Here is a 47,307-nt window from a genome sequence, read left to right as displayed (position 1 = left end):
TTTGACCCTGTAAGAAAGACTGAAAACTTTTTACGGGCTACATTTAAATCAAAATATCCAACCTCTTATAAAACCAATGTTTTTATAAAAAAGAAAATCGCCTAAATATTACTTTTTAGACGACCTCTTTTAGTTGTAAATTGCTATTAATCTATTGTAAATCGATTTCAGCAACCGAGTTTTCTGTTGAGGCTACATTATTGCCGCCTTTAGGCTCTATGGTAATGTTTAAACCAAGGGCATCTTCCATGTACGGGATGTTTTTTAATTTGCGGTCGGCTTCACTTAAAACGCCCAAACTCACCATTTTATCTTGCAATTCTGCCCAAATTTGGTAGCATTGCTCGTCTGGTAATTTAGGTAATGAAACCACATCAATCATAGATGTTTTTTCCTTGGCATTAATGTAGGCCACCGTTTTTAATTGTTTGGCCCGGTCGTTACCGTTAATAATATACTTTTCGGTTTCGGGGTTATTCAATTTTAAAAGTTGGCGCATCACGTTGTCCAACATGGCGTTGTTCTTTTCAATATCGCTTCGCAAATCGAAAAGTTCATCAACCACTACTTGGTTTTCTCGTGCCAGTTTTTGGTTTTGGTTGTAAAAAATATATGATGTTCCGGCAAAAAGCAAAGCGGCAACACTGGCAGCTATACTATATTTGTACCATTTTTTGTATCTCCTTTTGGGAGCTAATTTTACAACAGGTTTTTCATCAAGTTCATCCAAAATATTATTTAAGATGTTTTTGGGGGCTTCTACAGCATGGGCTTTGGCAACCACCTCTAGGTTAAATTGCAGCGTATCGTAGGCATGCTGTACTTCTGGGTATTTTGAAATATAAGACTCTACTTGTTCTGTTTCGGCAGAAGAAGTTTCACCTAGTAGATATTTTTCCAATAGGCCAGAATTTAAAAAAGTAGCTATTTTCGCATTCATGACTTTTTTTATTGAGGATCGTAGATTTTTTTAAGTTCCCGCAATCCAATTTTTAATCTCGATTTAATAGTGCCCAACGGAATATCCAGTTCATCGCTGGCTTCTTGCTGGGTCATGCCTTCAAAAAAGAGGGCTTTCAGTACTATTTGGTATTTTTCGTCTAAACTGTTTAGGTGTTTTTTGATGTCTAAAACATCCTGATTTAATTCATCTGAGTTTACCTTATATACGTTGGAAGTCTCAATTTGGACTTCGTTGCCACTTTTGTTTTTCTGCGACCTGATTTTGTCTATGGCCGTGTTATAGGCAATGCGGTACAACCATGTGAAAAGTTTGGCTTTGCTGGGGTCGTATTTTTTCGAGTAGCGCCAAATTTTAACGAAACTTTCCTGTAACACATCTTGGGCGGTATCTTCATCCCTAATTATTTTTTGGATGACCCCGTAAAGCGCATCTGCGTAGTACTCGTACAGTAACTTAATGGCTCTTTTGTCGCCATGTTGTAGCAGGGAAACTATTTCTTTTTCTATTGCTGAAATCAAGGTCGGCTAGTTTATGTGAATAAGGATGAAAAGGTTCATAAAATCAAATTTAGACATTTCTTTTGAAATCAAAGGATATTAACTTCGGCCTCAATGGAAATATTAAACAAGCGTTTAATGGTTTTTTGAATTAATTTAGAAAGCTCCAATATATCAGAGCCACTGGCACCACCGTAATTTACCAATACAAGCGCTTGTTTTTTGTGAACACCGTATTGGCCAAACCGTTTGCCTTTAAATCCGGCTTTTTCAATGAGCCAGCCCGCAGGAACTTTTACTTCATTGTCCGAAACAGGATACGACGGAATATCTTTAAAATTTTTCAGCAGTTTCTCAAAATGGTTTTTTGAAATTACGGGGTTTTTAAAAAAGCTCCCGCTGTTGCCTATTTCTTTGGGGTTGGGTAATTTGCTTTCGCGAATGGCAATAACCGCGTTCGAAATGTCTTTTATAGTAGGTTCGGCAATATTGTTGTTTTCAAGTTCAGCTGAAATCGTGCCATAACTGGCGTTGATATTATGGTAACGCTTACTAAGTTTGAAAGTAACACTAGTGATGATGAATTTACCTTTGGCCTCTTGTTTAAAAACCGAGTTTCGGTAACCAAAATTGCAATCAGTTTTTGTGAAGGTTTTTAGGATTGTTCCATCAATGGAAAGTGCTTCGCAAGATTCAAAAACATCTTTAAGCTCCACACCGTAGGCCCCAATATTTTGAATGGGCGCCGTGCCCACATTACCGGGGATTAACGAAAGATTCTCAACGCCACCAAAATTATGGTCAATACACCACAGTACAAACTGGTGCCAATTTTCGCCGGCTTGGGCCTTAACGGTAACAAAATCGTCATTTTCCGAAATGACTTCAATACCCTTTAGGTTAACGTGGATCACCAGGGCATCAACATCTTTGGTTAATAGCATATTACTGCCTCCGCCTAAAATGAGTTTTTCTGGATAGTCCTTCAAGCCCAAAACCTGTTTTAGCTCATCGACGGTTTCCACCGAAACAAAATGCTTCGCCAAAACATCTATACCGAAGGTGTTGTAGGGTTTTAAATATATGTTTTTCTGAATCTGCACTAGTTGGGGTAAACTTTTAAAGCTTCTTTTAAAATGTTAACGGCCTTTACCAAACTTTTTTTGTTTAATACGTAGGCTATTCGAATTTGGTTCAAGCCCACGCCCGGAGTGGAATAAAATCCGTTTGCGGGTGCTACCATAACAGTTTCACCATCAATATCAAAATGTTCTAAAAGCCACTGCGCAAAATCGTCGGCGTTTTTTATAGGCAATTCCGCAATGCAATAAAAGGCCCCTTGCGGCACGGCTACTTTAATGCCATCGATTTTTTTGAGTTCGGCAATTAAGGTATCCCTTCTGTCTACATATTCTTCAATCACATCATCAAAATAGCTTTGAGGCGTATCTAGAGCCGCTTCACTGGCAATTTGAGCGTATGTTGGCGGACTTAAACGTGCTTGTGCAAATTTAAGCACCGTTTGCATAAGCGTTTTGTTTTTTGATACCAAGCACCCTACACGAGCACCGCACATACTGTATCGTTTAGAAACGGAATCGATAATTACGGCGTGCTGGTCAATACCTTCCACCTGCATGATGGAGTAGTGTGTGTTTCCATCGTAAACAAATTCGCGGTAAACCTCGTCTGCCACCAAAAATAAATCATGTTTTATGGCCAAAGCTGCCAGCTGTTGTATTTCTTCTTTTGAATATAAATAACCCGTTGGGTTTCCTGGGTTACAAATTAAAATAGCCTTGGTTTTTGGGGTAATCAGTTTTTCAAAAGTATCAATGGGCGGCAATGCAAAATTGTCGTCAATGTCGCAAATAGCCGGAACCACTTTAACGCCCGATGCGGTTGAAAACGCAATGTAATTGGCATAAAAAGGTTCAGAAATAATCACTTCATCATTCGGGTCCATAATACTGCTGAACAAAAATAATAGAGCTTCACTGGCGCCAGTGGTAACAATAATATCGTTGTGTGATACCTTTATATCGTGCTTGCCAAAGTATTGTGCCAGTTTCTTTCTATAAGTTTCAGAGCCTTCAGACCGAGAATACGAAAGGATTTCCACATCGTTCTGTTTTACAGCGTTTAAGGCGACTTCGGGGGTTTTTATATCGGGTTGTCCAATGTTTAAATAATAAATGTGCTTTCCGTTTTCGGTAGCTTGTTCGGCATACGGAACAAGTTTTCGAATGGGAGAAGCGGGCATATCATGGCCTTTTTGTGAAATAGTTGGCATTAAATAACTGTTTTTAAGCTGCAAAGTTGAGAAAATTATCTTAAAGTTTTTTTAAAAAACACCCCTAAATTACTAAGCTGACCTAAAGATTTGTAAATTGATATAACAAATTGTACCAAGCTTGATGACCTTCCGTTCCGTTAGCATACTCTGTTTTTTTCTTGTTGGCCTATTTGGTTTCTCCCAAAGCCGGTTTGTTATTGAAAACAAACACCGGTCATGCAACATTAAGTTTAAGCTAATCAATAATTTGGTGGTGATACCGGTTGAAGTGAATGGCGTTGAATTGTCTTTTCTGTTGGATACGGGAGTAAGCAAACCCATTATCTTCAATTTTTTGAATGTTTCCGATACGCTGAACATCAAAGAAACCGAAACCATTTTTTTGCGCGGATTGGGCGCAAGCAAAATGGTAGAGGCTTTAAAATCTAAAAACAATATTTTCAAAATAGGCGAAGCAATAAAGTTGAACCAAGACCTTTACGCGGTATTTAATGCCAACTTAGATTTATCGCCCCGTTTGGGTATTCCCATTCATGGTATTATTGGCTTTGATTTATTCCGCGATTTGGTGGTTCAGATTAATTACTCCACGCAGCGACTAAAACTTACCGAACCCGAAGCCTATAAAATGAAAGATTGCAGGAAATGCGAAACTTTCAATCTGGAGTTTTACAACGGAAAGCCTTATATAAATGTCAAGGTAGAAATTGATGCCAAGGAAATCCCCATTAAATTGTTGATAGACTCTGGTGGGAGTGATGCCCTTTGGTTGTTCGAAAATGAAGATTTGGGCATTCATTCCTCAGATAAATATTTTTATGATTTTTTGGGTTACGGACTAAATGGCAGTGTTTACGGAAAACGCTCGAAAGTGGATAAGTTTTTTTTGAAAAGCTTTGAGCTGAAAAAAGCCAATGTGGCATACCCCGATTCGTCTTCCGTTATTTTTGCCAAACAAATCAGGAACCGAAACGGTAGCTTATCTGGAAATATTTTAAAGCGTTTTGATGTGGTTTTTAATTATCAAAAAGCACGTTTAACCCTAAAGAAGAACAAGTATTTTAGGCTGCCGTTCAATTACAACAAAAGCGGTATTGAATTGGCCCACGATGGTGTTCGGTTGGTAAAAGAGGAGAAGGGCAAGGTGCTAAACCCCAAAGAAAGCTACCAAAACAACACCCGAATTATTATAGATACCCGCTATAAAATCGCTTTAAAACCAGCCTATGGTATTGTAGAGTTGCGCGAGAATTCGCCCGCAGAACAATGTGGTTTGCAAAAAGGCGATATCGTAATAAGTGTAAACGGCAAGCAAACCCACCAATTTTCGCTACAGGAAATTATGCAAATGTTTCATGATGAAGCTGGAAAAAAAATGAGATTAAGAGTTGAAAGAAACGGTAGAACTTTAAATTTTAGTTTTGAGTTGGCTGATTTTTTGGATTGAATATGTTAAGTATTTTAGTGTGCTAAGATTGGACAACTGTAAGTGTAAATAACGAATGTAGAAAATAAATTCGCGCCTTTTGAACCTTTGCGAGATGGTATAAAAAAAGGCCTGAACGTGAATTCAAGCCTTTTAAATTTATTTGTTGTTAAACTTTATTGCTGTACAATACTTTTTCCTTTTTTATCTAAAATGCTAGCTTTACTAGGGGCAATAACTTCACCTTTAATTTTTAAGGCTACTGTTGGCGTTTCGGCATTCGAAATAACCGTAATTGTTTTTCTAATCGGGTTAACACGATTGGTATCGTACTTAACTTCAATTTCACCAGTTTTTCCAGGTAAAATAGGATCTTCTGGTTTTTTAGGGATGGTACATCCACAGCTAGAAGTCACCTTCGAAATAATTAGAGGCTCGTTGCCTGTATTGGTAAATTCGAATGTTCTTACGCCGTTAGCTCCCTTTTCTATCGTGCCGTAGTCAATGGTTTCTGTTTTAAACTCAATTTTAGCTTGAGCATTAACAGCAAAACTGATTAACCCGACGAATAAAATGGTAATTAATTGTTTCATGATTTGGTTTTTTTATGGTTCATTATTAGGGTTTTGGCATCTTTTTTAATGCTTAAAACCGCTTAAATTTCTCCTTTAATTTAAATCAAACATACTTACTTTTTCCACAATCAACAAAAATAATAGATAAAATACATGTTAATTAACAGGTTTTAACCATTGTAAATAAGCCTTCTGCCTTTGTTATTTTGCGATTGTTTCTTTCAATAATCCCTAAAAATTAAGGGCTGATAAAGCCTATATTGTTTTTGTGAAAAAAGAAATATAAGTACTTTTGCAGACTAAAATGTTCAAAAACTATTCCAAAGCATGCAAATTCCTTCAAAATATGATGCCGGTCAGGTAGAAAATAAGTGGTATAACTATTGGATGAGCCATAATTATTTCCATTCAGTACCCGATGAAAGAGAGCCTTACACCATTGTAATTCCGCCGCCAAACGTAACTGGAGTTTTGCACATGGGGCACATGCTAAACAATACCATTCAGGACGTTTTGGTACGTCGCGCCCGATTATTGGGAAAGAATGCTTGCTGGGTGCCGGGTACCGATCATGCCTCTATTGCTACTGAAGCGAAAGTGGTGGCCAAATTGAAGGAACAAGGTATCGATAAAAACGATTTAACCCGCGAGGAATTTTTAAAACATGCTTGGGAGTGGACGCACGAATACGGCGGCGTTATTTTGGAACAGCTAAAAAAATTGGGTTGCTCGTGCGATTGGGATAGAACCAAATTCACCATGGACGATGCCATGAGCGAATCGGTAATAAAAGTGTTTGTCGATTTATTCAACAAAGGATTGATTTATCGTGGTTACCGAATGGTAAATTGGGATCCTGAGGCTAAAACCACCCTTTCGGACGAAGAGGTGATTTATGAAGAAAAGCAAGGTAATCTTTACTATTTAAAGTATAAAATTGAAGGCAGCGACGATACGTTAACCATTGCTACAACACGTCCGGAAACCATTTTTGGCGATACGGCCATTTGTATCAACCCGAACGATGAACGTTTTAAGCACTTAAAAGGAAAAAAAGCCATTGTGCCCATTTGCGGAAGGGTGATACCAATTATTGAAGACGATTATGTTGATGTCGAGTTCGGTACGGGATGCTTAAAAGTAACCCCAGCACACGACGAAAACGATAAGGTTTTGGGCGATAGGCACCAATTGGAAGTGGTTGATATTTTTAATGATGATGCTTCGCTGAACAGCTACGGGCTGCATTACCAAGGCAAAGATCGCTTTGTGGTACGAAAGGAAATCGTTGCCGAGTTGGAAGCCAACGGTCAGTTGGTGAAAACCGAAACGCATGTTAATAAAGTTGGGACTTCCGAAAGAACCAAAGCTGTAATCGAACCGCGCTTAAGCGACCAATGGTTTCTTAAAATGGAAGAGTTGGTAAAACCAGCTATTGATGCGGTTTTAAAGACCGAAGACATTAAGTTGTTCCCTAAAAAGTTTGAGAATACTTATAAACACTGGATGGAAAACATCCGCGATTGGAATATTTCCCGTCAGTTGATGTGGGGGCAGCAAATACCAGCCTATTATTACGGTGACGGAAAAGAGGATTTTGTAGTGGCCGAAAACATGCAACTGGCACTCGATTTGGCCAGACAGAAAACCAAAAATCCTGCCTTAACCGAGAAAGATTTACGTCAAGACCCCGATGCACTCGATACCTGGTTCTCTTCGTGGTTGTGGCCCATGAGTGTTTTTGATGGCATCAACAATCCTGAAAACGACGATATAAAATACTATTACCCCACCAACGATTTGGTTACCGGTCCGGATATTTTATTCTTTTGGGTAGCCCGAATGATTATTGCCGGGTACGAATACAAAGGCGAAAAGCCGTTTACCAATGTGTATTTAACCGGTTTGGTGCGCGATAAGCAACGCCGAAAAATGAGTAAATCGTTAGGCAATTCACCAGACGCTTTGAAACTCATTGAAGAATACGGTGCCGACGGCGTGCGCGTGGGCTTATTGTTGAGTAGTGCGGCAGGTAACGATTTGTTGTTTGATGAAGCGCTTTGCCAACAGGGGAAAGGTTTTGCGAATAAAATTTGGAACGCTTTTAGGCTGATTCAAGGTTGGGAAGTTGACGAAAACATTCCGCAACCCGCAACTGCAAAAGTAGGCTTGGAGTGGTACGAAGCCAAGTTCCAAAAGGCTTTAACCGAAATTGAAGACCACTTTAGTAAATACCGTTTAAGCGATGCCTTGATGACCACTTACAAATTGATTATGGACGATTTTTCGTCGTGGTTGTTAGAAATCATTAAACCGGCTTACCAAAAGCCCATCGATGCCCGAACCTATAAAGCGGTTATCGAAGCTTTTGAAAACAACTTAAAAATATTGCACCCGTTTATGCCGTTCCTTACCGAAGAAATATGGCAGTATATTGCAGAAAGAACACTAGAGGAAGCCTTGATTGTTGCCCAGTGGCCAGAAAGTAAAACCATCAACCAAACCTTGATTGCGGAGTTCGATTTTGCTTCGGAAGTGATTTCAGGAATTAGAAACATCAGAAAACAAAAGAATATCGCCTTTAAGGAAGCGATTGGCTTTTCGGTAATCAATAACGAAAACACCAACAAAACTTTTGATGGGGTGATTGCCAAATTGGGTAATTTGGAAGCGGTTGAATATGTGACGGAAGCTATTGAAGGCGCCTTGACCTTTAGGGTGAAATCCAACGAATATTTTATCCCGATGGCTGGAGCTATTGACGTGGAAGCTGAAATTAAAAAGCTTACCGAAGAACTCAATTACACCGAAGGCTTTTTAAAATCTGTGCAAAAGAAACTCTCTAACGAGCGTTTTGTTGCCGGAGCACCCGAGCAAGTGGTAAACGCCGAAAAGAAAAAAGAAGCCGATGCCTTGGCTAAAATTGAAACGCTAAAGGCTAGTTTGGCTAGTTTGGGGTAAACGGTTTTTGATGGATTATTGCTAGCGCTCGTCTGTGACGAGTGCTTTTTTTGTATTGTTGTTGGCTAGCACTCGTCGAAGACGAGCGCTAGCGGGGGGTCAATTTTCGGATTAGGAACGATGATAACAGTAAAGAACTAAACCTTAAATTTAGCTCTTTACTGCTATTTTTTATATACCGTGTTGTAGGCGGTAATTTTAAGATATTTCTATTACTTTTTCATATTCAATTTTCCATTTCCCATTAATTTTTTCTAAAAGATATAGAATCGCTGTTCCAGATAGTTTTGGTGCATAACTAACCCTTACAATTGTTATTGCTTTATTTTTAGCTTGATTAAAACCAATATTTGATAAAGAAATAATAGCCCTATACTTTTTGAATAGCTCTTTTTTATTAGACTCTTTTTCACTTATAACTTTTATTTTATGTCCTTTGTCCGTTTTTAACCAATTTTTCATCATTAGTATTTCATTATTATTGGCTATTAAGTTCTCTTTCGCGCTTTGATAGTTTTTATAATCGGAAATATTGAATGATTGTATATTATATAACTCTAAACGGTTTGAAATAGCAATGTTTAACTTGATACTTCTTAACGAATCTCTTAGTTTTTGGGACATGCTAGAGTTGTCTCCTGGTTTTGGAGGAGGTGGAGGTAATGGTTTAACAGTTTTGTCAATAACTAAATTATAAATATCTTCCAGTTCTTGAGATGATTTTTGATAATTACAAGATGAATTAATACTGATTAAGATAAACAGAATTATAATATGTTTTAGTCGCATGATATTGTAGTATTTTCGATTACAATTCTTCTATAGTCTTCATATTTTGAATCCATTTCTACATTGAGTAAATTACTAGCATCCCAAACTCTTAAACCGTCCCAAGCAAATGCTTTATAATAATCTAATGGGTATTTGGATCCATCTAATTTTCTTAAAGCTGATGCAATAGGGGTTATATATTTTTCTGTCATGTATATATGTTGGATATCTCCAATATTATAAAGTTCGCTATAATACTTAAAGAGCTGAAATAGTCTAGGTCGATTATTTGGATCAATTCCCGATTCATATCTGCTTACAAATCTATATAGTTCTGCGTGAATGGCTTCGTGAAGGATATATTGCGCCATTTGCAGAGGATTAGTATTGTTGTCTTCTATTTTAATAATAATTTCTCCTGTTGTAGCTAAATTAACTGTATTAGTACAAGCATCATCACTGGTAGAACATTGACCGATAGTGAGAGTCAAATTATATTTAGGGTCATCAATAAATTGCCCTATGGTTTCTTTAAATAGATTACTATTACTTTGAGTTAATTTATCATATATACATTTAGCTTTTCCTGTAAGTTGGGTATCATCAATTTTGTCATCAACATTACTGTTGTAAGTAGGAGGAGTGGAATTATAATATTGTGGTGTATTTTTAGTGTAGTTTGTGTTATAATTGCTACCAGAAGGGACGTAAATATACTCATATGTTGTGCCGTTGTATGCTGTATGAGTATATTCTTTCGTGCCGTCTGGATATACCTTATACCAGTCTGTAAAATTTCTAACCGATATTAAAACAAAAGAACCTCCGCCACCATTAGAACTTCCATTATCACCGTCATTTTTAGTTTTTAGAGGTCTTTTAGAAAAAAGTGTTTTATTCGTATCGAAAAACTCACTAACCAAAATGCCATTTTCATAACCTTCAATTTTTTGGGGCTCCCCTTTTAAGTTGTAATGTGATATTGTTCCAGAAAAAGTGTTTGTAGAGAAATAAAATACATCTTCTAAATCATTTTTGTTGTTTGTTACTAACTTGATCAATGATATGTTCCATGCTCCCGTATTGTTTTTAGAAGCTAAAATTTTGAATGTAGAAAATAGTTTTAGATTCTTATTTTCAATTTTAGTGTTTAGCTTAAAATCAGTATTAAATTGGTATAGAGTAGATTTTTTATCGCTGCTTTTTTGAGAATTAAAAGAATTCCAGTGAACAATTAAATTATCTTTAATGTTATTATCACTAAAATTATCAAGACTAAAGGTGTTTTTAATTTCTTGAATGTCATTCAGTGAATTTTGGTCGTAGTCTTCGGTTTGGCAATTCCAAAAAAGTATTAGAATTCCAAAGCTTAAAATCCTGAATTTAAGTAGGTTTTGGAGTTTTTGTTTTTTCATGTGTTCCGTTGTTTAAACTTAGTAATTAATTTTCAATGTGTGCGTATATTGCCTACAACTTTAAGGATATGCATCGTTTTATTACTCAAACAAGTTCATTACAGGTGATTTATGTCCGTCGTTAAACGAAAGTAGTTGAAAATTTCTACAAAATCAAGTTATCGTAATTATTACTTCCTATACAAAAAGTAATCGTTAACCAATTCGATGTATTTTTTTTTGGCATCTTTTTCGGTAAGGTTGCGGGCTTGGAAGAGGGCGTTGGTTTTAAAGGCATTAATTATGGGCTTTTTGCTTCGTGGGCGCCCATAATCATTGGTGGCTTTTTTGTAGTAGGCGTAGAGCTTTAAAAGGGTGTCGGCAGGAAAGGGCTCCTTGTGGGCGTTCACCTGGTCTACGGCTTCCTGAAAGGCGATATCTAGCTTGCTTTTGCCCATTATTTTGTGGCGATAATGGTTTCTCCTCCTCGAACTTTTTGGTTTAGGCTTACGTTAACTTTGGTATTTAAGGGTAAAAAAACATCTACACGTGATCCAAATTTTATAAATCCGGATTCACTGCCCTGAGCCACTTTATCGTTAAAGTTAGCATAGTTTACAATGCGCTTGGCCAAGGCGCCCGCAATTTGGCGGTGCAACACTTTTCCAAAAGTTTGGTTTTCAACCACAACGGTTGTACGTTCGTTTTCTTCGCTGGCTTTTGGGTGCCAAGCCACTAAGTATTTTCCGGGGTGGTATTTGCTGAAAATAACGTTGCCGCCAACAGGATAGCGGGTTACGTGTACGTTTACGGGCGACATAAATATGCTTACCTGCAAGCGTTTTTCCTTGAAGTATTCTTTTTCAAAAACTTCTTCAATCACTACTACTTTACCATCAACGGGCGATACCACTTGTTTATCGTTCGGAACTGTGTTTCGCTTGGGGTTTCTAAAAAACTGAAGAATGGCAATTAAAAAGCCAATTAAAACGACCATAACAACGGTACGCAGCCAACCGATGCTTATGTAACTATCGGCCAACAACACTCCGGCAACAACAATAACAAGCGTTACAAATATAATTTTATGGCCTTCTTTATGAAACATAGTGTATAATTCTTAAAAATAAATAAATAAAAGGGGCAGCAAAAATGATACTGTCCAGCCTATCGAGCAGTCCGCCGTGGCCCGGCATAATAATACCACTGTCTTTTACTTTGGCTTGTCGCTTAAACTTCGATTCTATTAAATCGCCCAAAGTGCCAAAAACACTAACAATAATACTTAAACCAAGCCAACTGGTAAAGCTCAACGTGTCTGTAAAGGTAGCAATAAAATAGCTTGCCACACAAGCGAAAAATAAACCGCCCAAAAAGCCTTCGACCGTTTTTTTTGGTGAAATTTTCTCGAAAAGTTTCTGTTTACCAAAGTTTTTTCCCACTAAAAAAGCAAACGAATCGTTAACCCAAACCAAAATAAAACAACCCAGTAAAATGTTTGGATTATAAGTTTCATAAAAGTTAGCGATTAAAACCAAGAAAACAAAGGCGCTAGACAGATAAAAAGTAGTGAGTAAATAGCGTTTTGAACTGAATAGCGGAATGGTTTTTTCTGAAAACAAATCCTTGATTAGGAACAACTCTACAAATATGGAAAGTACCATTAGAATTTGGGTTGCTTCGTTGAGTCCCAATTCTGAATTCCACACCACTTGCCAAAAACCAAAAATGCCGTAAAGCGCAATAAAAATGATATAGGCGATATAGCTTTTTAGCTGAATCAGTTTTTTAAACTCACTGAGGCAGATTAAACCAAAAACAAAAAAGAGGGCAATAAGAGCATTTTCAAAAAACAAACTTACTATTAAGAGTAAAACATATATAATGCCTGAAAGTGATCTTACCAGAATTTCTTTCATTTAGTTTAGTTTTTAACAGCTAGTTTGTGGATTTTACGGTTTTGGTTTGTTCGGACTGGTGAAAGTTCCGCTGGCTATAAATCTTCTAAAAGAAGCAGATAGAGGTTTTTAGCACTACTGCCATAGCTTAAAAAGTCTTTTTCGTCGCTCGATTTAAAATGCTTGATGGTAGTAATGTTGGTGGGTATTTTTTGTTTGTTTTTCAATTTTATACCGCGAAGCCCTTCACTAATATTTTCAACAATTTGGCTGGTGGTAGCAAAAACCACAAAGTTTTCAGGGAGTTCGATAAGTTTTTTTTCGAAAATTTGTTGCGATGAAATTAAAAGTGAACCATCATTGGCTATAAGGTTTTCGCAAGTGGTTAAAAAATAGGCCGATTCGCCGGCTGATTTTGATGGGATGGCCGAGGTGTTTTTAAACTTGTCTTGCAAGTTTTTATCAATCAACAAGGCTTTTTGGTCTCCCCATTTATTTTCAGCTATTATATTTTCAAAATTGCCGTAAACTTCGTTTAAGTCTTCGCAGTACAAGAACTTACCGCCGTTTGCTTTAAAATTTATGGTAAACCTTTCGTCTATCGGAAGCTTTATTTCGGGCATGTATTTGCCACGCTCATCAGATTTTATTTCATCTTCAGGCCGTTCTGATCGTTCTGATTTAGAACCAAAAAGTTTTCTAAAAAGACTCATTTAATGATTTGCTATTAACCGTGATTTACATGAGGTTTATCAAATATAAAAAATCTTAAATTAACCTTGCGGCTAATTTAAGATTTCCTTGTGAAAATTATGGGTTTAGGCCTATTCTTCTTCGTCTTTTGCTATCTTATCTTCCGTTATTTCCGTTTTTGCTAAAATAGGCTCTTCTTTTTCAAAGGCGCGCTTGCCAAATATTTTTTCCAAATTGTCTTTAAAAATCACTTCTTTTTCGAGCAACACTTCTGCCAATTCGGTTAACTTATCTTTATGTTCTTCCAGCAATTTAACAGCACGTTCGTACTGTTCTTCAATAATTCTGGAAATTTCCTTATCGATAAGCTCGGCGGTTTCTTCACTGTAAGGTTTTGTGAAACCGTATTCACTTTGTCCGCTAGAATCGTAATAGGTTAAGTTTCCTATTTTATCGCTCAATCCGTAAACGGTAACCATGGCGCGAGCTTGTTTAGTTACTTTTTCGAGGTCACTCAAAGCACCTGTTGAGATTTTGTCAAAGATGACCTTTTCGGCAGCACGACCACCAAGGGCAGCACACATTTCGTCAAGCATTTGCTCCGGACGAACAATCAAGCGTTCTTCAGGTAAGTACCAAGCAGCTCCCAATGAGCGCCCACGAGGTACGATTGTTACCTTTACCAGCGGAGCGGCATGCTCTAACATCCAACTTACGGTGGCGTGGCCCGCTTCGTGGTAAGCCACTGCTTTTTTCTCACTAGGCGTGATGATTTTATTTTTCTTTTCCAATCCGCCAATAATTCGGTCTACCGCATCAAGGAAGTCCTGTTTGTCTACCGCTTTTTTGCCATTTCTGGCAGCGATTAAAGCGGCTTCGTTACATACGTTGGCAATATCGGCACCCGAAAAGCCTGGAGTTTGTTTGGAAAGGAAATCCAAATCTAAATCCTTCGCCTTTTTTAAAGGTCTTAAATGCACTTCGAAAATCTCCTTGCGCTCACGAACATCGGGAAGATCGACAAAAATTTGTCGGTCGAAACGTCCGGCACGCATTAAGGCTTTATCTAAAATATCGGCACGGTTGGTGGCGGCCATCACAATAACGTTGGTATTGCTGCCAAAACCGTCCATTTCTGTCAATAATTGGTTCAAGGTGTTTTCGCGTTCGTCGTTACTTCCAGACATCGCGTTTTTACCACGGGCACGGCCAATCGCATCGATTTCATCAATAAAAATGATGGAAGGCGATTTTTCTTTGGCTTGTTTGAATAAGTCGCGCACACGCGAAGCACCAACCCCAACGAACATTTCCACGAAATCGGATCCCGAAAGTGAAAAGAATGGAACTTTGGCTTCGCCAGCAACGGCTTTGGCCAAAAGAGTTTTACCGGTTCCCGGAGGGCCTACAAGTAAAGCGCCTTTTGGTATTTTTCCACCAAGGGTGGTGTATTTTTCAGGGAATTTTAAGAAATCTACAATTTCCTGTACTTCTTCTTTAGCGCCTTCAAGCCCGGCAACATCTTTAAAACTGGTTTTTACTTCGGTGTTTTGGTCAAACAACTTGGCTTTCGATTTTCCGATGTTGAAAATCTGTCCGCCAGCACCACCGCCAGCTGCACCTGACATACGTCGCATAATAAAAATCCAAACGGCGATAAGCAAAATAAATGGCAATATGCTCATAAGTAAATTGCCCCATTCGTTGTTTTCGATATCGAATTTTACAATGGGTTTATTGTTCAGGTCTTTGATGGCGTTTTTGATGTCGTCTTCAAAGTTTTCTAAAGTACCATATTTAAGTTTATAATTTGGAAGCGGTGCAGAAGTTGGTATAAACGTTTGTGGTTTTGATTTCCTGTGCGTTTCTTTGGCTTCAGCTTCTGGGGTTAAATATACTTTGGCTACCCCTGTGTTTTTTATAATATCTACTTTGGCAATGTCGCCATCTTCCAAATAATCGAAAAACTGAGCAGTTGTAATAGAACCACTATTTTCTTCAATGCCGCTGTTTAGCAATGAATACCCTAAAAATATAGCTATAAGTATTCCGTAAATCCAGTATGGACTGAATTTTGGTTTATTGTCTTTGTTGTTTTTTTTATCTTTTGCCATTACAGTTTTTTAGTAACTTGTTTCTATAATTGTTGTTTTTGCATCGCCCCAAAGGCTTTCAATGTCGTAATATTCCCTAATGTGCTTTTGGAACACGTGCACAACAACATTTACATAGTCAATCAATACCCATTCGGCATTATCGGCCCCTTCGGTATGCCAAGGGTTGTCTTTTAATTCTTTGCTTACTTTTCTCTGGATGGAGTTAACAATGGCGTTTACTTGTGTGTTTGAAGTACCCTCGCATATAATAAAGTAATCGCAAACCGTGTTTTCAATTTCCCTTAAATCTAAAATGCTAATTTCTTTTCCTTTAACATCCTCAATACCACTTAAAATTACCGATATGAGTTGGTCTGCGCTTGTTTTTTCTTTCGCCATTAAATTTATTTAATTTGTGCAAAGTTATTATTTTTTTGGTTCTTTATACTTTAAAATAATCATAAGATTGAATACTTGTAAAATAACCTGCAAATGCGTATAATCAAACTTAATGCCACCGATTCCACAAACAGCTATTTGCGCCATTTGAACACCTTGGAGAAGGTTGAGGATTACACCGCTGTAATTACTAAAAACCAAACTCAAGGAAAAGGGCAGCGGGGTACAGTTTGGTTGAGTGAATCGTCTAAAAACCTAACGTTTAGCGTGTTTAAGGATGTTTCGGCTATCGATTTAAAAGAACCATTTTACATGAGTATGGCTGCTGCTTTGGCGGTGTTGAATGCTTTGCACGGATTGTCGTTACCACGATTGAGTGTAAAGTGGCCAAACGACATTTTGTCAGAAAACAAGAAAATTTGCGGCATTTTAATCGAAAATGTCATAAAACAAAACAGCATCAATGCCTCCATTATTGGCATCGGACTAAATGTGAACCAAACCGAGTTTGAAAATTTGCCACAGGCCTCGTCGTTAAAACGCATTACTGGGCAGCATTTTGATACCGATGAGTTGGCTTTGGGCATTTTGCAACAATTGAAGCATTATTTTTTGCTTTTGGAAGCAGGTAGGCATAGCGAGGTTAAAACTGAATATGAAAACTTGCTGTTTAGAAAAAATAAACCTTCAACATTTAAGGATGCTGAAGGTTTGATGTTTTCTGGTTTTATAAAAGGCGTGGCCCCATCGGGGTGCCTTCAAGTATTGTTGGAAGATGATATCCTAAAGGAATTCAACCTCAAAGAAATCTCCCTTTTGTATTAAACCGCTTTCGGGATACTGGTAGCCAAAGTTTCAATAAACTTGCTGATAGGCTTTTTTATCATCATGGCCATCATCGGGTTGAAATCGCCCAAAAATTCCAATTTTACTTCACTTGAATTTTCATCTTTTTCGGTAATATGCCCAATTAGTGAAAAGTCTATTTTTCCGCCGGCAGCACCAAAAACAATTTTGTTTGGAGGCACTACTTCTTTCTTTTTTAAGGTGATTTCTGGCATGCCAGACAGAGCAAAAATAAAAGTGTCGTCGCTCAACACTTCAAATTTGCTAATATTTTCGGGCATTAGGGATTCAAAATTTTTAACGTCTTCCAAAAAAATGAAAATATCTTCGGGAGATTTACCAACGCTAACTTTAGGTGATTCTAAATTCATAAATACATTTAAAAGTTTAAATTTTTAACTTATCAATCGGCGTTCCATTCGCTGGGGTTGGCATTCCATTCCGATAATGTTTTGATTTCCTTTTGCGTAATGTAGTTGGTTTCCAAGGCCTGTTCCAACAAACTTTCGTAGTTGCTCAGCGTATGCAGCATCAGGTGTTCTTTTTCGAAGTTTTCTTTAGCCACATCAAAACCATAGGTAAAAATGGCCACCATACCCTTAACATTAACACCGGCCTCCTTTAGGGCTTTTACGGCATTTAGGCTGCTTTTTCCGGTGCTGATCAAATCCTCGACCACCACAACGTTTTGTCCACTTTCAACAAAACCTTCAATTTGGTTTTTTCGACCGTGACCTTTGGCTTCCGGACGCACATAAATGAAGGGTAGCCCCAAATATTCGGCCACCAACATGCCTATGCCAATGGCACCTGTGGCCACACCGGCAATAACATCGGGCTTGCCATATTGGCGCTCAATGTGTTTGCCCATGGTTTCGCGAATGTAATTGCGAATGGGTGGAAAAGACAACACAATTCGGTTGTCGCAATAAATGGGGGATTTCCAGCCGGATGCCCAAGTAAAAGGTGTTTTGGGGCTGAGTTTTATCGCATTGACCTGCAGTAAAACTTCGGCTGTTTTTTTGGCGGTATCTTTGTTGAAAATCATAGCAACAAAATTAAGCATAAATTTAATTTTACCGAATGGACAGGCGTTTAATCAAAAATATTTTTTTCAACAATGCCCAGATTGCTAGTAAAAATGATATTTTTACCATGTAGAATTTGATAACAAACAAAGCCTATGTACAAAGTTTTTGTTGGTGATAAGCCCATCGTTTTAACCACCGTAGTTGAAAAGGAAACATACTTTAAAAACTATTTGCTTAAAACGGTAAACCTAAAAAAGGTGATTAGGCAGCTCAATAAAGGGCAACTTGAAGAAGCGCGACTGATACATAAAAACGAAGATAAATTATTAAAAAAGTTTTTAAAGAAACTGCCCAACGTAGTGGCCGGTGGAGGAAAAGTATATAACGATAAAGGCGAAGTGTTATTCATTTACCGAAATGATAAATGGGATTTGCCCAAAGGAAAAGCAGAAAAAAAAGAAACCATTGAAGAAACAGCCATACGCGAAGTGGCTGAAGAAACTGGGGTTAACGGACTGCAAATAACCAAGCCATTGGAGACCACTTACCATATTTTTAAGCGCAATGGGCGTTATAAAATAAAGGTAACTTACTGGTTTGAAATGAAAACAAATTTTAGTGGCAAGCTGAACGGGCAAGAGGACGAAGGCATCACTAAGGTAGAATGGCTCAGTAATTCCCAAATTGAGGCCGCTCTAGAAAATTCATACGCCAACATAAAAATTTTGGTGTAACTTTTTGATTATAAAACAGTGGCATTTTTCAATTTCGTGTTTTCGATAAACGGCAAAGCACATAAAGAAAAAAGGCATACATTTGCTTTAGGTTTACCCCTTATATTGCTATTAGAACAAAATCTCAGAAGTGTTTATAGTTTTAAGTATTTCCATTTAAATTAAGGATTACATGAAAAGTTATAGACTGTCTTTTGCTACCATAATAATTCATAAAAAAAAATTAGCAGAGGTAGTGGTTGATGAAGGTGTTGAGTTGGATGAAATCATGGTAGCCGAGTACCACGACTTTTTGTTAAGCAACTTAGATACGCCAATATTGTTGTTAATCAATAGAAAATATTCTTACGCTTATACTTTTAAAGCTCAACTAGCCATTGGTCGTTTAAAAGAAATTAAAGCGGTAGCGGTTGTTGTTACCAATGCATCGTCATTAATGTCAACCAAAACGCTATTGAGTTTAAACGAAGAGGTTAATTCCAAAATAAAGATATTTCAGGATAGAGATGAAGCCTTGTCTTGGCTGGGAGCCCTGCAATATTCTCAAACGTTATAGTTGTGTTGTTTTTTTAATTAAAGAAAATACTGTTGCTAATCTGTTATTAAGCTGTAAATTTGTAGCATAAAATAGCGAAAATGACAGATTTTGTAAGAAAGATTACGCCCAATGCTAAAGATGATGTATTAGCTGGAATCACGACTTCATTGGCTATGATTCCAGAGGTGGTGGCCTTTGCTTTTGTTGCCCAAATAGACCCTTTGGTAGCGCTTTCGGGGGCTTTTATAATCGGTTTGATTACCGCCATTTTTGGAGGGCGCCCTGGATTGATATCGGGTGCCGCTGGAGCGGTTGCTGTTATTTTTGTACACCTTATTTCCGAAGGACATACCAGAGGCATGCTGTTCGAACAGCCCATTGAAAACATGGGGTATTTTTATCTTTTGGCAGCCGTGATTTTAATGGGCGGTTTTCAAATTTTGGCCGGTGTGTTTAAACTTGGCCGGTTTGTGCGTTTAATTCCGCATCCCGTAATGATGGGTTTCGTAAACGGTTTGGCCATTGTTATTTTTATGGCCCAAGTACGCATGTTTTCGCATAAAGAATTGAATATTACTGCCGAAGGCGTTAAGGAATATATCAACATCCCGATGCAGGGTACTGAACTTTACGTGATGCTCGGGTTGGTGTTGCTCACCATGGGTATTATCTGGGTATTGCCAAAAATCACCACTAAACTACCTGCCGCTTTAACCGCTATTTTAATTACCACTGGTGTTGTCGTTTTTGGCGGACTGGACGTAAGCACCGTAGGCTCGTATATTGTTGAAGGCGGCGGAACGGGCTTAAAAGGGGAATTTCCAACGCCCAATACCGAACTTTGGCAAAACCTGCCTTTTAATTTGGATACTTTACAGTTTATTTTGCCTTATGCGTTTTTGGCGGCATCAGTCGGGTTGATTGAGTCGTTAATGACCATGAATTTGGTGGATGAACTTACCGAAACCCGTGGCAACGGAAACCGCGAATGTATTGCCCAAGGTGCTGGTAATGTGGTGAGCGGATTGTTCGGTGGAACCGGAGGTTGTGGTATGATTGGGCAAACTGTAATCAATATTAATGCAGGTGGACGTGGTAGGTTGTCGGGAATTATGATGGCCGTAACCTTATTGACCTTTATTTTATTTACCGATAAATATATCGAACAGGTGCCGATTGCTGCATTGGTTGGGGTAATGTTTATGATGGTTATTGAAACTTTTGCTTGGTCTAGTTTCCGTATTATTAGAAAAATTCCATTGGCCGATGCCGTGGTGTTGGTCATTGTATCAACCGTTACGGTAATTTACGATTTGGCCATAGCCGTGTTCGTTGGGGTAATCATTTCGGCATTGGTGTTCGCTTGGGAAAATGCTAAGAAAATTAGGGCCAGAAAACGTATTTCAGATGATGGAAAAACCAAAACTTACGAAATTTGGGGACCATTGTTTTTTGGTTCGATACTCGCTTTTAATGAAAAATTCGATATAAAGAACGATCCTGATAATGTCATTATCGATTTTGTGGAATCTCGTGTGAGCGACCATTCGGCACTTGAAGCGATTTTTAATTTGGTAAATAAATACGAGGCCGAAGGCAAAAAAATAAAATTAAAGCACCTTAGTACAGATTGTAAAGTGTTGCTTTATAAGGCCAGCCCTAAATTTAGGGAAGTGATTGTTGAAGATGTAGACGACCCTCGTTACCACTTGGCTGAAAATCCAGAGGAGTTCCCCAAGTCACTTTCGGAGTATAAATTCTTTTAATTTTTTAAGTGGCTCGCAAAGGCGCCGAGCCGCAAAGTTGAGTTTTTGTGAAATCTTAAGAGTTTCTTGTCATTTCGAATGTGAGTTTAATTTAATCGTCAGATAGTTAGATTTTGAGATTATCGAAATCAAAATATATTTTGATTGAAGATAACTAAGCGGAGCATAAAAAATTATATCGAGAATTTTTTGGGTATTAAAATTCTAATTCTCGATAAAAATTTTTCTCATTGCAATCGAAAAATCCACTCGAATTGACGAATTTTAACTAAACACGCAATAAGTTAAAGAAACTAGGATTATCACGGACGAAGTTTATTTTTCTATCCGTACACTCTCTGGAACCAACTTGGTGTAATCTCCGTTATTCCTAATCACGTCACGCACAATGGACGACGAAATATAAGAGGTTCCGGCCGCTGTCAATAAAAATACGGTTTCAATTTCCGAAAGGCTTCGGTTGGTGTGGGCAATGGCTTTTTCAAACTCAAAATCGGCGGGATTTCGCAGTCCGCGTAAAATAAATTCAACCCCTATTTTTTGACAAAAATCAACCGTTAAACCTTCGTAAGTTACCACGGTAACTTTGGGTTCATCCTTAAAAGCTTTTTCAATAAATTTTTGGCGTTCCTCTAGCGAGAACATGTATTTTTTATCGGCGTTAATACCAATGGCCACTACAATTTCATCAAAAACGGTAATGCCCCGTTTTATAATATCGTAATGCCCTAAAGTAATGGGGTCAAAAGACCCTGGAAATAATGCTCGTTTCATGACTCTGTCATTCCTGCGAAGGCAGGAATCTGTTATATTTAGCAACTTGATTTAAGCGAATTCCTGTTTGTTCAGGAACGACAACTAACCTCAAAGATACAGTTTTATTAGTTTATTAATATTATGGCTTTTATTGTTAATGGTTGAGGGGATTAAGGGAGGCTTCTCAGGGCTTCTTCAATAGCATTACCGAACAAATCTACCAATGAAATACCTGCGGCTGCGGCCTGTTGCGGTAAAATACTCGCTTTGGTGAGTCCCGGTACGGTATTCACTTCCAACAAATGCGGTTCGCCATTTTTAAAAATGAATTCACTTCGGCTAAACCCCGTCATTTTTAATACCTTGTAAACCTTTTTGGCTTCGGCGGTGACTTTGGCTTCCTGTTCGGCAGAAAGTCGCGCGGGGGTTATTTCCTGCGATTTACCCAAATACTTGGCTTCGTAATCAAAAAAATCATTCTCGGAAACAATTTCGGTAATGGGCAGCACTTTGGTTTTACCTTTGTAGGTAATAACGCCCACCGACACTTCGGTACCTTCCAAAAACGATTCGATGATAATTTCGTCGTCTTCCTTAAAAGCGACATCAATCGCATTTTGCAAATCTTCCTTTTTGTGCACTTTACTCACTCCAAAACTACTTCCGGCCTTGTTGGCCTTTACAAAACAGGGCAGTCCCACTTTGGCAATAATGGCATCTTCGTTAACGGTATCGTCCAAATTCAAATAAAACGATTCGGCCGTTTTTATGCCATAGGGTTTTAAGGTGCTCAACAAGTCCCTTTTGTTAAAAGTGAGTGCCGCTTGGTACATGCTGCAACTGGTGTGCGGAATGTTTAAAAGTTTAAAATAGGCTTGCATAAAACCGTCTTCGCCCGGCGAGCCGTGTATGGCGTTAAACACACAGTCGAAAGTGATTTTGTTTCCTTCAACTTCAACCGAAAAATCATTTTTATCAATGGGGAATTCGGTGTTTTCATCGTTTACATATACCCATTTGTCCTTAAAAATATGTATGCGGTAGGCTTTGTATTTTGTGGTGTCGAGGGTTTCGTAAACCACGTTTCCGCTGTTTAGCGATATTTGGTATTCACTGGAATAACCGCCCATTATAATGGCAATGTGCTTCATGATTGGAGGTATTGCTTCCGCGGAAGCGAAAAATTAATGTTAGTATTTGGAAAAATCCTTAATCGACAATAAAACGTATTTGTTTATAGTTAGTAATACGTCGAGCTAAAATATCATATAAATAGCAAAAGAAAAAACAGTTCTGTTTTTATATATTTGCCTAATTGAAAATTCTTTAGATGAGTGCATTAAAATTCCTTACCAGTAAAGCCTTTTTAAAGCAAATTGTATTGGCCATTGTGGCTCTTGCTGTGCTGTGTTTTATTATTTTGAAATGGTTAAATATTAGCACAAACCACGGTACTTTTGAAACCGTTCCCGATTTACGGGGGAAGTCTATTGAAGTGGCCAAAATGGAGTTGGAACAGAATAATCTGGAGATGAAAATTCAGGACTCGGCCAATTATAATCCCGATTATCCGAAATATTCGGTGATCGATCAAGATCCAAAAGTAGGCGATAAGGTTAAGGAAAACCGAAAAATATATATCACATTGAACCCTTCGGGTTACCGAAAAATCAGAATTCCTGACGGGCTGATTGATAAAACGTTTAGGCAGGTAAAACCAACCTTGGAGGCATTGGGCTTTAAGGTAGGAAACATCACTTACGAAGATAATATTGCCAAAGATATGGTACTGAAGCTATCACATAAAGGCGACCTGATTCACGCGGGCGATAAACTGCCAAAAACCTCCGTAATTGATTTGGTGTTGGGTAACGGAAACAGACCACAATGATAGACGAATACACACCACAACTGCCCGACGATGAGGATAACGACGATCTTTACGAACATTATGCCTTTACTGTGGAAAAAGGGCAAAGCCCGCTGCGCATTGATAAATATTTAATGAATTTTGTTGAAAACGCTACACGGAATAAAATTCAGGCCGCAGCCAAAAACGGAAGTATTTTTGTAAACGGCACACCCATAAAATCGAATTACAAGGTAAAACCTTTCGACAATATTAGAGTCTTGTTTGCGCATCCGCCGCATGAAAATTTATTGGTGGGCGAAAATATGGATATCGATGTGGTTTACGAAGACGACCAACTTTTGGTGGTAAACAAACCCGCAGGGATGGTGGTGCATCCCGGTCATGGCAACTATTCCGGTACTTTGATAAATGCATTGATTTACCGTTTTGATAATTTGCCAAATAATTCCAGTGAGCGCCCTGGCTTGGTGCATCGTATTGATAAAGATACCAGCGGACTTTTAGTCGTGGCAAAAACCGAGCATGCCATGAACCATTTGTCGTTGCAATTTGCCGAAAAAACCAGCGAGCGCGAGTATGTGGCTTTGGTTTGGGGCAATGTAACTGAAGATGAAGGCACGGTTGAGGGTAACATTGGGCGTCACCCCAAAAATCGATTGCAAAACACCGTTTTTTTAGACGATGAAGCCGATAAAGGCAAGCCTGCCGTTACCCATTATAAAGTGTTAGAGCGTTTGGGCTACGTCACTTTGGTGTCCTGTAAATTGGAGACCGGCCGAACCCACCAAATACGGGTACACATGAAACACATTGGCCATACTTTGTTTAACGACGAACGCTATGGTGGAGATAAAATTTTAAAAGGCACAACCTTTACCAAATACAAACAATTTGTGGAAAATTGTTTTAAAGTATTGCCACGCCAAGCGTTGCACGCTAAAACTCTGGGCTTTGCCCATCCTAAAACCAACGAGTTTATGAGTTTCGATACCTCCATACCCGACGATATGCAGGAGTGTATTGAAAAATGGCGGAATTATGCCAAGCATCAGGAGGTGGAAGATTAGTGGGGGATTTCACTTGTTATTGTTTAAAAAGGCAAACCAATTGAGTTTAGTTTTATTGTTTTTCCTTTCTTTATTTCAAAAACGTGAACTTTGAATTTTTGGCTTTTTCCAACATTAATTTCAACTCTTGAATTAAGAAATGTAAAATTCTTTTTTCTATAAATTTTACCTTTACTGAAATGTTCGGTTTCAGTATAAAGAGAAATATTTGTGTAATGGATGGAAAAATCGTTTTCTTTAGAGTAATATGTGTAGCATTTTTCCCAAATACCATCAGAATAGCTGCCATTATCAATCCTATATCCGAATAAATCTTTGGCGAAATCAGCAACATAAGGTCTTATTTTGGAATTACGGAAACATTTTCTAAAATACTCGTAATTTTCGCTTTTGAATTTTTCTTCTCGATTTTCTTGTTTTTGTAACTCAAAGTCATGGTTTTCTCTTTCCTCTTTCCGTTTTTGTCTTTTTATTTGAATTGATTCAAAAATTTTAATTTCTTTTTTTAAGAACTTTTCTAAGTTTAAAAGCTCTTTTATAAAAACGCTATGATCATATAAGATAAACTCATCCTTTACATTAGATGAAAGCCTAATAATTTTATCTGAAAAATCTAAAAAAAGATTGTTTGTTTTATAATATTCAGATTTCAACCATTTTTTTATTCTTTGAATTAATTTTTCATTGTTGTCAATATACTGGCTGTAGTCAAAAGTTGTAAAATCTAAAACGAGGTAAGGTAAATATCCAGCTTTTTTATGAGCGATACTCCTATTGTCTATTTCATCCAGAGAAACAGAAAGGGTGTGTTGGAATTCTATGGCAATCTTATCAAACACTAAACTGTCAATAATGTGTTTCTCGCCGTCTACGAATATTGGAACTTCATAAGTTTTAGTGCCGCTAACAGGAATACCAAAGAAGCGTTCAATTGATTCATATTGCCATTTTAAATGCCAAACTGATGTGTTACTGTCTTTTTTGTTTCCAAATAATTTAGCTTTTCTTCTTATGTGTTTTTTGTTTTCAAGAGGAATTACAGAAACGAAAATGTCACCATAGTAGTCATACCAAACCCCTTTTTGTGGAAAGGCATCTTCGATTTTTTTTATTTTAACAACCTGATTCATTTACATGGTAAACAAAAAAGCATTAGATTTTTTATACTAGCATCAAGTTTTCGAGTTCAAAGCCGTCAACTCCGCAATTTTACAAATCACCTCAGTGGCTTTAATCATGCTTTCCACGGGGACGTATTCGTATCGACCGTGGAAATTATGTCCGCCGGCAAAAATATTGGGACAGGGCAGTCCCATATAGCTAAGTTGCGAACCATCGGTACCACCGCGAATCGCTTTTATAATAGGCTCCACATCAACAGCTTTCATAGCGGCTTCAGCAATATCAACAATATGCATTACGGGTTCTATTTTTTCGCGCATATTAAAATATTGGTCTTTAATTTCGGTGGTGATGACCTCGCGCCCGTATTGTGAGTTCAATTCGTCGGTAAGGTTTAGCATCACTTCTTTTCGGGCTTTAAAATGCTTTTTATCGTGGTCGCGGATAATGTATTGCAAAGTGGTTTCTTCCACATTACCTTCCATATCGTGCAAATGGAAAAAACCTTGATACTCATCAGTGTGTTCGGGCGTTTCCATTCGTGGCAGCGAATTGATAAACTCGTTAGCGATGTACATAGAGTTTACCATTTTTCCTTTGGCATAGCCTGGGTGCACAATCTTACCTTTAATTTTTACCACGGCACTGGCGGCGTTAAAATTTTCATATTCCAGTTCGCCAATTTGGCTGCCGTCCATGGTGTAGGCCCAATCGGCTCCGAATTTTTTAACATCGAATTTATGGGCGCCACGGCCAATTTCCTCATCGGGGGTAAAGCCAACCCGAATTGTTCCATGCTTTATTTCTGGATGGTTGATTAAATATTCCATAGCCGACACAATCTCGCAAATTCCAGCTTTATCATCGGCACCAAGCAGGGTATTGCCATCGGTTGAGATTAAGGTTTGCCCTTTGTATTGCAGTAAATCTTCAAAATAATCTGGAGAGAGCACAATGTTTTCTTCGCGGTTTAAAACAATATCCTTTCCGTTATATTCTTCAATAATTTGCGGCTTTACGTTGGCACCTGTAAAATCGGGCGAAGTATCAAAATGCGAAATAAACCCTATAGTGGGCACGTCGTGTTCTACATTACTGGGCAGGGTAGCCATAATGTATGCATTTTCATCAATAGAAACATCGCTCATGCCAATGGACTTCAGTTCTTCGGTGAGTTTAATGGCCAAATCCCACTGTTTTTTGGTGCTGGGTGTGGTGTTCGAATTGGGGTCGGATTCGGTGTCAATAGTAACGTAACTTACAAATCGCTTTATAATGTGCTCTTTTGAAATCATTACAGGGAAATTTTAGTTTTTGGGGTGTGTTTAATAACTGTTAAATAGTCCTCTAAAATACGATTATTAATTTTTTGTCCCTTCGAATTGCCTGATTTTTTAATAAGACGTATTTTTGCACAAATATTACCGATGTACAAAAGTATTCTTCGCCCGCTGTTTTTTTCGTTTGATCCAGAAAACATTCACCATTTTACATTTTCGCTGATAAAATTCACTTCAAAAATTCCGGGATTTAAGTCCGTTTTTAGAAGCCTTTATGTGCTTGAAGACCCGAAGTTGGAACGTGAACTTTTCGGGTTGACTTTTAAAAACCCAGTGGGGTTGGCCGCTGGATTCGATAAAAATGCGGTATTGTACCATGAGTTGGAAGATTTCGGTTTCGGGTTTATTGAAATAGGAACGGTAACCCCTAAAGCTCAGCCCGGAAACAAAAAGAAAAGACTCTTTAGACTGAAGGAAGACCAAGGCATCATTAACCGAATGGGGTTTAACAATGAAGGAGTGGAAGCGGCCATAGCCCAATTGAAAAAACGAAAAGGGAATTTAATTATTGGAGGAAACATTGGTAAAAACACGCAAACTAAACCCGAAGATTATACCAAAGATTACTTGGAATGTTTTAACGCCCTGCATCAGTACGTAGATTATTTTGTGCTGAATGTAAGTTGCCCCAATGTTGGGAGCCATGCGAAATTAAATGACAAAGATTATTTGGAAGAATTGATTGGTGCGGTGCAAAAGGCCAATAACACGTTTGAAAAGCAAAAGCCCATTTTGTTGAAAATAGCTCCCGATTTAAACAGCGTGCAATTGGACGAGATTGTTGAGTTGGTTATTGATACTAAACTGGATGGGGTAATTGCCAGTAATACATCTACGGATAGAAGTGGGTTAAAAGCTTCAAAAGAGCGTTTGGAAGCTATTGGTAATGGCGGATTGAGTGGCCAACCCATCAAAGAAAAAAGCACTCAGGTTATAAAATATCTTTCAGATAAAAGCAACAAAGCGTTTCCGATTATTGGGGTTGGTGGTATCCATTCAGCAGAGGATGCACTAGAGAAAATTGAAGCTGGTGCCGATTTAGTTCAAATTTATACCGGCTTTATTTATGAAGGTCCGAGTTTGGTAAAACAAATTAATAAGGCTATTCTTAAAAAGTAAATTCTATTTTATAAACCGTTTTACGGTTCTCGACTTTCCGTTGAAAATGCTCAGGATATAATTCCCGGATGATAATCGACTTACGTCAATGGGATAATTATTATTTATCGTGCCTGATAAAAATGGTTGTCCCATTAAGTTAGTAATAGTATAAGTAGCCACTTCACTAGGATTGTTGTTTTTGATATAAAGTAAATTATCGGTAACTGGATTGGGGTAAACTTTATAAACTTTGTCGGTAATGGCTGTGTAAATAGTTTGGAATATAATGTTGTCGATAGCCAAATCGCCTTCCCAATTTGCTCCACGAATAGCACGAAAGCGGATTTTTATGGTTTGGTAAGCATAAGCCGATAAGTCGATGGTTTTTGTTTTGAAATCGTCAGTTTCATTATTTTGCTGGTTGCCCACAAGCGGCGGTATAACATCATTAATATAGCCTTCGGCAGTTTTAATATCTACGTGCAGTTCGCCCATGTGTTTTCCAAACATGTGGTACGAAAACTCTAAACCGCTATTTTCATAATCTACATTAAAACATGGAGAAATCAATTCGGCCACGTCGCCCGGCTCGCCATTACTGGCTTCAACAAATAGAAAGGAGTCGTTTTTAATATTCGGACCTGTGCCCTCCGAAGGCGTTATGCCTTTGCCCAAAAACCAATTGTAGCCGTTACCGGCAGTATCGTTTGTGCTCCAACCGTGCTTGCCCAACATATCGAAATCTTCAAAATCTTCGTCTAAAAATTCGTTTTGTGTCCCTATTTTTATCAGGTTATGGTACACCCTTGTGGCTATTTTATCCTTGCATTCTACCGTTAAGGTAACATCATAAATACCAGTTTTAAAAGTATGTGTGGGGTTTTTCGAGGTATAATCTACAATGCCATCGCTGTTGATGTCCCATTGCCAATTTGTAGCTTCGTTTGTAGTGCTTTCAAAATTTACGGTTAGTGAATCTTCACAGGTTTCGGTAACATTTGCAGTGATATCTGCATTAAATGACGGACAGGACAAATAATTTTTAGCTGTGATATAAAAGGCATACATGCGAGCCAATTGCTGTTGTGAAAAATGGGTACGACAAATTTTACTAGCATACGACATAATATTTTGAGTGTCGGGCTGGTAAAAATCACCATTGGCATCTTGAGCCGTGCCAATGTAATTGCAGCCGTAGCCCATAATTTTTGGGGTTAATCCGGGGTCGGCCGGGGTGTCGCAAATACCATCGCCTGCCGTATCGCAATTACTGCCATCCACAAGCTCGTCGGTGCCACTGGCCTTGTTCCCATGGGTATGGTATAATGAAAAATAATGCCCCATTTCGTGGGCTAATGACGAACCGTTTTTGGCGCAGTCGTTTTTCAAAACAATTAAATCGGTCTTTCCTGCGTTTTCGGTATATCCGCAAATGCTTTCTTCGGAATTATTTTCAATATAATTGGTGAAAAAAATATTGATTAGTCCAGGAACATAGTGCGTTTCGGTTAAAGAAGCTTCATCGCCTTTTTGAAAATGGCAAAGTTTATCTTCGTTGATATAGTTGATGCCATCACAAAGAAAAAACTCCATTTTAGCTTCGTTGAAAACCTGATTAAGTTCTGAAATGGCTCGGTTGATATCGGCTTCAAAAAGTCCGCCACTGCCATCAGAATTTCTAATAACATGCGCTTTAACGGGAATGCTGTTTATAATTGGTTTTGCAGAAGTCCCTCGCCCAACGTTTGAATTTAAAAACCGATTTTCTATTGTTTTAAGTTGGGGGGCTATGCTGTTGTAAAATGAAATACTTTCTTCAGAAAAAGAAGTGCCGCAACTTTCAATGTGGTTTTGTGAAAATACAAACTGCACGGTCGATAAGACCATCGACAACAGTAAAAGGTGATTTTTGTAGGTTAAAATATTCATTTGGGGAAAATATTTCTACGCCAAATGTATGTGGAAATAAACCTACAGAATAATATTAACGATGTAACGCTAATATTGTCGATTAGTTAACAATTTGTTGATGTTAAAAACGTAAAATTCAATTATTTTAAACCGTTGAGACTTAGTCGATAATAAGTTTGTGTGTATGGTTTCCCCCATTTAATTCATTTAAATTCAGGAAGTAAACACCTCTTTTTAAATGGGAAAGGTTGAGGTTGGTTGTTTCATTGTTTTGATTGATTTTAAAATTATCAATCAATTTGCCAATAACACTGTACACTTCAACAGAGTACAATTTTACATTAGCAATGGTAACATGACCTTGCGAAGGATTGGGATATATTTTCGGCTTTTTCTGGGCGGTATCGGTATCTATGCCCAGCGTTGAAGAATCGTAAATAAATGTGATAGTACCAATTTTTTTATCATTAAAAGGTGAAATGTTCGATAAAGACGAAATGACACCGATGGGATTGGTTTCGGGGTTACTCACGGAATACATATCACCGTTTTCGGTACCCGCATCATACGGGTATAAATCCAGAGAGTAAGTGCCTTTCCATCCGTCATTAACATTGGGATTACCCGATCTTAAATTTTCACCATTAACGCCAATAAACCAGTCAGGGGTTGGTGCAATCATCGAGGCTAGAGTCATCAATGGAAAATCTTCACTGACTTCAATATTATTAATGGCGATGGTGCCTTTTCCAGAATTTAATCCGCTGCCAACAATAACTTGGTTGGCATCGGCATTGGCGTTTACTTCATTTTCAAAAATAGAGGTGTCGCCTTCTTCAGCTATCAATTCCATCCCAGCAGAAGCCTGTAGTCCCAACATCCAAAAGCTGTTTACAGTTTTATGGGTAACCAAAACCAATGGCGACCAATGGGCGTTACTCGGCAAATCGATAATACTGATGCCTTGTTCGGGGTTATTTTCAACCGATTCCCAAACGCTTTCAAAAACCACATCGTAAATGGCTGTGCTTTGGGCTATTGAAAAGTTAACGGTTAAAAGAGCGGATAAATAGAGTAGGAAGGTAGTTTTTTTCATGGCAAGAAACTTTTTTTAGTAGTCGGTTGGTAGTTAATGGTCTTACAAAACGATTTTTTAAACTTGTTTTCATTACGGTTTATGCTTTGCCAAATTAATAGTATTTTTATCACGATATTTTCAGCAGTATATGTCGAAACCCATAAAAATAATCGAATGTCCGCGCGATGCCATGCAGGGTATTAGAGACTTTATTCCGACGGAAAAAAAGGTACAGTACATCCAGTCGTTGTTGCGTGTGGGATTCGATACCATCGATTTTGGAAGTTTCGTATCGCCCAAGGCCATTCCGCAAATGGTAGATACCGCCGAAGTATTATCACAGTTGGATTTATCTATAACCACCAGCAAATTGCTCGCCATTATAGCCAATACTCGTGGAGCTAATGATGCTTGCCTACACCCTGAAATTGATTATTTGGGTTATCCGTTTTCCATTTCCGAAAACTTTCAAATGCGTAACACCCATAAAACCATTGCGCAATCGGTGGTAACGCTTTCAGAAATTCTTGAAAAGGCCAACAAATCGAATAAAGAGGTAGTGGTTTACATTTCTATGGGCTTTGGAAATCCTTATGGCGACCCGTGGAATGTGGAAATTGTTGCCGAATGGACCGAAAAACTGGCAGCTATGGGCGTTACCATTCTATCGTTGAGCGACACCGTTGGAAGCTCCACACCGGAAACTATCGACTATTTGTTTTCAAATTTAATACCCATGTATCCTAATATTGAATTTGGGGCACACTTGCATACTACACCTCAATCTTGGTATGAAAAGATAGAAGCTGCTTACCAATCGGGGTGCCGTCGTTTTGATGGCGCTATTCAAGGGTTTGGAGGTTGTCCTATGGCCAAGGACGAACTTACAGGGAATATGCCCACTGAAAAATTACTTTCCTATTTTACTTCAAAACATTTAAACCATTTAAATGCCATGAGTTTTGAAAGTGCCCATAACGAGGCTTCTAAAATTTTCAAAACCTATCATTAAGATTTTTTTTAGTGTCAAAAAGACGACGACAGGCTACTTTTTCAGTATTTATTTAAAGTTAATCTAAATAAATTTTGTGTAAGAGCAAATAGATTTTATTTTTGCGGTCGAAAACAAGCTATTTGTAAAAAGTCTAAATAAAAACAAATCAAACAAACATGAAAAAATTAGCACTAAGTCTATTTGTAATATCTGCATTATTTCAATCGTGTTCAAACGACGATGATGGTGGAAGCAATCCAAATAATGTTGTGGCACCTGCTACTTATGAGTTCACTAGAAACGGAAGCAGTACGGTAAGCTACGGTGGACAAACTACAAGAATTGCCATGGCAGAAGAACTTGTTGCTGGATTTAAAAAGGATGCCGGTAAAAGTGAGCAAGAATTAATGGCTATGTTCGCCCACGTTGAAAGCGAAAACGATTTTAGTGATGCCGATTTAAATGCTTCAGATAAAAGCATAAGAAGCAAAACAGCAGCTTCAACTGATTATTTTTCAGCAAATACAACCGATGCCAACGCCATAAAAGCAGATTTTGATGGGTACATTGAGTCGCAAGTAGCCGAGGTTTTTGTGAAGTGGGATGATCAGGCAACCGAAGGAAATGCCGGATTCATCCAGCAAACTAGCGGAACCATTCGTTATGTAAATGCTAAAGGGTTGGAGTACAATCAAGCCTTTGCCAAAGGATTGATTGGAGCCTTAATGATAGACCAAATACTTAACAATTACCTTAGCCCAGCGGTTTTGAATGCAGGAAGTAATGTCGCTAACAATGATAATGAAGAATTGGAAGATGGTAAGGATTACACCACAATGGAGCACAAATGGGACGAAGCTTTTGGGTATTTGTATGGTGCAGAAGCCGATGCTAGTGCTCCTACCTTGAGTGCGGATCCGTTCTTGAACAAATATACCTTAAGTGTTGATAGCGATGAGGATTTCTCTGGAATTGCAGACAATATTTATAATGCTTTTAAATTGGGAAGAGCCGCTATCGTTGCTAAAAACTATGAGGTTCGTGATGAGCAAGCTGAAATTATCAAGGAAAATATTTCATTAATTCCAGCGGTAAGAGCAGTTTACTATTTACAGGCTGCAAAAGGCAGTTTAGATACCGACAAATCTAGTGCATTCCATTCACTATCAGAAGCGTATGGCTTTATTTATAGTTTACAGTTTACAAGAGTTCCAAATACCGATGGTCCATATTTTACAAAAACAGAAGTAGAGGCCATGTTGGATACTTTAATGGAAAATGACGGCTTCTGGGATATTACAGACGAAACACTTGACGATATGTCCGCAACAATAGCGGCAAAATTTAATTTCACAGTAGCCCAAGCGGCGCCGGCCAACTAACAATTAGTTTGGTTTTTATAAGAGTTGAAAAAGTAGTTGTTGTGCCCAAATGTACAACGGCTACTTTTTACTAGTTTTGCAAAAATTTATTTTGAAAAGGATATGTGTACATTAAAAAAGATTTTTACAGCCATTATCGCCATAGTGTTTATTGTAGCTTGTAGCTCATCGTCATCTGATGATGGTTCGGGCGGAAAAACCGATAATTTTGATAGGGGTGCATTGCTCAGCCATTTGGCCGATAACATCATTGTGCCGGCTTTTCAGGATTTAAGTGCAAAACTTACTACATTAAAATCAGATAAAGACAATTTTATTGCCACTCCCAACCAAACAAATTTAGATGTTTTGAGGGCGTCGTGGTTGGAAGCCTACAAGGTTTGGCAATATGTGGAAATGTTCAATATTGGGAAAGCCGAAGAAATCTTATACGGTTTCCAAATGAACATTTACCCCGTTTCAACTACCGATGTCGAGGCCAATATTTCGTCTGGTTCCTATGACTTAGGCCATCCTAATAACAACGATGCAGTTGGTTTTCCAGCGGTTGATTATTTATTGTACGGTGTAGCGGCAGATGATACAGAGATTTTAGCCAAATATGCCGAAGCCAATTACCAAAACTACCTTTCGGATGTGATTGACCAAATGCAGTCGCTAACTGAAACGGTTTTAACCGATTGGACGGGCAGTTATAAGTCTACTTTTTTGAGTGAAGCGGGAAATACTGCAACCAGTACTTTGAATAAATTCTCAAACGATTTTGTGTATTATTACGAAAAAGGTTTGCGTGCCAACAAGATTGGTATTCCGGCAGGGGTATTTTCAACCGATCCGCTTCCTGAAAAAGTTGAAGCCGTTTATAGCAAAAGCTTTTCAAAAGAATTGGCTTTGGAGGCCTTACAAGCGGTGCAGAATGTGTTCAACGGAACATCATATTCTGGCAGCGTAACAGGAGAAAGCTTTAAAAGTTACTTAAACTATTTAGAGCGAAGCGATTTGTCGTCATTAATAAATACAAGAATTGATAATGCCCGTCAAAAAGTAAAAGCTTTAAATGAAGATTTCAATGCTCAAGTGAATAGCGATAACACCAAAATGACTGAAGCGTATGATGCGCTGCAACTCGTTGTAGTTTCGTTAAAAGTGGATATGCTTCAGACCTTAAATATTAGTGTTGATTATGTTGATGCAGATGGCGATTAAAACGCATATTAGAATCAATAAAAAAGGTTGTCCAATTGGACAACCTTTTTTATTTACTATTCGATTGTGGATTGCTTTTTTAAAGCATCAACGATAAACTCAAAATCAATTGGTCTGGACGGGTATCGAGTCTGTCGTTGGTATTAACGTTGCTGTTAATAAAAGTTGCTTCGTTGTCGCTAAAACCGCGTTCGTATCTTAAATCAATACCTAATTTATTAAAGTTGAGGCCTACCCCAAAATTCAAACCCACGGTAAAATCATTTTTAACATCGCCAATAGTAACGCCTTCAAATTCTGAATCTAAAATATATTGAAACGATGGGCCAGCAAAAACGCTCAAAGGCCCTAAAATATTGGCGCCAACCAAAACAGGAGCGTCCAGTTTTTGCATTTCGAAAGAATCATTGTCATAATCACTTTTGGTGCTGGTGTAAACCAACTCAGGTCTTAAGTACAGTTTATCACCAATTTTCCCAAAAATACCAACGTGGTAACCCACATTTCGGTCGGGGCTTTTTGAATTTTGACTAATCGACTCAAAATAATCACCATTGGCATTGTAGTTTAAACCACCCTTAAAACCAAAACCTTCAGCGGTCTGGGCGCTTAAAGCCGTAGGGGTAATAAAGGCAAGTGCCAATGCAAAAAATACACTTTTCCCATTTTTGGTACTAAGCTTTAGCGGACTTTTAAATTTTCTAAAATGTTTCATGTTGTTCGTTTTTTTAGATTTGGATTATACAAGCAAAAACGTTGCCAAATGGATATTATTTTCTTTTCAATACAATAGTTATCATTTTTCAGTTGTTATCTTTGCGCACTGAAGTAGCAAATGGTATGAAATTCGAATTAAATGGTAAAGATGCCCAAAGTAAAGCCAGGGCAGGTAAAATAACCACCGATCACGGCGTGATTGAAACCCCAATTTTTATGCCGGTGGGCACAGTAGCCTCGGTAAAAGGGGTACATCAACGCGAGTTGAAAAATGATATCAACCCCGATATTATTTTAGGAAACACCTATCATTTGTATTTGCGACCGCAAACAAAAATTCTTGAAAAAGCGGGCGGATTGCATAAATTTATGAATTGGGACCGTAATATTTTAACCGATTCGGGCGGTTACCAAGTGTATTCGCTTTCGGGCAACCGAAAAATAAAGGAAGAAGGGGTAAAGTTTAAATCGCACATCGATGGGAGTTACCACACGTTTACGCCCGAAAACGTAATGGAAATACAACGCGCCATTGGGGCCGACATCATTATGGCTTTTGATGAGTGCACGCCCTACCCATGCGATTACAATTATGCCAAGCGTTCCATGCACATGACGCACCGTTGGCTCGATAGGTGTATCAACCATTTGGGAAAAACACCTTTAAAGTACGACTACAATCAAGCTTTTTTTCCTATCGTTCAAGGTAGTACATATAAAGATTTGCGTATGCAATCGGCAGAATATATTGCAAATGCAGGGGCTGTAGGAAATGCCATTGGCGGACTTTCGGTAGGCGAACCGGCCGAAGAAATGTATGAAATGACCGATGTGGTTTGCTCCATTCTCCCAGAAGATAAGCCCAGATATTTAATGGGTGTGGGAACGCCAATCAATATTTTGGAAAATATTGCGTTAGGAGTAGACATGTTCGATTGTGTGATGCCAACACGAAATGCCCGAAACGGCATGTTGTTTACCGCACAAGGAACTATAAATATTAAAAATTTAAAATGGGCGGATGATTTTTCGCCAATTGACGACATGGGCATCACTTGGGTAGATACCGATTATTCAAAAGCCTATTTGCGTCATTTGTTCACCGTTAATGAAAGGCTTGGGGCGCAAATCGCTACCATCCATAATTTAGGGTTTTATCTGTGGTTGGTTCGTGAGGCCAGAAAGCATATATTAGCGGGAGATTTTGAAACCTGGAAAGACCAAATGGTGAAGCAAATGGACAAGCGTTTGTAAGCACAAATGGTTTTTGAACATCTAGAATGAAATTTTAAACATAAAGAATTAATTTTTAAACCCCAATTGTTCCTCCCTTTTGGAGAGGTTAGGAGAGGATGAAAATACTCGACTGGTACATATTAAAGCGTTATTTGGTAACATTTACCATGTTGCTGTTATTATTTATACCCATAATGATAACAGTGCATTTGGCGGAAAAAATCGGTAAAATTTTGGAAAACGAAGTGCCCTTAAGTGAGGTGTTGCTTTACTTTCTAGATTTTACGATCTATTTTACCTTTCTGTTATTTCCGTTGTTTTTGTTCATTTCGGTGATTTGGTTCACCTCGAAATTGGCCAATAATACAGAGGTCATTGCTTTTTTAAGTTCGGGGGTGTCCTTTACCCGTTTTCTAAGGCCTTACCTGATGGGAGCAACGGTTGTGGCACTGTTCTCCATTGTTTTGGGAATGTTTTTGGCGCCAAAAGCCAGTGAGGGCTTCAACGATTTCAGTTATAAGTATTTGAAAAAGGGCAGAAGTGCTGTTGATAATACCGATGTGTTCCGGCAGATCAATGAAAACGAAATAATCTATGTGAGTCGATTTGATATCAAAAATAAAACGGGGAGCAACTTCACTTTAGAGCATTTTGAGGGCAACCAAATGAAATACAAAATTTCGGCCAGTAGCATCAAATATGTTGAAGAAGATACCCTTTATAGGTTAACTAATTACGTAAAAAGGGAGGTTGGTCAAAACGAAGATGAACTTGAAATTATTAGGCGGAAAGACACCCTTTTTGAATTTGATGTGGACGACTTAATCCCGGTAATTTATGCCGCCGAAACCAAAATGTACGGAGAACTGAAACAGTTTATCGCCAAGGAAGAAGCCCGAGGGTCATCAAACGTGGGGCGTTTTAAATTGGTGCTTTACCGAAAATGGAGTTTACCGGTTTCGGTGTTTATTTTGACTATAATTGCCGTGGCGGTATCTTCAATAAAACGTCGTGGTGGTATGGGGGTAAACTTGGCGGTGGGTATTTGTATTGCCATGGTTTTTGTGTTTTTCGATAAGATTTTTGGGGTTATGGCCGAGCAGTCCGATTTCCCCCCTTTGGTAGCCGTGTGGTTTCCTAATGTGGTTTTTGGTATTTTAGCAGTTTATCTGTTGTACAATGCTAAGCGATAAGTTTAAAAATTACCTGCACCTTCATCTTTTGGTTTTTATAGCTGGATTTACGGCTATTCTAGGAGAACTCATCTCCATAACAGCAGTAAATTTGGTCTGGTATCGAATGGTTTTTGCTACGCTATTAATGTTTGTTTACATTAAGTTATCAAAAGTTCGATCAGGGATAAGTTTAAAGTCGGTGTTAAAACTTTCCATTGCCGGAATTATTATCGCCCTGCATTGGATAACTTTTTTTGGTGCTATTGAAGTCTCCAACGTGTCCATAACCTTGGCCATGTTTTCAACGGGAGCTTTTTTTGCTTCAATCATTGAGCCGGTTATATTCAGACGAAACATTATTTGGTACGAAATCCTTTTTGGTGTTCTGGTAATTGTTGGGGTATTCATCATCACGCAAAGTGAAAGGGAATACCTTATGGGAATCGTTTTGGGTATAGTTTCAGCATTTTTATCCTCCCTGTTTGCTGTGCTCAACGGTAGTTTTTTAAAAAAGCATTCGGCCACTGTCATTTCATTCTATGAATTCTTAAGTGGCGTAGCCTTTATTTCGTTGTATTTACTGTGTTTTGGGGGCGGATTTTCAAAACCCTTTTTCAGTATAACCACTTCCGATTTTTGGTGTCTATTCATTTTAGCTTCCGTCTGTACAGCCTATGCGTTTATTGCTTCGGTACATGTTATGAAAGTGATTAGCCCTTACACGGTGGTGCTTACTTATAATTTGGAGCCGCTTTACGGAATTGTTATAGCGGTTTTACTGTTTCCGGAGAAAGAAAAAATGAGTACAACATTTTATTACGGTGCTTCAATAATCATAGCGGTGGTATTGCTTAATGCCCTTTTGAAATCCAACCGAAAAATTAACTGCCTCGGTGCAAGCCCACGAGATATTCAAAGGTGACTGTTTTAAGTATTTCAAGGCAAGCCTTTGGAGATTTAAATCCTTGGCTATCGTCCTACGATTAAAAAGAAAGTATTCTTAAACGGAATATGGGGTTAAACAGAATTAAAGTTTTTATATTTGTACACTAACTAATTGTAATAGCCAAAACAAAAATTCTTATGGAATATTTAGAATTTGAACTACCTATTAAAGACCTCGAAGACCAGTTGAAAAAGTGCAAGGTTATTGGAGAAGAGAGTGATGTTGATGTTACCGAAACTTGTAAAAAGATTGAAAAGAAGTTAGCCGAAACGCAAAAAGATATTTATAAAAACCTAACGGCTTGGCAACGCGTTCAGCTGTCTCGCCACCCTGATCGCCCATATACATTGGATTACATCCGTGCCATTTGTGGAAGTTCTTGGTTGGAACTGCATGGAGACCGTAGCTTTAAAGATGATAAAGCTATGATTGGCGGTTTAGGAAAAATTGGCGACCAAAGCTTTATGTTCATTGGCCAGCAAAAAGGTTATAACACCAAAACCCGACAGTACAGAAATTTTGGAATGGCTAACCCGGAAGGCTATAGAAAAGCCCTTCGTTTAATGAAGTCGGCCGAAAAATTCGGCATTCCTGTAGTAACGCTATTGGATACTCCCGGTGCCTATCCAGGCCTGGAAGCTGAAGAGCGCGGACAAGGTGAAGCCATTGCCAGAAACATTTTAGAAATGACCCGATTGAAAGTGCCCGTAATTACCATTGTTATTGGTGAAGGTGCTTCGGGAGGCGCTTTAGGCATAGGTGTCGGCGATAAGGTGTTGATGTTGGAAAACACATGGTATTCGGTAATCTCGCCAGAATCGTGTTCATCCATTCTTTGGCGCAGTTGGGAATACAAGGAACAAGCTGCTGAAGCTTTGAAATTGACTGCTGCCGACATGAAAAAACTGAAATTGGTCGACGAAATTATAAAAGAACCACTGGGTGGAGCCCACCGCGACCGCGAAAAAACCTTTAAGTCGGTAAGTAGCGCTATCGTGAAAAATTACGAGGCATTGAAAAACTTATCACCAAAAGACTTGGTATCGCAACGCATGGATAAATATGCCGATATGGGGGTCTTTAAAGGCTAAGCCCATATTAATCAAAACGTATAAAAAATCTGAAGCTGTTAGCTTCGGGTTTTTTTATGCTTATTCACAAAATTATTAAGTTATTAACAGTTAATTTGTTAACTTTCAGTGAACAATCACTGCATTAAGAAATCCTGATAACAGGTTCTTTTTAATTACTTTAGTAGTCATGAAACAACCAAACCAAATACAAGGTTATAAAGTAGATAAAAGTACTATCATTAACCTTGAAAAAGGAAAAATACCGCCTCAAGCTATTGATTTAGAAGAGGTTGTGTTGGGGGCTATGATGATTGATAAGAAAGGTGTCGATGAAGTAATTGATATTTTAAGCCCCGAAGCCTTTTATAAAGAAGCCCATCAGCACATCTTTGATGCTGTTTTTCAACTGTTTGAAAATAGCGAACCTATCGACTTATTAACCGTTTCGACCCAATTGAAGAAAAATGGGAAATTGGAGTTGGTTGGCGGGGATTTTTACCTGATTTCGTTAACGCAAAAAGTATCGTCTTCGGCGCATATCGAGTTTCATGCCCGTATTATTTTGCAGAAGTTCATTCAGCGCAGTTTGATAAAAATTTCAAATGAAATTATCGAGGATTCTTACGATGAAACTAAAGATGTTTTCGATTTGCTCGATAAGGCCGAATCGAGACTTTACGAAGTAACGCAAGGGAACATCAAAAAATCGAGTGAAACGGCACAAGAATTGGTAATCCAAGCCAAAAAGAAAATCGAGGAAATTTCTAATAAAGAAGGTTTGAGTGGTATTCCAACAGGATTTACCAAACTCGATAAACTAACCTCGGGTTGGCAGCCTTCCGATTTAATTATTGTCGCTGCACGTCCGGGTATGGGTAAAACAGCATTAACACTATCTATGGCGAGAAACATTGCGGTCGATCAAAATATTCCGGTGGCGTTCTTCTCTTTGGAGATGGCATCGGTACAGCTGATTACCCGTTTAATATCGAGTGAAACTGGGCTGTCTTCAGAAAAGTTAAGAACCGGAAAATTAGAAAAACACGAGTGGGAACAACTTAACGTAAAAGTTAAGGATCTTGAAAAAGCGCCTTTGTTTATTGATGATACCCCGTCACTTTCCATATTCGATTTAAGGGCCAAAGCCCGTCGTTTGTCCTCGCAGCATGGTATTAAATTGATTATGATTGATTATTTGCAATTAATGACGGGCGGCAGTGCACACGCAGGAAACCGTGAACAGGAAATCTCGATGATTTCGCGAAACTTGAAGGCTTTGGCGAAAGAATTGAATGTGCCGGTTATTGCTCTATCCCAGTTGTCGCGTGCCGTTGAAACACGTGGAGGAAGCAAGCGTCCGTTGCTGTCCGATTTACGTGAATCGGGAGCGATTGAGCAAGATGCCGATATTGTGAGTTTTATTTATCGACCTGAATATTATAAAATTGATGAGTGGGATGACGAAGAGCGTTCGCCAACTGAAGGCCAAGGAGAATTTATCGTAGCAAAGCACCGTAACGGTGGCTTGGAAAATATTCGATTAAAGTTTATTGGGCATTTAGGTAAGTTTGATAATTTGGATGATTTTGATTCGCCTTTCGAATTCCATTCCAAAATGAATGAAGGTGGTGGTGAGGATAATTTCAATTCGGGTAATTTCACCGCAAGCCCAGATCAAGCGTTTGGTAGTTCCTTTAACGACGATGATGATAACGATGTGCCGTTTTAAGCGTTAAATAGGTTGTTGTTTAGTTCAACAAAACTATTTTGACTATATTTCGGTGAACTTTAGGATATTGTCATTTCGAAAGAAAGATTGACTTAAAAATCCCAAAAAGCATTGCCCCAATTGAAAAAAATATTCTTTACATTATTATTGATTTGTTTAGGCTTTAAAACTTATGCCTCGTACATCCTGATTCCCATGGATGCCGACGGACAAAAAAATCACCTAAAGGCCTACGGTATTACCTATTGGACACTCAATAAGCAATTAAAGGTAAAATGGCTTCTAAATTATAAAGGCGGTTCGTTTTTGTTGCCCGACACGGAAGATATCCAACGCGAATGCCAAATAAGGGGCGTGTCGTTTGAAGTGATTTCGAACGATAAAGCAGAAACGATTCTTCAAGAAATTAGTAGTCCCAGCCAAAATAAGGAAGCGGTTGTTTTGGAAAAAGCACCCAAAATAGCCGTTTATACCCCGAGTGGTAAATTGCCGTGGGACGACGCCGTAACCATGGTATTGCAATATGCCGAAATTCCCTATGAAACAGTTTATGATGAAGAGGTGCTTAACGACGGACTTTTAGCTTTCGATTGGCTGCACTTGCACCACGAGGATTTTACCGGGCAGTACGGTAAGTTTTATGCGCAGTACAGAGCGGCTTCATGGTACATTCAAGACAAAAAAGAAGCAGAATCTTTAGCGAAACAAATGGGCTTCAGTAAAGTGTCGCAATCTAAACTGGCTGTAGCTTTAAAGATTCGTGATTACGTTGTAGGTGGCGGATTTATGTTTGCCATGTGCAGTGCTACCGATAGTTTTGATATTGCCCTTTCGGCCGAAGGAGTCGATATTTGCGAACCGATGTTCGATGGAGACGCCAGCGACCCGGGTTATCAAAATAAAATTGACTATAATAAAACCTTTGCGTTTACAGATTTTCTGTTGGAAAGGAGCCCGAATGTTTATGAGTTTTCATCTATCGATATGACTAGAAAACGCATGATTCCCAAAACCGCCGATTATTTTTCCTTAATGGAATTTTCGGCAAAATGGGACCCTGTGCCTACCATGTTATGCCAAAACCACACGGCTTTGGTAAAAGGGTTTATGGGGCAAACTACGGCTTTTACGCGCGATGAAATAAAATCGAACGTATTGGTAATGGGCGAAACTAAAAGTAATGGTGAAGCCAAATACATCCACGGCATAAAAGGAAAAGGTTTTTTTACGTTCTATGGCGGCCACGATCCTGAAGATTACCAACATAGAGTGGGCGATGCCAAAACCGAACTCGATTTACACCCCACTTCGCCGGGCTATCGCTTAATTTTAAATAATGTGCTGTTTCCAGCGGCAAAAAAGAAAAAGCAGAAAACGTGAATCGTTTTCAATTCAAAAAACGACTTGATGAAATTTTACCAAAAAGAAATACAGCTCCAACCGTTTTCTAGAGGATTCCATTTAATTACCGATGAAATTTTACAAGCGATTCCAGAAATTAAAGAAATAAAAATGGGGCAACTACAGGTTTTTATTAAACATACATCGGCAAGTTTAACCATTAATGAAAATGCCGATTATACGGTGAGGCTCGATTTTGAAAGCCATTTTAACAAAATGGTGCCCGAAAATGCGCCCTATTACAATCATACTTATGAAGGGCCAGACGATATGCCGGCACATATTAAAAGTTCGTTGTTAGGCAGCGCTGTGCAAATACCTATAACCAACGGAAAATTAAATGTGGGCACATGGCAGGGCATTTATTTGTGTGAACACCGCGATTATGGCGGAAAAAGAAAAATAGTGATTACTGCCTTTGGAGCATAAAAAAATCCGACTCGAAAGAGTCGGATTTTTTATTAAGCGAAATTATGTTTTACAATAGGCAAAAAGCCTTATTTTACTTTCTCTATTACAGCTTTAAAAGCCTCTGGGTTGTTCATGGCTAAATCGGCCAAAACCTTACGGTTTAGTTCGATATCGTTAGCTTTTAATTTCCCCATAAATTGAGAATAAGATAAACCATGTTCTCTGGCTCCGGCGTTAATACGCGTAATCCATAAAGCACGGAATGTTCTCTTTTTGTTTCTACGGTCTCTGTACGAGTATTGCATCGCTTTGTCAACCGCATTTTTAGCTACTGTCCAAACGTTTTTACGACGTCCGAAGTAACCTTTTGCTTGTTTTATTACCTTTTTTCTTCTGGCTCTTTTGGCTACAGAATTTACTGATCTTGGCATAATTTTAAATGTTTTTTGTAGTAGGCGGCCGGTAATCGACACTTTTTTATTTTTCAAAAATCGTAAATCTAAAATCTACAATCGTTAATCAATGAGCCTAACTCCAGGGTTTATAAATTGTTTTAACCGATTAAAACCTATGTTACTTTAAGCGCAACATGGTTTTAATATTGTCTTCGTCAGCCTTATGTACTAAAGTATCATGGGTTAACGCAAGCTTACGCTTTTTTGATTTCTTTGTTAAGATGTGGCTCTTAAAAGCGTGCTTTCTTTTAATCTTACCAGTACCAGTTAGCTTAAAGCGTTTTTTGGCGCTGGATTTTGTCTTCATTTTAGGCATTTTCTTCTCCTAGTTTTAATTATTTCGCTTAATTACTTTTGTGCTGAAGCTATTTCAGCATCGTATTATACTGATTTCTATTTTCCGTTTAAAATAGAAATATCGATTTATTTTTTATGCGGGGCGATGAACATCGTCATTCGCTTACCTTCCAATTTTGGCATTTGTTCTACCTTGCCAAATTCTTCAAGGTCTTGTGCTAGTCTTAAAAGCAAAATTTGACCTTGTTCCTTAAACACAATCGAACGTCCTTTAAAGAATACAAAGGCTTTTAATTTGGCTCCTTCTTTTAAGAACTTTTCGGCGTGCTTCTTTTTAAATTCGTAATCGTGGTCATCGGTTTGAGGCCCAAAACGAATTTCTTTGATCGTTACTTTACTGGCTTTCGCCTTTAAAGCTTTTTCACGTTTCTTCTGTTCGTAAAGAAACTTTTTGTAATCCATAACTTTGCAAACAGGAGGGTCGGCATTAGGCGATATCTCAACTAAATCCAATTCCAACTCGTTGGCTATTCTCATGGCATCACCTTTGGTGTAAATGCCCACCTCTACGTTATCTCCAACTAAACGTAGTTTTTGTGCTGTAATCTTAGAGTTAATCTTGTGTTTGTCCTCTTGTTTAACCCTTCTGGGCTGTTGTCTTCTTCTAATTGCTATGGCGTTATGGTTTTAAATTAAACTTAAATTTATTTATTAAAACGATTTCAACGTTTTTTTGATTTCTTTATTGATGATTTCCGTAAACGCTTCTACAGTAATCATGCCTAAATCTGCTCCACCGTGCTGACGCACAGTTATTTTGCCTTCTTGCTCTTCTTGCTCGCCAATGATAACCATGTACGGGTGTTTTTGTATTTCGGCTTCCCGAATTTTCTTCCCAATAGTCTCATTTCTATGGTCTACAAGGGCGCGAATTTCGTTATTTTCTAGCAAATTTAAAACTTTTTGCGAGTATTTTTCGTATTTCTCACTAATAGATAGGATAATAGCTTGGGTTGGCATCAGCCAAAGCGGGAAATTTCCGCCTGTGTGCTCAAGTAACAGGGCTACAAAACGTTCCATACTTCCAAATGGCGCACGGTGAATCATAATAGGGCGATGCGATTCGTTATCGCTTCCTTTATAGGTTAAGTCGAAGCGCTCAGGTAAATTGTAATCTACCTGAATGGTCCCCAGTTGCCATCGTCTGCCTAGAGCATCCTTTACCATAAAATCTAACTTGGGCCCATAAAATGCGGCTTCGCCTTCTTCGATGACATAATCCAATCCTTTATCGGAAGCTGCATTGATAATGGCCTGTTCGGCTTTTTCCCAATTGGAAACATCACCAATGTATTTGTCGGGGTTTTCAGGATCCCTTACGGATACCTGCGCCGTAAAGTTTTCAAACCCTAACGAACCGAAAACATAAAGTACCAAGTCTATTACATTTTTAAACTCAGCATCTAATTGATTGGCCGTACAGAAAATATGGGCATCATCTTGAGTGAAACCACGAACACGGGTTAAACCATGCAATTCACCACTTTGCTCATATCTATAAACGGTACCGAATTCGGCATATCGAACAGGTAAATCTTTATAACTCCATTGGTAGTGTTTGTAAACTTCGCAGTGGTGCGGACAGTTCATTGGTTTTAGTAAAAACTCTTCATCTTCCTTTGGGGTGTGGATAGGCTGAAAGCTATCTTCTCCATATTTGGCATAATGTCCAGAGGTTACATAAAGTTCTTTTTGTCCAATATGGGGTGTTACCACCATATCGTAGCCCGCTTTCTTTTGGGCGGCTTTAAGGAAATTTTCCAAACGCTCGCGCAAAGCAGCTCCTTTGGGGAGCCACAACGGAAGACCTTGACCAACTTTTTGCGAGAAAGTAAAAAGCTCCAACTCTTTACCTAGTTTTCTGTGGTCGCGTTTTTTCGCTTCCTCGAGCATGTTTAAATACTCGGTAAGTTCCTTTTGTTTAGGGAACGAAATGCCATAAACACGAGTTAATTGTGGTTTGTTTTCATCGCCGCGCCAGTAAGCACCTGCAACACTCAAAATTTTAACCGCCTTAATGATGCCAGTGTTCGGGATATGCCCGCCGCGGCATAAGTCGGTAAACGTAGAATGGTCACAGAAAGTAATCGTGCCGTCTTCCAAGTTTTCAATCAATTCGGTTTTAAACGGATTGTCCTTATATAGCTCAAGAGCATCTGCTTTACTGGCCGAACGCATCTTAAAGTCGTGCTTGCCTCGGGCTATTTCCAGCATTTTGTTTTCAATAGATTTAAAATCTTTTTCAGAAATGCTGTGCTCGCCAAAATCCACATCGTAATAAAATCCGTTTTCAATCGCCGGGCCAATAGTAAGTTTAGCGCCAGGATACAGTTCTTCAATAGCCTGGGCCAAAACGTGCGCACTACTGTGCCAAAAGGTCGTTTTGCCTTCATCGTCCTTCCATGTATATAACACTAAATTACCATCGGTGGTCAGCGGGGTTACAGTTTCTACGGTTGTACCATTAAAACTGGCCGAAATAACATTCCTTGCCAAGCCTTCGCTAATGCTTTTTGCAACATCCATTGCTGTAACGCCTTCGTCAAACGTTTTTACGCTCCCATCGGGTAAAGTAATATGTATCATAAATTAAATTGAAATTCGGCTGCAAAGATAATAGTATAAACAAACACATACAATATATATATGTGTATAATTTTCTTTTTGGGCGTTTCCCTGCGGGCCGGGCTGTAGTTTATCCTGAGCGAAGTCGAAGGGCTTGAAGACCTCGTTTGTTCCTCGCTGCGGACTGTCCGCTGCTACCCCTGCCGCGGGTGCGCTTGCTTAGGCTTTTGCCGTTCCGGGTTCCGGCCACCTTGCTATATATGTCTTGCTACATATATGGGGTAGCGTTCGTGTATTTCCCGTCCGGTACATATATAAAGGCCTTTTTTTTGGTCTTGAGCATTCCCCAAGGGATGCCCGCGAAAAAAAACTTCCGCCGTAACTCTTGCACGTTCAGCGCGTTGCGCCCGAAGCCAAAAAAAACCTGAAAAAAAAGCGCCAAAAAGTTTGTTTGGAAAAGAAAAAGGGTGGTATATTTGCAGCCGCTAAAAACGGCACATGCCAACAAGCGGAGTTCATAGAAATAA

Annotated in this window: 46 protein-coding genes; 19 read left to right on the top strand and 27 right to left on the bottom strand. The window is 38.6% G+C overall.

The genetic code is table 11. The features are described from left to right. Positions 1-151: 151 nt before the first annotated feature. The 4 genes from HC176_RS13940 to HC176_RS13925 form a co-directional block, all read right to left on the bottom strand. Positions 152-940, bottom strand: a complete 789-nt coding sequence (locus HC176_RS13940; RefSeq protein ID WP_167919313.1) for an anti-sigma factor — start codon at positions 938-940, stop codon at positions 152-154. Between the two features lie 8 nt (positions 941-948). After that, entirely contained in the window at positions 949-1,482 is a 534-nt protein-coding gene (locus tag HC176_RS13935; protein ID WP_167919311.1) for an RNA polymerase sigma factor, read from the bottom strand. A 68-nt stretch (positions 1,483-1,550) separates the two neighbouring features. Continuing rightward, entirely contained in the window at positions 1,551-2,564 is a 1,014-nt protein-coding gene (murB, locus tag HC176_RS13930; RefSeq protein ID WP_167919309.1) for a UDP-N-acetylmuramate dehydrogenase, read from the bottom strand. After that, positions 2,564-3,754 (bottom strand): pyridoxal phosphate-dependent aminotransferase, encoded by a 1,191-nt coding sequence (locus HC176_RS13925; RefSeq protein ID WP_167919307.1) that lies wholly within the window; start codon positions 3,752-3,754, stop codon positions 2,564-2,566. Before HC176_RS13925 ends, murB begins: the two co-directional genes overlap by 1 nt. Before the next feature lie 253 nt (positions 3,755-4,007). On the opposite strand from HC176_RS13925, the gene HC176_RS13920 reads away from it, so the two are divergent. Continuing rightward, positions 4,008-5,204, top strand: a complete 1,197-nt coding sequence (locus tag HC176_RS13920) for a PDZ domain-containing protein (protein ID WP_342448699.1) — start codon at positions 4,008-4,010, stop codon at positions 5,202-5,204. Between the two features lie 155 nt (positions 5,205-5,359). Here the strand turns inward: HC176_RS13920 and HC176_RS13915 are convergent, their stop codons facing one another. Beyond that, complete coding sequence (locus HC176_RS13915) at positions 5,360-5,776, bottom strand: DUF1573 domain-containing protein (RefSeq protein WP_167919303.1); 417 nt, start codon at positions 5,774-5,776, stop codon at positions 5,360-5,362. Positions 5,777-6,085: 309 nt separating this feature from the next. On the opposite strand from HC176_RS13915, the gene HC176_RS13910 reads away from it, so the two are divergent. Next, positions 6,086-8,719 (top strand): valine--tRNA ligase, encoded by a 2,634-nt coding sequence (locus HC176_RS13910; RefSeq protein WP_167919302.1) that lies wholly within the window; start codon positions 6,086-6,088, stop codon positions 8,717-8,719. A gap of 198 nt (positions 8,720-8,917) precedes the next feature. Here the strand turns inward: HC176_RS13910 and HC176_RS13905 are convergent, their stop codons facing one another. The 8 genes from HC176_RS13905 to rsfS form a co-directional block, all read right to left on the bottom strand. Then, positions 8,918-9,508: a hypothetical protein gene (locus HC176_RS13905; RefSeq protein ID WP_167919300.1), complete on the bottom strand. Its 591-nt coding sequence runs from the start codon at positions 9,506-9,508 to the stop codon at positions 8,918-8,920. After that, positions 9,499-10,905 carry a hypothetical protein gene (locus tag HC176_RS13900; RefSeq protein WP_167919298.1) on the bottom strand — a complete coding sequence of 469 codons (1,407 nt, stop codon included), beginning with the start codon at positions 10,903-10,905 and terminating at the stop codon, positions 9,499-9,501. The genes HC176_RS13905 and HC176_RS13900 overlap by 10 nt, the downstream gene beginning before the upstream one ends. A 170-nt stretch (positions 10,906-11,075) precedes the next feature. Then, on the bottom strand, positions 11,076-11,342 hold the full coding sequence (locus HC176_RS13895; RefSeq protein ID WP_167919296.1) for an acyl-CoA-binding protein: 267 nt from the start codon (positions 11,340-11,342) through the stop codon (positions 11,076-11,078). Next, positions 11,342-11,992, bottom strand: a complete 651-nt coding sequence (locus HC176_RS13890) for a phosphatidylserine decarboxylase family protein (RefSeq protein ID WP_167919294.1) — start codon at positions 11,990-11,992, stop codon at positions 11,342-11,344. Before HC176_RS13890 ends, HC176_RS13895 begins: the two co-directional genes overlap by 1 nt. Beyond that, positions 11,982-12,803, bottom strand: coding sequence for a phosphatidate cytidylyltransferase (locus HC176_RS13885; RefSeq protein ID WP_167919292.1), 822 nt, complete (start codon positions 12,801-12,803; stop codon positions 11,982-11,984). The genes HC176_RS13890 and HC176_RS13885 overlap by 11 nt, the downstream gene beginning before the upstream one ends. A 74-nt stretch (positions 12,804-12,877) precedes the next feature. Next, the gene (locus HC176_RS13880; RefSeq protein ID WP_167919290.1) at positions 12,878-13,495 is read right to left on the bottom strand and encodes an LUD domain-containing protein; all 618 of its coding nucleotides are present in this window, start codon (positions 13,493-13,495) and stop codon (positions 12,878-12,880) included. Between the two features lie 111 nt (positions 13,496-13,606). Further along, a complete protein-coding gene (gene ftsH, locus HC176_RS13875) occupies positions 13,607-15,589 on the bottom strand; it encodes an ATP-dependent zinc metalloprotease FtsH (protein WP_167919288.1) in 1,983 nt (660 codons plus the stop codon). A gap of 9 nt (positions 15,590-15,598) precedes the next feature. Then, positions 15,599-15,970, bottom strand: coding sequence for a ribosome silencing factor (rsfS, locus tag HC176_RS13870; protein WP_167919286.1), 372 nt, complete (start codon positions 15,968-15,970; stop codon positions 15,599-15,601). 93 nt (positions 15,971-16,063) lie between these two features. On the opposite strand from rsfS, the gene HC176_RS13865 reads away from it, so the two are divergent. Then, positions 16,064-16,795 (top strand): biotin--[acetyl-CoA-carboxylase] ligase, encoded by a 732-nt coding sequence (locus HC176_RS13865; protein ID WP_167919284.1) that lies wholly within the window; start codon positions 16,064-16,066, stop codon positions 16,793-16,795. On the opposite strand, the gene HC176_RS13860 is transcribed toward HC176_RS13865, so the two are convergent. Together HC176_RS13860 and pyrE are read right to left on the bottom strand one after the other, a co-directional pair. Beyond that, entirely contained in the window at positions 16,792-17,187 is a 396-nt protein-coding gene (locus HC176_RS13860; protein WP_167919282.1) for an SRPBCC family protein, read from the bottom strand. The genes HC176_RS13865 and HC176_RS13860 overlap by 4 nt on opposite strands. 32 nt (positions 17,188-17,219) lie before the next feature. Beyond that, positions 17,220-17,864 carry an orotate phosphoribosyltransferase gene (gene pyrE / locus HC176_RS13855; protein ID WP_167919318.1) on the bottom strand — a complete coding sequence of 215 codons (645 nt, stop codon included), beginning with the start codon at positions 17,862-17,864 and terminating at the stop codon, positions 17,220-17,222. A 135-nt stretch (positions 17,865-17,999) separates the two neighbouring features. Between pyrE and HC176_RS13850 the strand changes: the two genes are divergently transcribed. The 3 genes from HC176_RS13850 to HC176_RS13840 all read left to right on the top strand — a co-directional run bounded on the left by HC176_RS13850 (position 18,000) and on the right by HC176_RS13840 (position 20,885). Further along, positions 18,000-18,581 carry an NUDIX hydrolase gene (locus HC176_RS13850; protein ID WP_167919280.1) on the top strand — a complete coding sequence of 194 codons (582 nt, stop codon included), beginning with the start codon at positions 18,000-18,002 and terminating at the stop codon, positions 18,579-18,581. A 172-nt stretch (positions 18,582-18,753) separates the two neighbouring features. Next, positions 18,754-19,137: a DUF7793 family protein gene (locus tag HC176_RS13845; RefSeq protein WP_167919278.1), complete on the top strand. Its 384-nt coding sequence runs from the start codon at positions 18,754-18,756 to the stop codon at positions 19,135-19,137. An 80-nt stretch (positions 19,138-19,217) separates the two neighbouring features. Then, positions 19,218-20,885: a SulP family inorganic anion transporter gene (locus HC176_RS13840; protein WP_167919276.1), complete on the top strand. Its 1,668-nt coding sequence runs from the start codon at positions 19,218-19,220 to the stop codon at positions 20,883-20,885. 315 nt (positions 20,886-21,200) lie between these two features. On the opposite strand, the gene coaD is transcribed toward HC176_RS13840, so the two are convergent. Together coaD and HC176_RS13830 are read right to left on the bottom strand one after the other, a co-directional pair. After that, positions 21,201-21,659, bottom strand: coding sequence for a pantetheine-phosphate adenylyltransferase (gene coaD, locus HC176_RS13835; protein WP_167919274.1), 459 nt, complete (start codon positions 21,657-21,659; stop codon positions 21,201-21,203). Positions 21,660-21,811: 152 nt separating this feature from the next. Further along, on the bottom strand, positions 21,812-22,792 hold the full coding sequence (locus HC176_RS13830; protein ID WP_167919272.1) for a D-alanine--D-alanine ligase: 981 nt from the start codon (positions 22,790-22,792) through the stop codon (positions 21,812-21,814). Positions 22,793-22,971: 179 nt separating this feature from the next. Here HC176_RS13830 and HC176_RS13825 point away from each other — a divergent pair, with 179 nt between their 5' ends. After that, on the top strand, positions 22,972-23,532 hold the full coding sequence (locus HC176_RS13825) for a PASTA domain-containing protein (RefSeq protein WP_167919270.1): 561 nt from the start codon (positions 22,972-22,974) through the stop codon (positions 23,530-23,532). Continuing rightward, positions 23,529-24,581 carry an RluA family pseudouridine synthase gene (locus HC176_RS13820; RefSeq protein ID WP_167919268.1) on the top strand — a complete coding sequence of 351 codons (1,053 nt, stop codon included), beginning with the start codon at positions 23,529-23,531 and terminating at the stop codon, positions 24,579-24,581. The genes HC176_RS13825 and HC176_RS13820 overlap by 4 nt, the downstream gene beginning before the upstream one ends. Positions 24,582-24,604: 23 nt before the next feature. Here HC176_RS13820 and HC176_RS13815 read toward each other — a convergent pair whose 3' ends face one another. Both HC176_RS13815 and pepT read right to left on the bottom strand, forming a co-directional pair. Continuing rightward, positions 24,605-25,711 carry a competence protein CoiA family protein gene (locus tag HC176_RS13815; protein WP_167919266.1) on the bottom strand — a complete coding sequence of 369 codons (1,107 nt, stop codon included), beginning with the start codon at positions 25,709-25,711 and terminating at the stop codon, positions 24,605-24,607. A gap of 42 nt (positions 25,712-25,753) precedes the next feature. Next, entirely contained in the window at positions 25,754-26,998 is a 1,245-nt protein-coding gene (gene pepT, locus HC176_RS13810) for a peptidase T (protein WP_167919264.1), read from the bottom strand. Positions 26,999-27,130: 132 nt separating this feature from the next. Between pepT and HC176_RS13805 the strand changes: the two genes are divergently transcribed. Next, positions 27,131-28,162 carry a quinone-dependent dihydroorotate dehydrogenase gene (locus HC176_RS13805; protein ID WP_167919262.1) on the top strand — a complete coding sequence of 344 codons (1,032 nt, stop codon included), beginning with the start codon at positions 27,131-27,133 and terminating at the stop codon, positions 28,160-28,162. Positions 28,163-28,165: 3 nt separating this feature from the next. Here the strand turns inward: HC176_RS13805 and HC176_RS13800 are convergent, their stop codons facing one another. Continuing rightward, positions 28,166-30,073: a T9SS-dependent choice-of-anchor J family protein gene (locus HC176_RS13800; protein WP_167919260.1), complete on the bottom strand. Its 1,908-nt coding sequence runs from the start codon at positions 30,071-30,073 to the stop codon at positions 28,166-28,168. A gap of 142 nt (positions 30,074-30,215) precedes the next feature. Then, positions 30,216-31,151: a T9SS type A sorting domain-containing protein gene (locus HC176_RS13795; RefSeq protein WP_167919258.1), complete on the bottom strand. Its 936-nt coding sequence runs from the start codon at positions 31,149-31,151 to the stop codon at positions 30,216-30,218. A gap of 130 nt (positions 31,152-31,281) precedes the next feature. Here HC176_RS13795 and HC176_RS13790 point away from each other — a divergent pair, with 130 nt between their 5' ends. The 3 genes from HC176_RS13790 (at position 31,282) to HC176_RS13780 (ending at position 34,715) form a co-directional block, all read left to right on the top strand. Then, positions 31,282-32,145 carry a hydroxymethylglutaryl-CoA lyase gene (locus tag HC176_RS13790; RefSeq protein WP_167919256.1) on the top strand — a complete coding sequence of 288 codons (864 nt, stop codon included), beginning with the start codon at positions 31,282-31,284 and terminating at the stop codon, positions 32,143-32,145. A gap of 158 nt (positions 32,146-32,303) precedes the next feature. Then, complete coding sequence (locus tag HC176_RS13785; protein WP_167919254.1) at positions 32,304-33,509, top strand: DUF4856 domain-containing protein; 1,206 nt, start codon at positions 32,304-32,306, stop codon at positions 33,507-33,509. 102 nt (positions 33,510-33,611) lie between these two features. Then, positions 33,612-34,715 (top strand): imelysin family protein, encoded by a 1,104-nt coding sequence (locus tag HC176_RS13780; RefSeq protein ID WP_167919252.1) that lies wholly within the window; start codon positions 33,612-33,614, stop codon positions 34,713-34,715. 79 nt (positions 34,716-34,794) lie between these two features. Here HC176_RS13780 and HC176_RS13775 read toward each other — a convergent pair whose 3' ends face one another. Then, complete coding sequence (locus tag HC176_RS13775) at positions 34,795-35,430, bottom strand: outer membrane beta-barrel protein (protein ID WP_167919250.1); 636 nt, start codon at positions 35,428-35,430, stop codon at positions 34,795-34,797. Between the two features lie 125 nt (positions 35,431-35,555). On the opposite strand from HC176_RS13775, the gene tgt reads away from it, so the two are divergent. The 7 genes from tgt to HC176_RS13740 all read left to right on the top strand — a co-directional run bounded on the left by tgt (position 35,556) and on the right by HC176_RS13740 (position 43,421). After that, positions 35,556-36,686 carry a tRNA guanosine(34) transglycosylase Tgt gene (gene tgt / locus HC176_RS13770; protein WP_167919248.1) on the top strand — a complete coding sequence of 377 codons (1,131 nt, stop codon included), beginning with the start codon at positions 35,556-35,558 and terminating at the stop codon, positions 36,684-36,686. A gap of 98 nt (positions 36,687-36,784) precedes the next feature. Continuing rightward, positions 36,785-37,861: an LptF/LptG family permease gene (locus tag HC176_RS13765; RefSeq protein WP_167919246.1), complete on the top strand. Its 1,077-nt coding sequence runs from the start codon at positions 36,785-36,787 to the stop codon at positions 37,859-37,861. Then, positions 37,848-38,765 (top strand): DMT family transporter, encoded by a 918-nt coding sequence (locus HC176_RS13760; protein WP_167919244.1) that lies wholly within the window; start codon positions 37,848-37,850, stop codon positions 38,763-38,765. The genes HC176_RS13765 and HC176_RS13760 overlap by 14 nt, the downstream gene beginning before the upstream one ends. Positions 38,766-38,926: 161 nt before the next feature. After that, positions 38,927-39,880 (top strand): acetyl-CoA carboxylase carboxyltransferase subunit alpha, encoded by a 954-nt coding sequence (locus HC176_RS13755; protein WP_167919242.1) that lies wholly within the window; start codon positions 38,927-38,929, stop codon positions 39,878-39,880. Between the two features lie 169 nt (positions 39,881-40,049). After that, on the top strand, positions 40,050-41,591 hold the full coding sequence (gene dnaB / locus HC176_RS13750) for a replicative DNA helicase (protein ID WP_167919240.1): 1,542 nt from the start codon (positions 40,050-40,052) through the stop codon (positions 41,589-41,591). Positions 41,592-41,786: 195 nt separating this feature from the next. Further along, entirely contained in the window at positions 41,787-42,971 is a 1,185-nt protein-coding gene (locus HC176_RS13745; protein WP_167919316.1) for an asparagine synthetase B, read from the top strand. A 27-nt stretch (positions 42,972-42,998) separates the two neighbouring features. Further along, on the top strand, positions 42,999-43,421 hold the full coding sequence (locus HC176_RS13740; protein WP_167919238.1) for a secondary thiamine-phosphate synthase enzyme YjbQ: 423 nt from the start codon (positions 42,999-43,001) through the stop codon (positions 43,419-43,421). A gap of 68 nt (positions 43,422-43,489) precedes the next feature. On the opposite strand, the gene rplT is transcribed toward HC176_RS13740, so the two are convergent. The 5 genes from rplT to HC176_RS19640 all read right to left on the bottom strand — a co-directional run. Next, a complete protein-coding gene (rplT, locus tag HC176_RS13735) occupies positions 43,490-43,834 on the bottom strand; it encodes a 50S ribosomal protein L20 (protein WP_102754534.1) in 345 nt (114 codons plus the stop codon). A gap of 142 nt (positions 43,835-43,976) precedes the next feature. Beyond that, positions 43,977-44,174 (bottom strand): 50S ribosomal protein L35, encoded by a 198-nt coding sequence (rpmI, locus tag HC176_RS13730; RefSeq protein ID WP_019388182.1) that lies wholly within the window; start codon positions 44,172-44,174, stop codon positions 43,977-43,979. 107 nt (positions 44,175-44,281) lie between these two features. Next, complete coding sequence (infC, locus tag HC176_RS13725) at positions 44,282-44,824, bottom strand: translation initiation factor IF-3 (protein WP_342448700.1); 543 nt, start codon at positions 44,822-44,824, stop codon at positions 44,282-44,284. A gap of 42 nt (positions 44,825-44,866) precedes the next feature. After that, positions 44,867-46,801, bottom strand: coding sequence for a threonine--tRNA ligase (thrS, locus tag HC176_RS13720; protein ID WP_167919236.1), 1,935 nt, complete (start codon positions 46,799-46,801; stop codon positions 44,867-44,869). 247 nt (positions 46,802-47,048) lie between these two features. After that, the coding region (locus HC176_RS19640; RefSeq protein ID WP_209309720.1) for a hypothetical protein at positions 47,049-47,307 on the bottom strand (259 nt) is incomplete at its 5' end.

It is taken from the genome of Tamlana crocina, from assembly GCF_012037625.1.
Note: the sequence above shows the minus strand (reverse complement) of the source record. Positions and strands in the feature narration are given on the sequence as shown.

Bases quoted from the DNA above. Each gene is read 5' to 3' on its own strand.
- HC176_RS13775 (WP_167919250.1), bottom strand. From the start codon at position 35,430: ATGAAACATTTTAGAAAATTTAAAAGTCCGCTAAAGCTTAGTACCAAA.
- HC176_RS13915 (WP_167919303.1), bottom strand. From the start codon at position 5,776: ATGAAACAATTAATTACCATTTTATTCGTCGGGTTAATCAGTTTTGCT.
- HC176_RS13925 (WP_167919307.1), bottom strand. From the start codon at position 3,754: ATGCCAACTATTTCACAAAAAGGCCATGATATGCCCGCTTCTCCCATT.
- HC176_RS13860 (WP_167919282.1), bottom strand. From the start codon at position 17,187: ATGAATTTAGAATCACCTAAAGTTAGCGTTGGTAAATCTCCCGAAGAT.
- HC176_RS13900 (WP_167919298.1), bottom strand. From the start codon at position 10,905: ATGAAAAAACAAAAACTCCAAAACCTACTTAAATTCAGGATTTTAAGC.
- pepT (WP_167919264.1), bottom strand. From the start codon at position 26,998: ATGATTTCAAAAGAGCACATTATAAAGCGATTTGTAAGTTACGTTACT.
- HC176_RS13885 (WP_167919292.1), bottom strand. From the start codon at position 12,803: ATGAAAGAAATTCTGGTAAGATCACTTTCAGGCATTATATATGTTTTA.
- HC176_RS13825 (WP_167919270.1), top strand. From the start codon at position 22,972: ATGAGTGCATTAAAATTCCTTACCAGTAAAGCCTTTTTAAAGCAAATT.
- HC176_RS13840 (WP_167919276.1), top strand. From the start codon at position 19,218: ATGACAGATTTTGTAAGAAAGATTACGCCCAATGCTAAAGATGATGTA.
- HC176_RS13780 (WP_167919252.1), top strand. From the start codon at position 33,612: ATGTGTACATTAAAAAAGATTTTTACAGCCATTATCGCCATAGTGTTT.
- HC176_RS13880 (WP_167919290.1), bottom strand. From the start codon at position 13,495: ATGAGTCTTTTTAGAAAACTTTTTGGTTCTAAATCAGAACGATCAGAA.
- thrS (WP_167919236.1), bottom strand. From the start codon at position 46,801: ATGATACATATTACTTTACCCGATGGGAGCGTAAAAACGTTTGACGAA.
- dnaB (WP_167919240.1), top strand. From the start codon at position 40,050: ATGAAACAACCAAACCAAATACAAGGTTATAAAGTAGATAAAAGTACT.
- HC176_RS13765 (WP_167919246.1), top strand. From the start codon at position 36,785: ATGAAAATACTCGACTGGTACATATTAAAGCGTTATTTGGTAACATTT.
- HC176_RS13745 (WP_167919316.1), top strand. From the start codon at position 41,787: ATGGATGCCGACGGACAAAAAAATCACCTAAAGGCCTACGGTATTACC.
- HC176_RS13740 (WP_167919238.1), top strand. From the start codon at position 42,999: ATGAAATTTTACCAAAAAGAAATACAGCTCCAACCGTTTTCTAGAGGA.
- HC176_RS13800 (WP_167919260.1), bottom strand. From the start codon at position 30,073: ATGAATATTTTAACCTACAAAAATCACCTTTTACTGTTGTCGATGGTC.
- HC176_RS13865 (WP_167919284.1), top strand. From the start codon at position 16,064: ATGCGTATAATCAAACTTAATGCCACCGATTCCACAAACAGCTATTTG.
- HC176_RS13760 (WP_167919244.1), top strand. From the start codon at position 37,848: ATGCTAAGCGATAAGTTTAAAAATTACCTGCACCTTCATCTTTTGGTT.
- HC176_RS13940 (WP_167919313.1), bottom strand. From the start codon at position 940: ATGAATGCGAAAATAGCTACTTTTTTAAATTCTGGCCTATTGGAAAAA.
- HC176_RS13890 (WP_167919294.1), bottom strand. From the start codon at position 11,992: ATGTTTCATAAAGAAGGCCATAAAATTATATTTGTAACGCTTGTTATT.
- HC176_RS13895 (WP_167919296.1), bottom strand. From the start codon at position 11,342: ATGGGCAAAAGCAAGCTAGATATCGCCTTTCAGGAAGCCGTAGACCAG.
- HC176_RS13820 (WP_167919268.1), top strand. From the start codon at position 23,529: ATGATAGACGAATACACACCACAACTGCCCGACGATGAGGATAACGAC.
- HC176_RS13755 (WP_167919242.1), top strand. From the start codon at position 38,927: ATGGAATATTTAGAATTTGAACTACCTATTAAAGACCTCGAAGACCAG.
- HC176_RS13795 (WP_167919258.1), bottom strand. From the start codon at position 31,151: ATGAAAAAAACTACCTTCCTACTCTATTTATCCGCTCTTTTAACCGTT.
- HC176_RS13785 (WP_167919254.1), top strand. From the start codon at position 32,304: ATGAAAAAATTAGCACTAAGTCTATTTGTAATATCTGCATTATTTCAA.
- HC176_RS13830 (WP_167919272.1), bottom strand. From the start codon at position 22,792: ATGAAGCACATTGCCATTATAATGGGCGGTTATTCCAGTGAATACCAA.
- rpmI (WP_019388182.1), bottom strand. From the start codon at position 44,174: ATGCCTAAAATGAAGACAAAATCCAGCGCCAAAAAACGCTTTAAGCTA.
- tgt (WP_167919248.1), top strand. From the start codon at position 35,556: ATGAAATTCGAATTAAATGGTAAAGATGCCCAAAGTAAAGCCAGGGCA.
- coaD (WP_167919274.1), bottom strand. From the start codon at position 21,659: ATGAAACGAGCATTATTTCCAGGGTCTTTTGACCCCATTACTTTAGGG.
- HC176_RS13910 (WP_167919302.1), top strand. From the start codon at position 6,086: ATGCAAATTCCTTCAAAATATGATGCCGGTCAGGTAGAAAATAAGTGG.
- HC176_RS13850 (WP_167919280.1), top strand. From the start codon at position 18,000: ATGTACAAAGTTTTTGTTGGTGATAAGCCCATCGTTTTAACCACCGTA.
- HC176_RS13805 (WP_167919262.1), top strand. From the start codon at position 27,131: ATGTACAAAAGTATTCTTCGCCCGCTGTTTTTTTCGTTTGATCCAGAA.
- HC176_RS13905 (WP_167919300.1), bottom strand. From the start codon at position 9,508: ATGCGACTAAAACATATTATAATTCTGTTTATCTTAATCAGTATTAAT.
- HC176_RS13815 (WP_167919266.1), bottom strand. From the start codon at position 25,711: ATGAATCAGGTTGTTAAAATAAAAAAAATCGAAGATGCCTTTCCACAA.
- ftsH (WP_167919288.1), bottom strand. From the start codon at position 15,589: ATGGCAAAAGATAAAAAAAACAACAAAGACAATAAACCAAAATTCAGT.
- HC176_RS13845 (WP_167919278.1), top strand. From the start codon at position 18,754: ATGAAAAGTTATAGACTGTCTTTTGCTACCATAATAATTCATAAAAAA.
- rsfS (WP_167919286.1), bottom strand. From the start codon at position 15,970: ATGGCGAAAGAAAAAACAAGCGCAGACCAACTCATATCGGTAATTTTA.
- rplT (WP_102754534.1), bottom strand. From the start codon at position 43,834: ATGCCAAGATCAGTAAATTCTGTAGCCAAAAGAGCCAGAAGAAAAAAG.
- pyrE (WP_167919318.1), bottom strand. From the start codon at position 17,864: ATGATTTTCAACAAAGATACCGCCAAAAAAACAGCCGAAGTTTTACTG.
- HC176_RS13790 (WP_167919256.1), top strand. From the start codon at position 31,282: ATGTCGAAACCCATAAAAATAATCGAATGTCCGCGCGATGCCATGCAG.